This window comes from Pseudarthrobacter ribosi (assembly GCF_055412865.1).
The window spans coordinates 287,010-342,867 of record NZ_JBVAYZ010000001.1 but is presented as its reverse complement, the minus strand read 5'-3'; the positions used below and the strand labels follow the sequence as shown (position 1 = coordinate 342,867).

Below are 55,858 nucleotides of genomic sequence, written 5' to 3'. Positions count from 1 at the left end.
GGCAATGCTTCCAGCGGTCTAGTGAAGCCGGCCACCAACACAAGAACGCCTAGCTCCCATGGCTCCGGCAGCGCCGCGAGTACCCTCAGTGCAGTAACCGCACCGAGGGAATGTGCCACAACCACTGTATTCATATCGGGCACCCCAAGGGCCACACCGACAGCGCTCCCCCACGCTGCCGCGTCAGGAGCGTCCGGGGCGGGCAGAGGAACGACAGTGACGCCAATGCCTTTAGCTCGGAGTGTGCCTTCAAGCCAAGGAAACCAGTTTGCATCCGGCGCCGCTTCGTACCCGTGGACAATAATGACGCGCTGGACTTTGCTCATAGGCAATGAGCCTAAGGGGCCCCCGGCAGTCCGGGGGCAAATTAGGGCAGATGGAAACCCGGTCGAACCCGGCGAGTCCAGCCGCAGTTGACCCACCAGTCCGGACTCATGAGATAGCTGCCGTCATTGCCCAACGTTGTAGAGGCAAGGTGTTTGACCCGTCATGGGAGCAGGAATTCGCACCATAGCGGGTAGTGGTCCGAAATGCGCCAGAAGAGCTCGTTTCGGCTCAGGCCGCGGAAGACGTGCGGGATGAAGTCGAAGGAGCCGGCCCGCTGCCCGTGGGTCAGCCCCTGCAACAGTGAGGTGCCGCCGGACTTGGTGAACCGGGCGATCTGGTCGTACCCGACCCTGCGGCTAGGGAACACCACAACGCGACGGCCATAGCGCCGTTACCGGGCATAACGGCCGGGTTCAAAAACGGCACCGAAACGGTTAATAAGGCCGACAAATAGGCCCCGGATTTACTGGCGCGTGACCCGGATGCGGTGTTCGTTACGGTTCCGCCCCGAAGCGGCAACAGCCCTCGTTTTGAGGGCTTGGCTTCCTTAATCTTGAGCTATCCACCGCACCACCTCTCTGAATGGCACCCTAATGAAAAAACTCCTACTCTGGCTCACCGCGCTCCTCGCGGCCGTTGGGCTGGGCATCCTGGCGCCGGGGCCCGCGTCGGCAGCCACTTCGTATTGCGGTCTCGAATGGGGATCTCAGCATAAGGCCGCGCCCGAGATGAGCTCAGCATCCGTCACCAACGTGCGGACGGGGCAGCAGTACTGCTTCGACCGGATGGTGGTTGACCTCAATGGCCCCGTCAAGGGCTACACGGTCGGGTACGTCCCGGAGATCATCCAGGACGGCTCCGGCTTCACGATCCCGGTGTACGGCAAGGCACGCCTGCAGGTCACCGTGAATGCACCCTCCTATGACAGCGTTGGCAACGTCACCTACAACCCGGCCGCCAAGGCTGAGCTGTCCAACGTGGCCAGCTACCAGACCTTCCGGCAAGTGGTTTACGCCGGAAGCTTCGAGGGTTCCACCAGCATCGGCCTGGGCGTTCGCGCCCGACTGCCCTTCCGGGTCTTCACCCTCGAGGGGCCAGGATCCGGTTCCCGGCTGATAGTGGACGTTGCCCACTTCTGGTGACGGAATCCAGAAGGTGCCGCACGCCCCTGATCCGGCGTGCGGCACCATTTCTGTCCGGCCCGGCTGTCCAGGGGCTATTGACCACCACTCACCACGCAAAGTCGTTGCCTCCGCGGACTCTCCTGAGAACAGGCTCGCTGAAGCCGACCCTAACTAGGTGCAGGGGTGGGCCAGACTTGGTCAAAGGTGGAGCGAAAAACTCGATCATGACCAAGTCGATCGGTGGGTTGAGCTTGGTCTTATGAAGAGGTGACTGCCCTCCGACCAGTTCTCCAACGGGTATCGCTCCTCATACCACTGCGGGGACACGAAGCTCGGTGGGACGTTTGCTGGGATTATTGCTTCGCCGGGGATTTCATCGGCAGCCCAGGTGACCGTCGCTGAGGCGTAAAACCGATTCTCCTCCTGACTGGGGAAATCCGCATCGAAGATACTCACTGAGGAACCGTCTGGAAGATGTACGACAGGAGAACGAGCCCAAATTCTCAAGGGCCGAAGATCTTGAGCCGGGCCAGGGAATCTCGAGAATCGGGTTCTCTTCGTTCCACAGGTGCGCTGCTGTTTTCATAAGGCTGAACGCCTCCCGCCATGCCTGGTCCAGTTCTTGGAGGGCCAAAGCCGGGCGTCGCACGAGGAGGGAACACCCCTGCAGCCGCGTGGAGCGCCTGAACCTTCAGGCCACGGTTCTCGTGGCCTTGTCCCGTCGCTGAAGGTGGCCCTGGCCCGGGCCGTGGCGAGGATGCCACGAGCTGGTGCGTTGCCCGGGAGTCTGTCCTATGAGCCCAAATGGGACGGTTACCGCTGCGTCGCGATCCACGACGATCACGGGGTGACCCTGTGGTCCCGGCAGGGCAAGGAGCTCACCGGGTACTTCCCCGAGCTCACTGCATCCCTCGCATCAGAGCTCCCGCCCGGGTGCGTGGTCGACGGCGAAGCCGTGATCTGGGCCGGGGGCAGGCTGGATTTCTCCGGTTTGCAGCAACGCCTGGGCGCCGGCCCCAGGACCCTGCCCGGGCTGGTTCGGCAGACTCCGGCCAGTTACGTCGGCTTCGATGTTCTGGCCGTGGCCGGACATGATGCGAGGGCACTGCCCTTCAGTGAACGGCGGAGGCTCCTGGAAGAACTGGCCCGTGGGTGGGCGCCTCCGCTCTCCCTGTCCCCCGTCACCACGAATCCGGATGAGGCGGCCAGGTGGTTTGAAGACCTGCCCCACACCGGGATTGAGGGACTGGTCATCAAAGGCACGGACCAGCCCTACACCCCGGGTGCCCGTTCCTGGCTGAAACTCAAGCACCGCGAAACCGTGGAAATCATCTGCGGAGCAGTCATCGGGCCAATCACCGAACCCCGGGAGGTCGTGGCCGGGCTGGTCCTGGACGGGGAGCTGCGGATCGTCGGTAGATCCACACCGCTGAAGACGGAAGCTGCGCGGGAACTGGCGCGGTGGCTGCAACCTCCCCGCGGCGCCCATCCCTGGCCCGAGAGTGTGAAAGGCACCACCCTGGACCGGTTCAACCGCGACAAGGAACCCGTCGTGCTGACGTTGGTCGAACCTGTGGCGGTGGAAGTCTCCGCCGATACGGCCTGGTCCGGCAGGTCCTTCCGCCACCCGCTCCGCGTCCTCCGCGCCAGGCCGGAACTGTCCCCCGCGGACATCACCCTGCCCGACATGCTGCATCGACTTGGCCGGGCGCCGGCGAACACAGTAGAGCAGTGATCAGGGATCCGGCTCAATGAGTTCCGGGCCGTTGTTGCGCACGCTGTTGACCCGGTCGGTGACCACCCGGGGCGTAGGACCGGTTCAGGGATGGCATCGAGCATCTCCTGGACCTTCCCCTTGTCCGTCGTGTCCGGGTCCAGCCACTGGGTACATGCTCGGCGGAATGATGACCGGAGCCCTGTCATGGACATGGCCGAGAGAATCATGCGCCGTCGTGGTCAGAACGGTGCAGCTGAGCAGCCACCGGTTCGGGTCATCCTCGGGAAGGGACGGGTCCGGCCAGAACTCATACAGCCCGGCGAAGGCAAGGACATTCTCCTTTTCGGAGTAGAGGTAATTCGGGATCTTCTTCCCGTCCTCGGTCTTCTGCCACTCGTAATATCCCTCCGCCGGTACCGGCGCCCGGCGTTTGACGGCAGCCCTGCGGAACGAGGGCTTGTCCAGGATCGACTCGCTGCGGGCGTTGATCAGCTTCGAACCGATCTTGAGGTCCTTGGCCCAGGACGGAACCAGACCCTACCGGGCAATCAACAGCCGCCGGTCCACCGAGCCCTCGTCCAGGCGCTCCGCGATGATGGGCACGTCCTGGGTCGGAGCGACGTTCCAGCTTGGCGGGGGCGGGCTGCCCTGGACCTCCTGAGCCTCGAAATGGCTGAGAAGGTCCCCCGTGGCCTTGGACATCACGTATCTGCCGCACATGGATTCATTGTGCCCCACGTCGCATTCCCCGGAAGGCGAATCCGGGTGCGGGCAAGACACGCCGCACTGCGGTTGGACGATCCGCGGATCAGCTATTACAGTCTTGCGGTATCAACTGCAGGCAAACGGACACGACGTCCGGGAAAGGGAGCGCACATCACCGCCGACCAACACCACCAACCCACTACTTCATTCGCGAAAGCCCCTCTCCCGAGGGGCTTTCCTATGTGCCGGCAGGAGTGGCTCTGTGCGGACCCGGGCACCCACGCTCTGCGGCGGAGACCGTCAGGGGTCGGCGTCGCCTGACGCGCCTCGGCAGCCTACTAGGCTGAGGGAATGGACGAATTGCTCCCTGTACGGCCGTCGCCCGGAAGACTGTGGGCCGGTCGATACTGGCATTCGCGGCAGTTCAGGGGGCGGTTATTGCTGGGCTCGTCCTTTTGGACATGGCTAAAAAGCGACATCGGAGCAAGCGCAAGGGGTTCCCGCGCCCGGGCACTTTTGACAGCACCGTCTCCGGCTCGCAGGTCACGACCTACACCTATGGGGCCGATCTTTACCGTGACATGATCCGGGCGATCGGCGAAGCAAAAGACCGGATCTTTATTGAGACGTTCATCTGGAAGGATGACGACACCGGCCGGCAGTTCAAGAACGCACTCAATGAAGCGGCCGGCCGCGGGGTCGAGGTCTTTGTCATTTACGACGGGTTCGCCAACCTGGTCGTGCCACGCTCGTTTTTCCGGTTCCACCGGGACATCCACGTTTACCGCTTCCCGGTGGTCCGTCCCTCTTCAGGGTCCCCGGCCGAGATACCGCACACGACCCCGACCGTGTGGGAACCGAGGATCCGTGCCGTAAACAACATTCCGGCGAATCTTGTCTATCCGATCCGCGGGATATACCTGGACGCAATCAACCGTGCCAAGGACCACATTTTCGTCACCATGGCCTACTTCCTACCGGATCAGCAGATCCTCAGAGCGTTGCTCGCCGCCAGCAGGCGGGGTGTCGATGTTCGGCTGATCCTCCCCGAAGATTCAAACCACATCCTCTCGGACTGGCTCTCGCGCGGCTTCTACCGGTCCCTGCTCGAAGATGGCGTAACCATCCTGCTCTACCGCAACGCGATGATCCAGGCCAAGACAGCCACGATCGACGGCAGCTGGTCAACCGTGGGCAGCGCCAATATCGACAGGCTGAGTCTGACCGGCAACTACGAAATCAACCTCGAAATCCATGACGAGAATTTCGCCTCGGACATGCAGAAAATATTCCACGTGGACAGCGGGAACAGCCGGGTATTGACCCTGGAGGAATGGCAGGACCGGCACCCGCTCGCCCGGTTCAGCAAGCCGTCCCCGTCCCGCTCCGGCCGTTACTCTGAACCAAAGGCCTGACGTTATTGCTGGATGAGTGAAAGTATTTCGGCGGCCAACGGCCCCGCTGCACCGTGCTGGACGATGTGCGGTTTGCCAGGAACCTCGAGAAAGCGCGCGTTCGGCGCGACGGCGGTCAGCCTGAGGCACCAGGAGCGCGCGGCAACCGGATCACGTGAGCCCCGGACCACCAGTACGGGATGGACGACTTTAGCCAACCCTGCCTCCAAGTCGTACGACATCATCACCGGGAGTTCGGTCAAGTACCAGCGCAGACCACAGCGCACATAGTCCGTGAACACGATGGCATTGCCGGAAGGGCTTTCCCTCAACGAGTCAAGCCCCAGCGCGAGGGACTGCCGAAGGACACTCGGGCGCGCCGGATCCACCACCGGCCCGATCAGCACAACGTGCGACACAAGATCCGGGCGTTGGACGGCCAGTTCGGTGGCGAACTGGGCGCCCATCGAATGCCCGACGACGACAACGGGCCCGGTGCCCAGCGTTTCGAGCGTGCTGGCGATAACGGAGGCGTATTCCGCCACTGACATTTGCCGGTCCGGTTTGGCCGCTGCGCCGAATCCTGGCAGGTCGAAGGAGTGCGTGTCGCCGTGTCCGGCCAGCAAGGTCTGAAGCCGGCGGTAATAGCGGTGAGACATTCCGATGCCGTGCAGCAGCACGAAGACCGGGCCCGCCGATGAAATCCCTGTACCAGCCAAAGAATAGACATGCGAAGCAAACGGGCCGGTCAGGACAACCTTGGCCACCATCACCGGATGATCACCATTCCGGAGTCTTCCCTTCGCTCCCGGCTTTCCACCCTTAAACTCGACGTCGCGGCTTCTGCCATGCATTATTCCACCCTACGCCGATGGTCGAACCGCCTCAGTAGTCCGCTCAGCACCGTGGGCGCCAGATCGTCAGGTTCCATGATTCGGGGTGTGTCCGGCTGGCACACGTCCTACCCCAGTATGGGCAGGGCGGCCGGGGCGCATTCAACTTTGACCAGGGTGTTCGCGTCCACGGACTTCACTTCCCCGTCGATCTGGTAGGGCAGGGGCTTGAGTGTGGTGAATTCGTAGGTGCTCACGCTTGGCTGGTCGCCCAGTCCCTGCGTGGTGGCGCGCAGGGCCGTCAGCAGTACCCGCCACTTGGGCATATGCGGGAAAAGGACCACTTCGAATTTGCCGTCAGAAGGATGATTGTCCGCGTCGCTTAGGGTGGCGTACTTCGCCATCTCGGGGATGTTGGCGAGGACGAGGCTGTCGAACTTCCGGCGCTTTCCGTCGGTCTGGCGTATTTCGAACGGCCTGAACTTCGCGAAGGTCCGGATCACGGTGAACATTTCCTTGATGGCGCCCTTGCTGCCCTTTTCGATATCGATCGCCATCACCGGTGTCAGACCAAATCCGATGTAGGAGTGCGCGTATGTCGCCGGCGCGTCCGTGCCCTGGCCGGTCTGGATCCGCAGCAGGTCGATGTGCCGCACGTGGCCCTCGGCGATGGCTTCTTCCAGCGGCTTGGTGCCGGTGGTCCGCCGGTGGTCATTGGCGTTCCCGGCCGCCATGACGGCGCAGACCGCGTCCGGGTTGCCGCTTTCCTTCACACCGTTGACGACTTCGTTGTAGCCCCCGTCGCCGCTGACGGACACGACAAGGACGTCCCCGCCGCTGCCGGCGGCCTCGCGGGCCAACTCAACGGCGTGCCCGGCATGACTGGTCGGTTGCAGCTTCAGATCCGCCGTATAGGTAAGGAGCTCGGTCAGCCGGTCACGGAGCTTTTCGGCGAGCTTGGGGCGCATCCCCGGTGCTGTTGGGATTGAAGATAATGACGATTGATTCAAAGGTCCGTACAGAGTTCATGACGTGCTCCCGGGTTCATGACTGGCGGCTGCCTGAATGGTGCCCGGTTCGGGGGAACCCTCGGAGGAAATCCTAGCTGTTGCAGCCCGGTTGCCCGAATAGTTTGGCTGTTCTGCTGTTTCCGGCGTAAACGAGGCTGTCGGGGTCTCATCGACGCCGTCCAGCCCTCCATAGTGCTTGCGTCAGAGCAGGCTGGTTTGGCTGGTGAGGATGTAGTCAGCCGCGGCTGGCCCTGTCATGCGCAGGCCCGGGCGGATGACTCGTCTGGCGATCCTGCACCGGTCGGGGATTCCCCCCTCGCGCATGGCGGCCCAGAAGGCTGGTTGGGGTGCGGGGAGTTCCCGGCGGAGCAGGCACCAGCTGGTGTATACCCCGTACAATTCGTCGTCGGTCAGGCCATTGCCGAGTTCGGCAGGGGCGATGGAATCGGCAAGAAAGAGTGAATAGGGTGAAGCCGTCATGGTCGACCTTCCGGCCCGGGGCATGCCAGGGGAATAGGGGGATAACAGATCTCGACCTCCGCGGGGCCCAAGCGGGTGCGTCCCCTATCGGGTCCACCGAACGTTCGACGCGGCCGCCGCGGATGGTTGCGGGGACCTAAATGCAGCCGGTAGCGTGTCCGCTCCGGTGCCGGGCACACATTATTTGCTCACCCGGAATCTGGCTGGTCGCATCCTGGCGGCCGCGGGTTCACTGGCCGATAGTTGAGGGAGTCGACGGCGTCCAGTACTTCCAACGCGGTCATTTGGGCTGCGGTGGAGACGTCACTGATCGGTATGCCGTGCGTAACGGCCCACGCCACGGCGGTCTGCAACTCCGGAGCGACATGTTCATGTTCAAAATCCGAGGGTGTGTTTCTAGCTGCGGCCTCTTCTACCGCCCTGATAGCGTCGCTAGTGATCGCCATTAGCTTCCCTCCGCCATGGCGAGGGCTGGCGTCCTGGAGCGGCCCGCCGGTGCCATCGGTGATTTCCCCGTTCCGGGCAGCGCGGGGCCTATTTCCCCACGTAGGCCTGGTGAACGGAGAGACCCCCGGGACGTGGCAGGTCGCCGCTGGGGACGTACTGCGCGCAAGCTTGCGAGAACGCCCGGCCCTCGGACGTGCCAAGATGCGGCATTGCCGCACGGCACTGGTGTTTGGGTGCCTTCGATGTGAGTTCCTCCCTGGAAAACTGCGCCGAAACGAAGGGCGCTGCCAGGGTCCGGGGCAACAATCACAGCGTAGAGGAAGAGTTGCGGGTTGAAAAGGTCCCGACGACTCGCGTCCTGCCAGGAACAGTAGGACGACCATACTGACGCGACTTCGGTCGGGGATCTGTTCAGCGAACGCCCGGCTTAGGGGCTAAGCGGGTTCGCCGACCGGGCGATGCTGGGAAAGGATGACTACGGCGCCCCGTGAATCATTCATAGTTTGCAACGCCATCACCGCCGGATCTTGCCCCGGGCGTCACGGGCGAAACGGGGGGCGGACGAACCAGGTCACGGGTCGGCCGACGCCGGGCTACAGGGTGAGTGTACGGTTGACTATTTGTTGGGCCGTGTCATGCAGACTCTGGTTGTTCGCGCGGGCAAAGTCGCGTAGGCGTCGGAAGGCCTCTTCCATGTCCACTCCCGCTGTGTGGGCGATGACGCCCTTGGCTTGTTCGATGAGGACCCTGCTGTTCAAGGCGCGTTGTAATTGGTCGTTGACCAGGGCCGATTCCCGGGAGGTGCGTTCCTGCAGGATGCTGATCGTCGCGACGTCGGCCAGGGCCTGGCCGATGGCGGAGTCCTCCCGGGTTAGTGCGCCGGGGTTCTCGCCGAAGAGGCCCATGGCTCCAATGGTCTTGCCGTGAACGCGCATCGGGACGGCGTGGACTGAACGGAAGCCTTGGGAGAGCGCCGCCGTTTGGAATTCGGGCCATTTCCCGTGCAGGGAGCGGATGTCCTCCACGGCAACGGGCGTCCCGGTCTGGTAACACTCCACGCAGGGCCCGGCGCCGGCCCGGAGTTGGAGTATCTCAACGAGCTGGCTTCGTTCGCTGGTGGAGGCCAGGACCTGCAGTTCGCCGTGCGGGTCGGCAAGGAGCAGGCCGGCGGCAGCGGCATCCAGCAGATCGATGGATTCTTCAACGAGGGCATGGAGTAAATCCAGCACATCGTAGTCAGCAACCAGAGTGTCTGTGATCCTCACGAAGGCGGCGCTCACGCGCTCGGCGCGGCTTGTCGTCACCATATTCCCATTTTACTGCAGCCCGCCGTTGCCGCGTTGATCATTCCGAGAGGTAAAACTCAGGGTCCCCAGTAAAACCTCATCGGCCGCTTCACGCAAGGTCAGCGCATTGGCGAACGCATGTGCGCGCAGTAGCAACAGGGCATCCGCTGCACTGACCCCGGCCTGTGCCAGCACCATCCCTGTAGCTTGATGGATTTCCCGCCTCGACATCAGGGAAGGTTCCACAGCCGGGTCGGTGTCCGCGGAGTTCACCGAGAGAACCCTGCGAAGCAGCTGCCATGCAGTCTGACCGGCCAGCACAACTGCGGCTGCATGGTCGGTATGACTGAGGTTCCCCGGTTTCGTACGATGAAGTTCCACGACGCCCAGATCCAAGGCGCCGAGGGTCAGCGGGAATACAAATAACGCCGCAGCCTCCGTGTCCAGGATAGCTTTGCTAAAAACAGGCCAGGAATACGGATGGGTGTCGTTCACATCGGGGACCAGAACCGGCAGCCGCGTACGAAGGGCCTCCCACCGTGGTCCTTCCCCAAGATCGAACTGCAACTCATCGATGCGGGCGGCCAGCGGGTCGCTCGCGCACACCAGGGTTTCCGGTGCGGCCCCGCCAAATATCGAGATTGCAGCACCTGATATTCGCAGTTCCGCCAGGAACGGCTTGCACAAGTCAGCGCCGACCGGCGGGGTAGCCGGCAAAACTCCTGGATCAACCATGGGACATGCCTCGCGGGAATCGGACACGGGACTGGGCGGCGGGTGCAATATCCATGGCGAGCCTCAAATCCCCGAATTCTCCTGGTCCGGCAGCGTACGGTGTCTGCACGCCGGAAACTGCTTCTCACGGCTAAGAATAACGCCCGTCATGCCCGTTCGCAGGTCGGGCGAGCGGCACCGCACCCCGGACCGGCCCAAGCAAACACCTTGAGTGTAAGGCGTGACGCTGCCGGCTGAGGGGTCACGTTCTCATCGCAGTGCGGGCCGGTGCACAACGACCGGAGCGGCGGGGGCCTTGTCCGGCTGGCGTTGGGCATCTGCCTGGCTGCACGTTTCGATCAAGTGCTCCAGCAGTGCCCGCTCAGGGAACCCCGGATAGGCGGCCACCCATGTCATCAGTCGTTGCCTGTTTGCTGCGAAACGCGGATTGGGATCGTCGAGAATGGAATCGATCACTTCCCGGGCCTGCGCCGCGATGGAAGAACTACCCGAGGCAGGCGGCAACCTGTGCAAAAGGCTGACGCCCCCAGCCTCCCGTCGCAACGACATGTCCGGGGCGATATGCAGTACTACCGGATTGGTCGCACGTTTCAGGGGAATCGCGATTTCGGACCAGGGATCGGGGTTGCGGGAGAGAGAAATTCCAGACATTTGGATGCTCCAGGACGCTGAGTCAGTGGGCAGCCGGGGTCCGGGGCATTAAGCAAAGTCTATCCCCCGGAGCAGCCCTCTGGACAGCCTCACGGGAGTCATCGTGAGCGCTGGCACGGACTCTGGCTGGCCGAACAACTCCGACCGTTGCCGCGGCTTTGGACAGGGGATCGCTCTGCCGGAGCTGACCCAGCTAGCGCTCCAGCGTCCTTCTCCCAAGGCAGGGATATTCGGCTGGTGCGGTCAAACATCGAAGTGCGTGCGGACCTCCTGCGTGGTGATGTTCCTGAATTTCCGCTGCGACGTCGCGGAGCTTCTGGTTCCGGCTGTTGGAGACCCGGGTGAGGATACCGATGGCTTCTTCCTGGGTGCAGCGGTTCTGGGCCATCACCACGCCGCAGGCCAGGTCGATCGTGGTGCGGCGTTCCAAACGGTGAGCTGGTTCAGGTAGTGGAAGTGCCGCTTCTCGGCGGACCGCCATGAGTCCTTCTGGATGGTCTTTTCGTACCCTGCGCAGATCAGGGCGATGAGGGAGAACTCGGGCCGAGCGGTGGTCTTGGCGGTGTGGTCCCGCAACGGGTTCCAGCCCCACCGGTCGGTATCTTCCCCGGTCTTGGCCCCGATCATCTCGGTGGCGACCTGGCCGTCGTAGCCGCCGGCGGTTTCGGGGTCGTGGGTGATGGCGTGGACGGTGAAGTACTGCCAACCCTTCGGCGCGGTCTTGCGCGAGAGCAGGGTCTTCACAAACTCACGCCTGACCTTGGTTGCACTTTCCATCTCGCGGTTATTCGCTATCAGGGTCTTGCGCTCGGCTTTCTGTTCCTCGGTCATCGGGCCTTTCTGGGCCTGGGTGCCGCCGTCGTAGCGTTCGTACTTCGGGGTGAAGCCCAGGTCCTTCCAGCCGGTGATGACGGGGTTCGCGTTGTGCTGGCCCCGGTAGTCGGTGCTGATCAGGTAGGCGTTGGCGTCCTCGTCGGTGGCCGGTTCCCCGTCGGCCCGCTTCGCGGCCGAGACGTACAGGTTCTCTTCGTTGTCGTAGTGCCCGGCGTCCTCCGCGATGGTCTTGCCCTGGGCCTCGAGCTCGGCGATGAGTGCGGCCAGGGCGGCGGCGCGGTCGCGGCGGTCCCGGAGCATCTGCGCGACGTGCAGGAGCTGATCGGGTTCGTCCGCGATCACGGACTCCAATTCCTCGGTCGCGTCCTGGTCCCCTTCAAACTCGGCCAGGATGAGCGCTTCATCGATGGTGCATCCCTTGCCCAGGGCGGCGGCTCCGGCGCTCGAGGACTTGGCTTTCAGCGCCCCTTCCACGGTGGTCTTGGTGCGTCCGGTCTTCTTGGCGATCGCGGCGGCTGAGACGCCGATCAGGGACAGCTGGTGGTAGGCGTCGGCTTCATCCGCTTCGGTGAGTTCGGCGCGCTGGATGTTCTCCACGACCTGGGTCACGATGCGTTCGGCTTCCTCGGGGGACTCGATGATCAGCACCGGGATGCTGGTGCGCCCGGCTTCAACAGCCGCGCGGGTGCGGCGCTGTCCCATCAGGACGTGCACCACGCCGTCGTCCTTGCGGTGGGCGATGACGGGTTCCGTCACGCCGTGCACTTTGATGCTGGCAATGAAATCCGGGGTCAGGGCGGCGTCTTTGCGGACGTTGATGTCAACGGTCAGGGTGGCCGGGTCGAGCATTTCGAGGGTGGGTGTGGTGTTCATGGTGTTGCTCCTTTGCAGAGGATTTCGGTGGGTGGGGCGGCTTAGGTGACCGGCCAGCTTCCCCTCTCCCCCCGTTGTTTTTGGTTGCTGGCAAGCTCGCTTGCTCGGCGGCCGACGGAGCCCTGTCTACCCGCAGGGCAAGGGGCCGGAAATTCCCTCAAGGAAATCAGCGACGCAGGAGCGCCGAAGGGACATTTCCTGCGCCGCAGGCCCCGACGAAGGAGGGGCTAGCGGTCCAGAGTCGCTGTCGCGCCGTGGTGGGAGAAAGTATGCGGTTGCCTCGCCCCGGGCTCTGGCCGCGGATGAGGTTTCGGGCGGATCATGGAGGTGTCTGCCGCGGTGGACGCCGATCCGTCTGTGGTGCTGTGGTTGAGCCTGTGGGCTAGCGTGGCGCGGAGGGCTTCCACGGGAACCGTGGATTGTTGCCTTTGGAGCACGAGTGTTAGATTCCTCTGCTTTCCCTGTCCTCCCCTCGGCAAACGCCGACGTAACGAGGTCAAGGTGTCAGGAGGAACAGCCATGGATCGTGCACGAGCGGGCTGCCGGTTTAGATATTTCCAAACGCGACGCGAAGGTCTGTCTCCGGCTGCCCGGGCAGCGGACCGGAACCTACACCTCCACGGTCACAACGTGGGGCGCAACCACAGGCCAGATCCTTGCCCTGCGGGACTTCCTGGAACGCGAGCACGTCACCACGGTCGTCATGGAAGCCACGAGCGATTACTGGAAACCCTTCTTCTATCTCCTCGAAGAAACGCTGCCGGTGATGCTGGTCAACGCCAAGGCCGCAAGGAACATCCCGGGCCGCAAAACCGATGTCTCTGACGCGGCCTGGCTCGCTCAGCTGGGCGCGCACGGGCTGCTCCGGGCCTCGTTCGTCCCGCCCGAACCGATCCGTGAACTGCGGGACCTGACCAGGACCCGGGCAGTTGCTACCCGTGACCGGACCCGGGAGATCCAGTGCCTGGAGAAGTTCCTGGAAGGCTCCGGGATCAAGCTCTCCTCCGTGGTCTCGGACCTCATCGGTGTTTCGTCCCGGGCGATGCTCGAAGCCCTGGTCAACGGGGAACGCGACCCGGAGGTCCTCGCCGGCCTCGCCAAAGGCACCCTCCGCTCCAGAGTCCCCGAGCTCGTCGAGGCCCTCACCGGCCTCTTCAAGGAACACCACGCGTTCATGGCCCGGTTGCACCTGGACCAGATCGATACCCAGTCCCGCATCATCGACGCGCTCACCGGACGGATCGAGGAAGCGATGGAGCCCTTTCGTGCCGCCAGGGAATTCCTGGCCACCATCCCCGGAGTCTCACTCAAAGTCGCCGACGTGATCATCGCCGAAACCGGCGCGGACATGTCCCGCTTCGAAACACCCGGCCGGCTCGCTTCCTGGACCGGCGTCTGTCCCGGCGCCAACGAATCCGCCGGACGGATCAAGTCAGCCCACATCCTGCCCGGCAACAAATACCTCAAAGGCGCCCTGGGCATCGCGGCCCTGTCCGCTTCCCGGAGCAAAAACACCTACCTAGCCGCAAAATACTGGCGCGTCGCCGCCCGCCGCGGACCCATGAAAGCCACCGTGGCCATCGAACACTCCATCCTCACCGCCGTCTGGCACATGCTCGCCGACGGCGAATGCTACGCCGACCCCGGCGCCGACCACTTCACCCGCCTGGACCCGATCAAAGCCAAGAACAACGCCATCAAGAAACTCAAGAGCCTCGGATTCAACGTCACCATCACCGCCGCCAACGCAGCCTGACCGCCCATACTTTCGTATTAGACGGGGTGGAGCGGACGCCTAGAATCCGGAGGAATCTCAATGATGTTGTCAATGGGTGCTGTGTGCCGTGAGGATGTCCCGGCCAGTGGTGGCCGGGACACCTCAGGGGTCTTAGTGCGTCCAGCCGGGGTAGGGCTTCCGGTCCTCCTCGGTCAGGCCGGCGGCCGTGGCGGGGAGCTTATCCGGGCCGTCGGATTGGCCTGATGCCCAATGGAAGAAGACCTCGGCGGTGATTGCTTCGAAGCAGGCGTCCTGGGAGCGGAACCAGTGCGTTGCGGTGTCGCCTTCGACATAGGTTCCGTAGCCGAACAGTTCCCCGCTGTCGTCGCGGGTGCGGGCGACGGTGAAGATGATGTAGGGCCAGGATCCGGCGTCCCAGCCCTCGCTGCCCCAGTTGGGCAGCACGGACCAGGTGGTGCCTTCGAGGGTGTCCATCCAGTCGTATCCGTCCCCTGACCGGTCGTCGGCGGGAAGGACGGGGGCGGTGACCGGTTCGGCGGTGTCGGTCGTGACCGTGCGGGTCATGGTTTCTGTGCGCATGGGGTGATGCTCCGTTTCGCTCGGGCGGGGAGGGCGCCGGACGTCCCGACTATCCCTCTCCCCCACCATGTTTTTTGCCTGCTGGCGGAGCATCGCGTAGCTGTGCCCGACGGAGCCGGGGCAACCCGAAGGGCAAGCAGCGGATGGGTTGTGGGAGGAAACAAGCGCAGCGCCGACCAGAAGGCATCCGGTGCTCTGCCGTCCGCAGGACGGTTGAGCCGGTGGAGCGGGCACGTAGGATCCAACGGACAGCAGCAAAAAAGAAGGAAATGCTTGTGCTGCCCGAGCGCAGCGAGGCCCGATCTGGTGCTCGCTGGGCCGTGGCAAAGCAGTGCAATCCCTTATAGGTTCATCGTATGTAGCCGTCGCCGCCCGGCGTTTGGCCGTGGCACCAATGAGCGGCGCGGCACATCCTTCGCCGAACATCAGCTCGCTACGCCAAGTAGTTATCGACTGGAAGCAGCCGCCTCTAACCCGGACCTCGTCTTAGTTTCTATTGAATGCCTCAGACACTTGGGGCAAGCTTCAATTTAGAAAGAGAGCGGGATATCGGATGAAACCATGGATTGACCCGAGGGAACACCGCGCAAGGTGGTATTTTTCAGCCCTTTTAGTTACCGGTACAGGTGCTCTGATCGTGGTAATAATCCTGCTTCTGACGGGAGACCCTGCACCAGAAGAGGTTGGAATCCTGCTAGCAGCTGCCGCCATCCTCGTTATCAGTTTATTTTTCGGGGCAAGGACGCTCCGGCGGCTTCCCCGCGAATATCAACAACACGGGGAAGAAAAATAGAGCGAGGACCAATTCCGGACGCCCTCCCAGGGGGTCCATCCATTAGGACACTCCTTGGATCTGGCCACTGAACAATTGAACTCACGCCCGTCCTGCTCACTCGGCTTCCAAGAGGCGATTCTCGGCCCGGTCAGGGTTCCTTCACCGGCCGGATAGCCAAACCCTCGATGCCCGCAGTCCGCCGGACGTCAGGCGGCCCTAGTTGTTGTCGCTGCGGAGGCTGGATTGTAGGTAGTGCCGTCACGGAGCATGGCCCAGAGGACATTGAGCCGCCGTCGTGCAAGCGACAGCATTGCTTGGATGTGGGATTTCCCCTCCGCACGTTTGCGGTCGTAATAGCGGCGCGAGGAGGGACAGGACTTCAGGGCGGAGAGGCCGGAGAGGTAGAAGACCCGGAGGAGCCGTCGGTCATAGCGTCTGGGCCTGTGATGATTGCCGCTGATTCTCCCGGAGTCCCTGGGGGCCGGCGCCAGTCCGGCGACGCCTGCGAACCGGTCGGCGGACTGGAAGACGGTGAGGTCGCCGCCGGTGGCGCCAAGGAACTCGGCGGCAAGAACTGGGCCAAACCCTGGCATGCTCAACAGCACCTCTGTGTGCTGGTGTTCGGTTACTTTCTCGCTGATCAGCGCATCGAGTTTGGCGAGTTCCTCGTTCAGGGTCAGGATTTCCCGGGCGAGTGCGGCGACGATCCCCTCCCCGAGGTGCTGGGCGGGGACGGTGGTGTGCTGGGATTTCGCCGCCTCTACGGCAGCTGCGGCAACTGCTGCCGAGGAGCGGGCGCCGTGTTTCTTCAGCCAGGCGTGGATCCTGGCCTGGCCGGTGCGGCGGATCCCGTCCGGGGTGCGGTGTTTGGTCAGCAACAACAGTGCCGCTTTGGAGCGGCTGTAATCGAAGGCGCGCTCCAGGGCGGGGAAGTATTCGAGCAGTTGGGCCTGGAGGCGGTTGATTGCCCGGACCCGGTCCGCTGATTTGTCGGCCCGCCGGGCGGTGAGGATCCGCAAGCCCGTGCTGATCTCGTCCCCTGCCCGCAGCGGCTGCAGGTCGCGGCGCATCCGGGCCTGGTCGGCGATCACGGCGGCGTCTTTGGCGTCCGTTTTGCCTTCCCCGCGGTAGAGCTTGGAGGCGTGGTGCACGGTCCGGCCCGGGATGTAGAGGATGTTCTGGCCGTGGGCGACGAGGATGGCGATCAGCAGCGCCGGGCCGCCGTGGTTCAGGTCCGTTGCCCAGATGACTTCGTCCCCGTAGGCGAGGTTCAGGATGGTGGCGATGAGTTCGAGCAGGGCGGGTTCGTCGTTGGGGATCTTCTGCGAGAGCAGACGGTTTCCGTCGGCGTCGATAACGACGCAGTGATGATGGGCTTTGCCGGCATCGATACCGGCCCACAATTTCGCCAAAACAGCCTCCAGTCTGTTGATTGGGTGAACCCGGCAGATAACCGCGCCGTCGTGTGACTATGACAGGTTTGGATGGCCCCGGTAGGACGGTTATTTCTGGCCCCACTTCGTGACTCGCCGGGCAGCTTGTGACGGTTATATGTGGCCCCGCCTTCAACGTTGGATTCATCAGTGGATGGATGCGGCGGAAGGCTGGTCTGGATGGAGTCGAGAGTGGAGTTGTTCGCGCGGATCCGAAGGGATGCCCGGGTCGAGGGCCTCTCGGTCCGTGCGCTGGCGGCCCGACACAAGGTTCACCGAAGGACGGTGAGGGCTCTGGAATCAGCCTCCCCTCCGCCACGCAAGCCAAGAGAAGCGGTGGCCCGGCGGCTGGAGCCGTTCAAAGCAGCGATAGACGCGATGCTCATCGAGGACACGACGGCGCCCCGGAAACAGCGTCATACCGCCCGTAGGATCCTTGCCCGGCTGATCGAGGAGCACGGCGCTGAGGAGCTGTCATATTCGACCGTGCGTGACTACGTGCGGGTCCGCCGGGCCCGGATCGATGTGGAGGCCGGCCGCCGGGTGGAGGCATTCGTCCCGCAGGAACATGCGCCTGGCGCTGAGGCAGAAGTGGACTTCGGCGAAGTCTGGGTCGTGCTGAATGGTGTGAAAACGAAGTGCCACATGTTCATCTTCCGGCTCTCCAACTCGGGCAAGGCCATCCACCGGATCTATCCGACCCAGGCCCAGGAAGCGTTCCTCGAAGGCCACATCGAAGCCTTCCAGGTCCTGGGAGGCATCCCGACAAAGCACATCCGCTATGACAACCTCACGAGCGCGGTCACGGCAGTGGTTTTCGGGCAGGGCCGGAAGCGCCAGGAAAACGACAGGTGGGTGCTGTTTAGATCGCACTACGGCTACGACCCCTTCTACTGCCAGCCTGGCATTGGCGGGGCGCACGAAAAGGGCGGGGTCGAAGGGGAGGTCGGCTGGTTCCGGCGGAACCGGCTCTCGCCCATGCCCATTGCTGCGTCTCTGGATGAGCTCAACGACCGGATCCGGGACTGGGAAGCCCTGGACGATGCCCGGCGGATCAACGACAGGATCCGCACCATCGGCCAGGACTTCGCCCTCGAACAACCTTTTCTGGCGCCGCTGCCGGCAGAGGCCTTCGACCCGGGGCTGGTGCTGACGCCGCGGGTGGATCGGTCTTCGATGATCACGGTGCGGATGGTGAAGTATTCCGTCCCGGCCCGTTTCATCGGCAGGAAGGTCCGGGTCTCCTTGCGGGCCTCCGAGGTCGTGGTGTTCGACGGCCGTGCCGTGGTTGCCAGGCATCAGCGGATCGTTGCTAAACACGGGCAGTCGGTCCAGCTGGACCATTGCCTCGAGGTCCTCAAGACCAAGCCGGGTGCGCTGCCCGGTTCCACCGCGCTGGCCAGGGCGCGGGAGTCCGGCGCGTTCACCAGCGCGCATGAGGCGTTCTGGGCTGCTTCCCGGCGGGTCAACGGCGACGCCGACGGCACCTGCGAACTCATCGACGTCCTGCTGCTCCACCGCTCCATGGACGCATCCGATGTCACTGCAGGCATCGTCTCGGCCCTGGGAGTGCTGTCAGTGCCGACGTCGTCGCGGTCGAAGCCCGCAGACACGCCTCATCCATCCCCTCGGGTGGGGCCGGGCCGGACCGTCATCCCGGTGCTCGAGAAGACGTGAAAGTGCAACACGTTGTCAGTCTTACCCAGCGCCGGCTCATGGATCCGGCAGCGGTCATTGCGGGACTCCCACCGGACACCAGGCCCCTGCCATCTGTCAGCGCTTACGACGAGTTGCTGGTCAAACGCACGCAACCCGCACAAGCACCCGCGTCGAAGGAGAACATCTCATGAGTCCTGCAGCACCTTCTACGACCATCACTCCGACCCTGCGACGACGGCGCGGCCTGACCGAACAAGCCGCCGTCGCGGCCGTGGACCAGGCCTGCCGCCGGCTCCGTCTGCCCACGATTCGGGCCGTGCTCGATGAGGCCCTGACCGTTGCGGGGAAGGAACAACTCTCCTATCAGGGCTTCCTGGCCGAATTGCTGCTGGCCGAATGCGATGACCGGGACCGGCGTTCCTCGATCCGCCGCGTGAAAGCCGCGAACTTTCCCCGGGACAAGTGGCTCGGGGATTTCGATTTCGACGCGAACCCAAACATCAATGCCGCCACCATCCACACCCTGGCCGCCGGTGACTGGATCCGCAAAGGATCGCCCCTCTGTCTCATCGGCGACTCCGGGACAGGGAAATCCCACCTGCTCATCGGCCTCGGCACGGCCGCGGCGGAGAAGGGCTACCGGGTGAAATACACCCTGGCCACCCGGCTCGTGAACGAACTCGTCGAAGCCGCCGATGAGAAAGTCCTCGCCAAGACGATCGCCCGCTACGGCCGCGTGGACCTGCTCTGCATCGATGAACTTGGCTATATGGAACTGGACCGCCGCGGCGCCGAGCTCCTCTTCCAGGTCCTCACCGAGAGGGAGGAGAAGAACTCCATCGCCATCGCCTCCAATGAATCGTTCTCGGGCTGGACGAAGACCTTCACCGATCCCAGGTTGTGCGCCGCAATCGTGGACCGGCTCACCTTCAACGGCAGCATCATCGAAACCGGCACCGACTCCTACCGCCTCGCCCACGGCCTCACCCGGGCAACCCCCGGACAGTCGCAGTCGTGATCAGACTTGGCGCGGTTGGCCGGCCGACGCCTCCGCTGCGCCCGGCAATCACAGATGTTCCTTGAATCTCTCCCAAGCCGACTGACGAGTGATGCCCAGAGCCGCCCCTATTTGGGCCCAGGCGATTTTTCGTTCGCGGGCGACACGAACCCAGACGCGAAGCTGCTCTTCGACCTTGAGGCTTACCCGGGAAATCTCGGGCAGGTGCTGCAGGATTTCCGCGTCTGACATGTGGTCCCAGATGGGCCCCATCGACTTGGGCAGCCCCTCGGTGCTGCTGTCGTGCAGGATCTTCGCTGCCGCCGCCACACACATTTCGCATATGGTGACTCCCGGCCCGGCTATGAGGCGCCGGCCGGAAGGCGGCGTCAACCCGCAAAAGGCACAGAAGTCGGGTGGGCAGTCATTAGACATCGATAAGGTCTCCAGACAGACGAGTTGCTGCCACGATTGTCAGGAAGCACCTGACTATAGTCAGGTATGACCTTACGAATCGTGGCTTTCATCAAGAATACGGGCAACCGTAGATGCGTTGGGGAAGAGCATCGCCAGCCGGCCAGATTCGTTATGCCTGCGGCTTTCCGAAAGTTATTCACGGCCAGCATTGGGGACGGAATCGGCGACGATGTGCTGCGCTCGATGTTGCCGGTTATCGCCGTTGCCGTTCTCGGGGCGGGGGCGTTCCAGACCAGTGTTCTGAACGCGCTGGGCATGGCGGCATTCTTGCTGCTCGGAGTGCCCGCCGGCGTTCTAGTGGACCGGTGGTCGAAGAAATCCACGTTGGTTCTGGCCAACGTTATCCGTGCCGCCGCAGTTGCATCGGTACCGACCGCGTATCTCCTTGGAACGCTCAGCATCTGGCACCTCTTTATAGTCGCTGCCGTCGTCAGCGTAGCTGACGTCGTTTTCACGACAGCACAGTCCGCCATGATGCCAACGCTGCTGAAAGGCAGCGAGCTGGGTGACGGCTACGCAAAAGTGCAGTCCGTACAGAGCGGCCTCGCCATAGCCACGCCAGGAGTCGTGGGCCTGATTATCAAAGTAGTGTCCGCTCCTGCCATGCTTTTCATTGCCGGCGCAGCCTACTTGTTCTCAGCAGTCATGACCGGCAGACTCCCACAAGATCGGCCCTCCCGAGCAGAAACCCCGGACAAGTTCTGGTCCGAAGCACGAGACGGCCTTGGCTACACATTGAGCCATCCTTTGATTCGCTCCCTGATGGTCTCCGTTGCGCTGGTCAATGCCGCAAGCATGTTCGGAGCCGCTGCCAAAGTCATTTTCGCCCTCCAAATCCTGAACATTCCCATGGATCAATTCGTAATCCTGGGCGCACTGTCAGCAGTCGGGGGTCTGGCCGCTTCCATGACAGCTACCCGCATCACACGACGTCTCGGCGTCGGCAGAACCAAGATCACCGCGAGCCTGGCAAGCGCCGTATTCGTCATCCTGCTCCCGGTGGCGCCTTTCCTGGGGCTGGCTCCGGTCGTGTGGATTGGCATCTCGGGATTTGGCTGGTCCTTCTTCGTCATTCTGTCCGGTCTGGCGGGGGCCGGCATCATTCCCCGGCTCGTTCCACACCACCTGATGGGACGAGTCATGTCCACCTACCGGCTCTTCACCCTAGGGGTCATGCCTGTGGCCAGTATCGGCGGCGGAGTCCTGGCACTGGCAACCGGCGTTATTCCCGTGCTCTGGGGATGGGCCCTCGTTGCCGCCGCATCTGCCATCCCCATCCTTGTCTCACCGATTCGGTCCTGGACGGAATTTCCCGAGGCACTCGACGTCCACTCACAAGACAACCCGGAATCGGTGGTGCCCGTCCCGGCACCGTAGCCCCAGCTGTAGTGACAGATAGGCGCTCACGGTCACTATGACTCGGTGTCGACGCTCACCAGCATCGCCGGGTGGGGCCAGTTTCAGCTGTCCTTCAGGGGCCAGAAATACTCGACACAACCAGTCGTGTCCTTATCCGGCGATCATGTCGCGTCTCTCAATCAGCGGTCGGGTCATCGCGGGGTGGCGGGCGGCCAATCCTACGAAGCCGTCACGACGCGAGTCGTCCGGACCACAGCAACAAAGCCATACCTGCCTCCCCCGGGTAGCCACGACCCTACAACGGCCACGGAACCACCCGTCAACACCATAAGGACAGCAGCAAAAAACAGAAAAACGCTTCTACAGCCCGAGCGCAGTGAGGTCCGAGCACTTAACCTGAGGCGCTGACGGGCAGGGCGGGAAGCGAAGCCCCCGCGTCACCTTCATGCCGGGCCACTCGATGGGCGTGGTGTGTCAAATACCACCCCCTACCGGTCAATTCACCGGACGGGTCTCACGGGACGCTGATGGACCCCAGCTCGCAATGATGCGGTTCAGCGGCGTGTTCGACCGGTAGAGGACCGGCTTACGGGCAGCATCGGCAAGCTTGGGAATGCGATGCTCAGTGATCTCGAACGGTCCCGGAGCGGTAGAAGTTCTTTCCCATCAAACGTTCCGACCGCTCAGTTCGCCTGGTCTGTGGAAGACGGTCGAGGACCTCGACCTCGGGCCCTCGGATGGTCCAATGGCACAACACGTAGCGCTTCCACTTCTAAATCGGCGATTCCCGTCCTCCGAGTTCAAATAGGCTGTTCTATGCTGGGCCAAGCCGACCGCAATCAGCTGGTGGTAATTAAACAGCGCGAGTCTCCCTCAGACCGGAGCGCTTGAGTGAGACGAAGGCTTGGATTTGATCATCTTCGATACGAATGCCGTGAATCTTCTGCTGCCCAGCGGCCCCCGGGCCGACATCATCCGGAAGCTGCAGGAGTCCGGGCACCATAGGATTGCCGTGCCGTGGATGGTCTTGGAGGAGATGGCTGCGCATCAAGCGGCGTTCTACCCCGACAGGTATAAGTCAGCAGTAACCGTCCTGCAGAAGCTACGTGAACTGCTTCCGTGGGTGCTGGAGAGTTCCCTGGAACCACTTGATTTGGAACGCCTCCTGAACCACTGGCGAGATGCTTACCGCGAGATCTTCGAAGTGATCGACATGAGTGGTGACATCGCACGTAGGGCCTTGGCTCGCGAAGCAATGTCGCTTCCGCCTGCGAAGCGTAACAAGGACCATTCTGAGGGTGCACGGGATGTGGCCATCTGGTTCTCCATCCTGGAATTTATCAAGGAAAACCCCGAAGAGCACGTCTTCTTCGTAACAAGCAATACCAAGGACTTCGGCGATGGGACCGCCTATCCCTATCCGATGGATGAGGACGTCCGCGGTCTTGAGGGCAGGCTCACGCTTCTTGCGGATTTCGACCAAGTGGTCTCCGGGTTCACCAAGGAAGTCTCTGGTAAGGAGGCGGAAACTGCTGCAGGAGACCTACTCCGCTCATTTCCGATACAGTCTCGGCTGGCTCAGACAGCTGTCGAGATTCTCACCTCGCCGACGGGTTTCGTAGGCATGGGTGCCACTGACGGCGTGGTGCAGTGGCGTTCATGGATGACCCCGCCCGAAGCAGAACTCCTTAGCGTCACGGACGTCGTCGGCCATGAGATCGAGGGGGACATCTGGTATACGGCCAAGGCGCGGTGGCTGCTGTACGGGGTTGTGACCGACGGCAACGACACACAGAGCATCGCTTGTGTATGGGAGGTGAAAGTCCTCTTCTCGGCAAGCAAAGAGGACCAAACGCCAACTCTCCTCACGCCTGGAGAACCCTCGCTGCCCGACATGACTGACGAGCGGTGCGCGGAGGCTCTAAAGCGACTCAAAGGAAAGTCGGCCGACGTGGCTCGGCGAAGCGTCGCCAATTTGTCTGCGCAGTCTTCTGCGGCTGGAAGTTACCTGGCTCAGCAGATGGCCGCCGCCATGCCCAAACTCGACGTCGCAGGGCTCTTGCCCGGCGCGAACCTGGCCCAGCAGATGGCCGCCGCTATGCCCAAGTACGACATTGCAGGCCTCATGGGCACCGCTAACCTGGCTCAGCAGATGGCCGCCGCCATGCCCAAGCTCGACGTCGCAGGGCTCTTGCCCAGCGCGAACCTGGCTCAGCAGATGGCCGCCGCTATGCCCAAGTACGACATTGCAGGCCTCATGGGCACCGCCAACCTGGCTCAGCAGATGGCCGCCGCCATGCCCAAGTACGACATTGCAGGCCTCATGGGCACCGCCAACCTGGCTCAGCAGATGGCCGCCGCCATGCCCAAGTACGACGTCAGTGGGTTGCCGTACTTGGCGAGAGCAGCCGAGCCGTCCTCGGACGATGAGAGGGAGTCGAACGGAGACGAAGAGACCGAAGAACACTAAGAAGATTCGCCGCAGCCATCGAGTCGAACGCCGATGCGCAAGGCACGGCACCCGGGACGAATGAAGCCTAGGAGGCATGCAGATTCTCACGGCCGGCGCCCTGGTCTCGCTGAAGTCTTGGCGAAAGCAAATGCCCGGTGAAGGATCCTCGAACGGACCGGCCTACGGACGAGGTTCCTAGAGTTTCTGCCAAACTGGCCGCATGACCACGATCTTCACGCATAAGCCGACAATCGAGGGCCAACGCGTCAAACTGCGACCGATTCAGGCTCAGGACGCACCTACAGTGCATCGGATGCTCCAGGACGCAGAAGCTGCAATTCTGACCGGAACAGCGCACTCCAGCAGCCAGACAACGCTGCCGTGGACTGTTGATGACCTCCGCGAGACGTACGAACGCTGGAGCTCCGCCGATGACCGTCTCGTCCTCGCCGTGATCGAACAGGCGACGAACGCGATGGTTGGAGAAGTCGTGCTCAACGACTGGAACGAGTTGAATCGCTCATGCGGCTTCCGCGCTTTCCTTGCCGCCGAAGGCCGCGGCCGGGGGCTTGGCAGTGAGGCGACCGAGCTGATTGTCAGGCACGGCATACACGAGCTTGGTCTTCACCGAATAGCTCTTGAGGTTTACGCCTTCAACCCGCGCGCCCGGCACGTCTACGAGAAAGTAGGGTTCCGCTACGAAGGAACGGGCCGGGACGCGCTGTGGTTCGACGAGCAATGGATTGACGTCCACTACATGTCGATCCTTGAAGCCGACGTACCACTGAGTCAGTAGAGGATCCTTTAGCGGGCGGATGCCTCCAGCGAGAGTTGCTGCGCGATGTCGCGTGCGCATTTTTCCGTTGAACTATGCGTGGTGTCGACCTCGGCGTCGTAAACAACTCCGTCGTGCACGCTGTGGGCTTGCTGTCGCGCCATCCCTTCCACGCGGTCGAGGGGTCGTGCCTCTCGGGATACGGCGACGTCCGGGTCGCAGCGCACGCCCACCCAAATCAGCTCCACATCGCTGAAGGCTGACCGCAGACGTTCCTGACCCGCTCTCCCTGACAGGAGGACCTCATCGAGGATCAGGTGGGCCCCAGCGCGGGCCATACCGCTGAGTCCGGTGTACCAACTGCGTTCCAAGGCCCGATGCTCAGCACTGAAAGTGATGGTGCCGTCCTGCTCGAAGGTGATTCCCGCGCGCGGGCTGCCACCCCCAGCAGGAAGTGCGTCGACGAAAGTGTCGACGCCGAAAGTCAACCAAATGCCCGGGAGGATTTCCTGAAGCGCCCGAGCAATTGAAGACTTACCGGAGCTGGAGCCGCCGTTCAGTACTATCACTTGGGGATTCTGGGGGGTAGACACCCCGCGAGCCTAGTACGGAATTGAGGACTGAGGCCCGCTTGGAAGCCGCGATCCCAGAGTCTCCCCAATTGAGGAACTCTCACCGGACAGTTGAAACCATGTCGGGACGGATGACTTTCGGTTTGGTGAAATCCGAGTTATCCACGACGAACGTGGCACGTTCCCAGGGTCGTGCAGCGTCGAAGTAGAGGCGCTGTCCGCCGACGTACCGGCGCATCGTTGGGTGCTCCGGGTTGGGGCTGCTCCCGTTTCGAAGTGCCATTCGTGCCGCGGTTTCGGTGAACGGAACGTCCAGGAATACCGAAGCATCCCAGTAGGGGGCGAGTTCATCGCGGTGCAGGAACATGCCTTCGACGACGACCAGTGCATCTGATGGGGCGTGAACGACCTCCACTTGTGCCATTCGGTCGGTCCCTGAGTCATAGGAAGCCGGCGAGTACCAGCCGTCCCCCTTTGGGCCGAGTGGCGCGAGCAGCTGCTCCTGCAGGGCCGCGTAGTTGTAGGTATCCTCCCAGAAGCCTTCGGGTGAAGCACGCCCCTTGGCATGCCTGACAGCCGAGGGGTTCAGAAAGTCGTCGGCGTGGATGACGATCACGGGTCGATTCTGGATCTCGGATGCCAGCTTTGCGGCGAAGGATGTCTTGCCACTGCCATCCACGCCGTCGATTGCCACGAACCGGCGCCCGGAACCGATGGCGCTGAGAATTTCGGTTGCCAGTGATCGCATGAACTTCTTCATATCGCCATATTCCCAGAAGCGGTCCCTAACCAGCGTCCCTTTCGGGATCCTTTACCGTGCATTCATTAGGCCGGACTTTTGCTGGGAGATTAGTCCTGCACGGGGACACAGAAGCGCACTAAAACAACTTCCGTCGAGTCCGAGACCGTAAAGGTGGGATCACGCATGGCGGCACGAAAGGCGGGGCTATGCCAGAACTCCTCGTGGCCAGCACGCCAGCCGGACACTGCCTGGTAACCCTCGCCTTCGTCGACCGCGTGAGCTGCATCAACGGCGCCAAGGGGCACTACGCGAACGTCGGTAACTTCCGTGATGCAGACGGGCCGCCCAGACGAATCAACGACCACACCGCGTTCACCGACTACGGGCAACGGCTCGTCGTCTAGTTCGTATTGGACGACCAAAGAGGTCGTGCTCGTCTTCCGTCCGTCAAGGATCGCGCCCACGAGTGCATCTCGCAGAGGGCCCGGAAATCCATACTCTTCGACCGGCAGACCAGCAATTTCGTCTGGAGATAGCATGCTGAGAATCCTAAGCTGTCCCACTTGAAGTGGTTACCTCTCAGCGTCCTACGGAGGTGGCGGCTCCGGCATGGTCACGGCTTGTTGCCCAACGCGAAGGTTGGCGCGGTCATCCAGGGCGAGTCGTAGGGGTACGTTCTAGTGCCCGGTAAAGGATCCTTTGCTGAGACTGCCAGCGATGAAAGTCTTGACTCACGCTAACGCCGATGCTGAGGACAGGACTCCTGCCCGAACGCAGGTTCGCAGCGACGGACCGGAACTCATCCTGCCCGGCGAAGAAGCAGCCCGCCGCTTCGCCATGTAGCGGCTAGCGAGTGTCATAGGCACGTTTAGCATGCTCCAAGTGGTCCGACATCCGGCGCACCGCATCGAGAGGATTGACGACCGGGCTTGGTTCCGCGGTCAAGTCCTCATCATCCCAAGTATGGCGGTCCAGCCAGCGTCGTTCGATCCCCATGTCGGGAGGCATCGCGTCGTAGTACATGATCGACTGGGAGGCTGTGGAGTCTCGGCGTTTCACCGTGTCCTGGATGATGGACTCGTGCATCTTCACCCGTGGATCATGTTCCGGGTGGAAGAAGATGTGGCGATGGGCGGTCTCAATGATGAGATCATTCAGCGCCATCGCCAGCCCGCCAGGGAGATTGATCCTGTGGTCTCGCCTCAGCCGAGGCTTGTCATCGTGCAAAGCGCCGGGCAGGTATAGGAACCGGTGCGGGTCGAGGGGGACATAGACGTCCCAGTAACTTGCAGCGCGCAGTTGGTCCTCATCGTCCTGCCCATTGATGATTTGAACGGGAACGTCGGAAGTGAACAGGCACAGGTTCGTAAACCCAATGCCCCACGGTCGTCGCGCCAGAAGAAAGGCGAGCGGCGCGATCTCCCGCACAATGTACTCGAGGTGGGGGTTGTTGCGAGCGAGCCGGGAGGGAAACGGCAGCGACTCGCCGTCCAGTTTCCTTAGTCGTTCTCGTTGACGGGCCGTTCTGAGGATCTGTGCGGCGATCCACCATGCAATGGCATACCGAGTTTCGTCCCTTGTCGGCCATTTTCCAGGCAGGGCACTATCAGCCGGTAAGCGCCCTTTGTCGAGCACGAAGCGGAAAGCGGTGGCCGCTTCACCCTCTATAACCCCCAAGAATTGCTCCATATGGTGATGGGGTACCCCTTCAGGATCGGTCCCCCAGTAGAAGCCCTTCGCGGAACCCACATTGTGGATGCCTTGCGTGAAGTCGGTTTGGGGCCTATCCGCAAGGGCCGCTTGGATAACCTGGGTGGTTGCCGCCTGCTTGGCAAAGCGTTTGAGGTACATCACCGGCACGATGTGGTCGTTCGTGCTGCCTGGCTTCATCTGTCTTGCCCCTCTTTGACTTTCTCGCCGGTGTCCGGCACATAGAGCAAACTATCGAATACATACTCCCCTTCGCTCTAGGCGCCTCTTCCCGCTGTATCCGGCGCACTGACGCTGGACGGCCAGGCAGACCTGATCCAAAATTTTGGGTGGCACTGGCTCCGGTGAAGGATCCCTCTCCGGTCACGATTTTGCGGGCATACCCGTTGTCATGGCCCACAACCCCGCCAGGATGAACCCCACAACCACCAGTACTATGATCCAGCCGAAGGTCCGCCAAAAGTTGTTGCCGCTGCCGTCTGTCACGTTGCCCCAATTCAAATACTTCTCTGACGCTGCTTGGTGCCCAAGCGTAGAGCGTCCTGGCGAGTCTCGAAGATTGTGCAGCCACCACGCGTCCCGTTAGAGGGGGCAGCCAGGAAACGGCATTTACTGCCGGCCCGGTGGGGATCCCCAAACGAAACGGAGTCTACGGCGTCGGACGCTGGAACCCTACTGCCGCTCTTTGGCCTCCATACCCTGCAGGAGACCGTCTAGTTAGCCCCTGCGTAGGCGAATGACCCGGACGCTGTGAAAAATGATCAACCCCACTCCAACGCTGACGAATACCGCCCGGCGTCCTGCGCCTCCACGTCGGGGTGGCGGCAGTTCGAAATGACTATCACCCTCGCTCAGCTTGTCGCCCTGCCCATCCTGGTCTTCAAAGGGATCAGATCGGCTTTGGGGGGCTGGTTCGACCGCGGCTGGATGCTTTGGCTCTCCGCGGTCCTGCTGATCTGTATCGCAGTGGCACCCCTGAACAACTCACAGCTCAGCTACTTCCCGTAGCCTCTGCCAAAAATCGGTCGCTTTTGACTGACTCGTATAGGCCACCTTCACCGGTGCAGGTGGCGCTACGTCTCCTACGCCTTCCGCTAGGGTGTCGAATATGGGGCCGACAGCCGTGCGAAATGTAAAGACAGTAGCGTTGCCTCTCCTGGTCCGGGCTGTTTTCACCGGTGCCCTGCTGGGTGCGTGTATCAGCGGGGGCATCTCAGCGTTTTCGACCGTTCAGGCAGTCCTGTATCCGGAGCAGTTTGGGCTCTGGGGCATGAATGGCGGCCAGATATTCTTCATGGCCATGCTTGGGCTCGTTGTCGGAGCCGCTGCCGGGCTGGCTACGGGTGCCGGTTCGGTAGCGGCGCTTTGGATTGACGCCAGTACGTCCTTATCAGTTGTACTGCCACGCGCGCTCACCGCTGGATTGGGAGCAGCCGCGGTGACGGCCGTTTACACCGTCGTCGCCTTCCATGCACTGGGAGCAACTGGGTTGGCGCTGGCAGGATTCGGAGTCGGCTTCGCCACAGTCTCCGGGCTGCTGGCAGCATTTCATACTCGACGGCTTATCCGCCGATACCATTCCACCGGCCAAAAGCAGGCCCACTGAACGTTCGGCAAACGAAACTACGGGAACTTCCGGGTCAGCGTATGCTCTGGTCAGGTTGGAAATTCTGGGGAAGGGGCCTCAAGTGAAGCGCCGGACGCGCCTTTGGCTGGGTTTGTGCCTCTTGCCCCTTGCTTTGGGAAGCTGCGGAACGGCGCCAGGCAAAACAGAAATCACCACCGGCTCGTCGGACCGTTGGAATGTCTCGGTGCTCGGCCCGAGGAGCGGAGCCTCTATAGACCCCTGCCTCGAAGACCCGCTCATCGAGGAGTCTGTTCAAACGGCAAATCTTCCTTCCACGCACCTTGGTATCAAGCTGATCGAAACAGCGACACAAGAAGACGCTGAGCGGATCGCTGACTGCCTTCGCGAAAGCCTCGGCAGCGGCGAAGTATCCATCACAAGACCAAAAGGGTGATGCATGACTAGGGCCCAAAACACTTCGTCCCGCGCAGCACCCGGGGAGGCGCCGCAGCGTATTAGGCAACTATTTCTCCTGACGCCTCATCAAAAGCTCGAGGTTGTCCCGTAAAGGGATCCTTGAACGGTCAGGCTCTCAATTTTTCTTGGGCGTAGGTGGTGACGCGCAACACAAAGCCCTAGCACCAGTAGCGTATGGATCATGAGTGACCTTCTGACCAAATACGCCCTTGAGCGACTCGACGCTGCCCTGCAAGTTGGTCGAGTTCCAACTGCTTGGGGACTCCTGAACCCTGGCATACCCACAGGCCAAGTACGGGAGGCCGTGGCTGCACAGGCGCTCCCGTATCAATCGGCGACCAGGCCTGAATTCAGGAGCTCATCCCGCCGTCCCAAGAGTCTGTGTTCTCCTACATCCTCATCGGCTTGACAAAGATCTACACCATGGCTCTTCGTTTCCACACCCTTGTTGACATATTTGTCAATTTGATGGAGAGTCAATCCACCACGACGGATCGTCGAGTTTGCGCTGGGGCAAGCTCCCGCGTGGAAGCTTTGGGGGATAAATAAATATGTCGCTTCGTTTAAAACGCCATCGGCTGGCCGTGATTTCGGCCGCAACCGCGTTGGGCATCACCCTACTGTTCGCTCCGGCGGCTGAGGCGTCCTATAACTACCGCTATTTTGGCGGCTTTAGCTTCCAGAATCAGCATTGGAGCAGCGCCGCCGGAACAGGCTCTGGCGGACAGGTATATACAGGAATAAGTCCTGGTGGCTACGGTCAAAACAACTACCAATACTCGGCCATGTTTGATGCCGGCACGGGCTATTGGATATCAAGCGGCTACGGCAGCACGAACGGATGGTCTGGCCACTGGGACACTCGCCGCTCCAACGTCTTCGAGCAGTGCTGGTGGACCTCCAACTACTACAACCCGTCAGCCCAACCTCAGATGTTCTGTGATCAGTACCGGGGTTGATCACGATGGAAATGTCTAAGACTCAGCTTGGAGACAAAACATGAAACGGCTTTCGACAGCAATAATCCTGGCCGGCCTCCCATTGGCTGCCATCGCCATCGGCGCCTCACCTTCCATGGCGGAAACGATTACGACACTGGACACGGCGACACTAGTCCCTGCCCTGTCCCAACCGCAGTCCTCCGCCGACGCGGCTGTCGCGCACACACTCCCGGAGCAAGCTGCTGCAGATCAGTCCACCGTTCGAGTCCTGGCTCAGAACAAAACAGGCAAATACGCTGTGGCACTCGACAAAACCGGTCAACAGATCTGCGTGATCATACAGCTCACGAACGAACCAGGCGTCGGCGGATCATCGTGCGCGACCAAACAGCAATTTGCTCAAAGTGGGGTTTCGGTCGGCGTCCAGGTGAACGGCGGGACGGATTCAATGGCAACCCTTCTCCCGGGAGATGTTGACACGGCCGCCCTCAAAGCGCTGACCGCGCCTGACGGCCTGACCGGTAGGGATGCATCGCACGTCGTCGCCCATTCCGGGTCCGCCCGTGTCTCGCAACAGGTGGAACTCAATCGGAAGAACAGCAACTCCAAGTTCATCTTCAACGAGCCCCTCCCCCCGGTCTTTAGGTAGGCGGTGATGGCAATGAAGAAGATGAAGATCGTTTGGGGCACAGTTCTTGCCCTGGCAGCGGTATTGATCATCGGCTACATCACGGTCCAGACGCAGGGCATGGTCCAGGGGTACCTCGTCGATGTATCCGGCCTGCCCAGCATTGTGATCGCAAAGCGCTTTCCGTGGGAGCTGCAGATTGCCGGCGTCCTGTTAGGGCTCGCAGGGATCGCGATTTACCGGAAAGCCATTGATACTCGGGCGGCACGGATTGCAGTGCTGGCGGTCTTTGTGCTGGCGGCGGTGATCGCTGCGGCCTTCTTTGTGCCGGTTCAAAGCACGCGGACCAACCTGTTTGTCATCGCCTTCGTCGGAGGCGGAGCGTCGTCCTTCAACCTGGCATTTATCGCGGCAGTATTGGCTGACCTTATTTTTACTGAGGGGAACACAAGCGGCACGACGAACGGGCGCCCCGGGCATGACCGAGAGGACAAACCCGTCGGTTGACACATCCCTAGCAAGCTCATCGCGCCGGGGTCAGATCAGGGATGACGACGTCACCGCGGAAGACTAAAAGGAACGCAGATACGACGAAGACCGGCACCTCGAAAGGTTCCGGTCTTCGTCGTATCTGCCCATCGGAGCCGCTCGTGGTCTATAGCTGAAAGAGCCGACTGGAGTCGGGAGCAACGTGTCTTGGACCATCCTCAAGCGGGCATTGCTGGGCGAGCCATATCTACTACGTCCCACTGTTCTTCATCAACGGTGGTCTGGAAAACGACCCCGGTCCTAGTGAATCCGAGACTTTCGTACAGGTTGAGGGCTGGGGTGTTATGGGCGTAGACCCCCAGCTTCATGACGGGGAAGGTTGATGCTTGAAAACCCTGGCGAACAACCGCTTCGACGAACTTTCGGCCTACTCCACGTCCTCGGTGTTCCGGATTCACGATGATGAACCCAATGCGCATCAGGTCTGCGTCTTTGTCTATCAGGAGGGATGCATGCCCCATCAGTTCCTGGGCTTCGACGTCGATGGCGGACCAGTAGGTCCTGTTTGTGTTGCCGAAGTATCTTGCGAGTTGGTTGTACCCTAGCGGCCACGTGAAAGTGGGGCCTGACCACATGACCATCTCTTGGTTGTTTGTTACCCAAGCGAGAATGGTCTGCAGGTCCTCTGTTGTCGTCGGGCGTAGCTCCATCAGGCCACTCTACGGAAAGTTCTACATCGGAAACGTCCCTTCTGAGAACCTCACGATAGAACGACCGCCGCCCGCATGCGGATTCTCTCGCGGTCGCTGATCAGGGGCCGCTTCCTTATGTTGCTACCAGTGGAGATCCTGCTCCCCAAGGGAACAGAAGCGCGGCGACGCCCGATCCCCTGAGTCAACGAGCTCGCGCATCTGGCGAGCGGCCGATCGCGGATCCTTGGACGCGTCAGCTTGACCCATGGCTGTTGCCAGTTTGCCGGGGTGAACTGCCCAGCAGCGGATACGGCCATGAAGGTCCTGGGCTAGGGAGACGGTCAGCATGTTCTGAGCGGCTTTCGAAATTTTGTATGCGTAACTCGTCGAGAGACCGGAGAAATCACGGTTTGCCTGGGCAGCCAGAGACCCTAGTCGCGACGACACGTTGATGATGATCGGATCAGGTGCCTCAAGCAGATTCGGCAACAGGAACTGCACCAGGCGCAGCGGACCAGCGACGTTCACATCGACGGCGTTGAGGACCCCTTCAGCCCGGATAGTTCCCAGCTCCGCATGAGGCGCTCCCTGCACGGCATTGTTTATGAGCAAGTCTACTGGGCGGCCGTTCAGAGCTTCAGCCAACTCAGGGCCGGGTTCAAACCGCACGTCCTGCTGGACCGTTACGACGTCCGTAGACCCGGCCCGGGCTTTCAGGACCTCGGGTGAACGCGTGATGGCGACGACGTTCCAACCCGACGCCGAGAACTCTTCCACCAGGGAACGCCCCAGTCCTCGATTGGCACCCGTGATGACAGCCAGCTTCTTCATCACTTCAGGCTAGTCGTCGCACGAGTACCGACGTTGCGCTTGAGAGTGTCCCGTAGAGGGTTCCATGAGCGGACGGTGCGCGTGCAACGGTTGTGCGGGGATCGTGGCCTAATTTCGACGCGAGCGATTTTCTATCATTTCTTGTCGCAGCCTACTTTGGACTCGCTGGCGTACCTCTGTGGGGGCCTGGTCCAACACATCATTGGCATCGTCGCCGATGAGCCAAATAAGTCCCCGATGTCCCTGCTCATTCGATGAAACTAGTGCAATCGAATACATGCGGTCACCAGCCTCATCTTCCGCCCAGGTTTTGGCTTCCGACAAAGTCGCATCCGTTAGATCGTAGGTGCTGACCGAGTAGCCGGGCCCAGGCTCCTCAAAAAAGTACACGCGGAAAGTGCTCTGGTGTTGCTCCCAACGGCTGTCTCGTTCGTAGGACGTTTCGACGTGCATGCAGGTGATCTTACGCTTCGAAGCATAGGCCGGGCCCTGGGCGATTCTGTTGCCGGGTGTGGATTTGATCGCTTCGCGGCGGTGTTCTGTGTGATCGCTTGGTGTCGCACCTGCGGCCCGTAAGCGATCCCTCACCGGACGGATAGTCGACCCTCGATGCCTGCAGTCCGCCGAACGTCAGGCGGCCATAGTTGGTGTGGCCGCGGAGGGTGGGTTGTAGGTGGTGCCGTCGCGGAGCATGGCCCAGAGGACATTGAGCCGCCGTCGTGCAAGCGACAGCATTGCCTGGATGTGGGATTTCCCCTCCGCACGTTTTCGGTCGTAATAGCCGCGCGAGGAGGGACAGGACTTCAGGGCTGAGAGCCCGGAGAGGTAGAAGACCCGGAGGAGCCGTCGGTCATAGCGTCTGGGCCTGTGGTGATTGCCGCTGATTCTCCCCGAGTCCCTGGGGGCCGGCGCCAGTCCGACGACGCCCGCGAACCGGTCGGCGGACTGGAAGACGGTGAGGTCACCGCCGGTGGCGCCAAGGAACTCGGCCGCCAGAACTGGACCGAACCCTGGCATGCTCAACAGCACCTCGGTGTGCTGGTGTTCGGCTACATTCTCGCTGATCAGCGCATCGAGTTTGGCGAGTTCCTCGTTCAGGGTCAGGATTTCCCGGGCGAGTGCGGCGACGATCCCCTCCCCCAGGTGCTGGGCGGGAACGATGGTGTGCTGGGATTTCGCAGCCTCTACGGCTGCTGCGGCCACTGCTGCGGAGGAGCGGGCGCCGTGCTTCTTCAGCCAGGCGTGGATCCTGGCTTCGCCGGCGCGGCGGATCCCGTCCGGAGTCCGGTGTTTGGTCAGCAACAACAGTGCGGCCTTGGAATGGCTGTAGTCAAAGGCCCGTTCCAGCGCAGGGAAGTACTCCAGCAGCTGGGCCTGAAGACGGTTGATCGCCCTGACCCTGTCCGCGGACTTATCGGCCCGCCGGGCGGTCAGGAGCCGCAACCCTGTGCTGATCTCATCCCCGGCCCGTAACGGTTGCAGGTCAGTTCGCATCCGGGCCTGATCGGCGATAACGGCAGCGTCTTTGGCATCTGTCTTGCCTTCGCCCCGGTAAATCTTGGAGGCGTGGTGCACCGTCCGGCCGGGGATGTAGAGGATGTCCTGGCCGTGGCCGACGAGCAGGGCGATCAGCAGCGCCGGTCCGCCATGGTTCAGATCGGTCGCCCACACCACCTCGTCACCGTCCGCGAGCTCGAGCACGCCGGCGAGGAGTTGGAGCAGGGCTGGTTCGTCGTTAGGGACTCGTTGGGAGAGCAGCCGGTTTCCGTCGGCGTCGATCACAACGCAGTGATGATGGGCTTTGCCGGCGTCAATACCGGCCCATAGGTGCACCAAGAACAGCCTCCAGTCTGTCGGTTTGGGTGGAGCCCAGCAGATAACCGCGCCGTCGTGTCCTTATCCGGCGATCATGTCGCGTCTCTCAATCAGCGGTCGGGTCATCGCGGGGTGGCGGGCGGCCAATCCTTCGAAGCCGTCACACAAAATGTCCGGCACAGCAACCAAAGCCATACCCTCCTCCCCTGGGTAGCCACGACCCTACAACGGCCGAGGAACTGATCCCGGTAACAACATAAGGACAGCAACCAGAAGACGTCGAAGACGTAAGTCAGGGCCAGGGCGGGCCGGAGCTCTGCGACGGACAGAACTGGACCCAACAGCCGGCCGCGCCGGCGGACGCCCTCCAAATCAGTGACCGCAAGTCATCTCCTCCCCGAACCGGACGGGAACGCCAGCCCTACGAACGGAACACAGGGGGCTTGAAATGCTTACCCTAAGCATGCTTACTATGGAGTCGTGGCCGGATTGATCGGCTGCCAACCAGATGGAGGAAACACCATGGGACTAGGCGACAAGATTCAGAACGCTGCCGAGAAGGCTGGCGGTAAGGGTAAGGAAGCTGCCGGAAACGCCACAGGCGATGAAAGCCTGAAGGCTGAAGGCCAGGCTGACCAGGCCAAAGGTGACTTGAAGCAGGCCGGCGAGAAGGTCAAGGACGCCTTCAAAAAGGACTGACCCGGCCACAGGCCGAGGGCGCATCTCTGACCCAGAGGTGCGCCCTTCGTTATGCCCGGTTGCATGGCCCTGCTGCCAGGGGTGGTGGCAGGTGCCGTGGCAGGATGGGGTCCATTATGGACAAGCGGTTGCGGCGCGCTCCTGACGCGGAATGGGTGCTGATGTACCGGCTCGGACTGAGCCGGCAACGCATCGCTGCCCTCGTCCGCGTTCCGCCCGCCGCCGTCGGGTACCACCTGGTCATCGCCCGCCGCCAGGACCTAGGACTCGAGGCCGAACACCACGCCGCCGCAGGTGCCAAACCCGGCCCCTCCCCCACGGAGCTTGCCCGTATGGAAGAGGTCCTCGCCTGGGTCTCTGCCGAGGGCCGTCTCCCTGGAGGCCGTTCCGGCGACCGGGACGAAAGGTCGATGGCGCGCTGGCTGTCCGGGCGCCGGCGCGAAGCAGCCGAGGGGTAGCCCATGGGCGTCCATTCTGGCCGGGGATAACCCGAATTGACCCCAAATGTGGACAGCTAAGGATCGCGGCAGTCCGTGAGCAGGCTGCACTAGCCAGAGACATGGCCAACGGCACTCGAAGTGTCAATGGCTAGGCGTCGACCGGTCGGATCTGCATCATCAGCCCGAAAAGGTCCGGGAGACCGTGCTCTTCACTGATTTGACCGTTTGTGAATCGATAGATGTTCATTGCCTGCACTTGGATTGGTTTGCCGGTTGCAGATACGCCGAGGAAGTCCCCTTGGTGTGTGCCACGAAGGATGAATCGTGCGGCAACCGTGTTTCCTTGAATAATGGTTTCCTCCAGTGACCACTGGACGTCGGGAAACGCTTGTGGCATTATCCCGATGATTTTGAGGTAACCGCTTGGACCCTGCACCGGCTCTGGCAGGAAAGGCACATGGAACGTGGCCGACGGTCAGATGATCTCATCACCAATCTTTCGTCGGCTGAATTGATGAATTCAACGAAACGGTCCATGCGTCCACGGAGTTCTTCATTCATTTGCTTGCTTCCTTCACGTCTTAGTGGGTTATGGCATACACCGCTGGCTAGCGGCTATGAGGCGATGACCTCGCTCTAACTGCATGCACGAGGCGCCCCGCGAAGTAGACGACGGCGACCACGCTCACCGTCGCCAAAATCCACGTGCCATCCATGCTCAGCGCGGGGCCGCTAGTACACATGCTCGTAGCGCCAGACTCGATTGTGTAGCCAACGCACTCGCCCCGTTTATATCCCAGAAGCGTTATGTTCACGGTGATCAAGAGGAGGATCGCGACGGCCCAAGGCCACCATCGCGGTGAACGGAATCGCGGCGTTTCATCCATGCAGTCACCCTACTGATCGGGCCATCAAATTTCTGCCCCCTTCAACGTTCTGTTTAGTACCTGCAAATCCTCCGGCCGAATCGCTCAAACCGCGCTTTCGTAGACGTTTCCGGTACGCTGACGGCGGCCGCCGAGGCATCAGAAGTGACGAATTTCCATGCCTGCGGCCGCAACGGCCGGCCCTGGACTGATGACGCCGCAGCAGTCCGGGCCGCGGCGGCGACGCTGCGGGAGTCCCCCACAGCAGACGCCTAGCTGCCCCCGGCTGGCCCACGCGCGGCAGACCGGATCTGTACGCCTAGGACCGGTTTCTGCGTGGAGCCGAGCGGAACTTAGGGCCTGGGGCCGGGTTGTGCCCGTTGGGGGCAGGTGGAGCCCTCCGCACAGCTCAGGCGGTCCCCACTGGCGTTCAAGCCGTCCGCCGAAGACCGGTCCGGAACCTTAATAGTTTCTTTGTCGGGGGCACGATGTAGAGTTAGTGAATCGAACATATATTCGAATAAAGGTGTGTTGTGGGCGTTGTTCTGGGTCCCCGTGTGATAGATGCGGGCGCATCGTTGTTGTCGGTGCTGACCTCTCCGGTCCCCGTCGCGGCCGGGTATCCCTCGCCCGCGCAGGACTACTTTGATGGCCGGATCGACCTGAACGAACACCTGATCAAAGACATCACCAGCACCTACGTCGTGCGGGTGTCTGGGGAATCGATGGAAGGCGCCGGCATCAGCGACGGTGACGAGTTGATCGTTAACCGCGCTCTGGAACCGGTGGACGGGTCCGTGGTCGTCGCGGTCCTGTATGGGGAGCTGACCATCAAACGGCTGCGGATCACGGGTGCCGGGGTGGTGTTGCAGGCGGAGAACCCGGTCTACCCGGATATCCGTGTGCCCTCGTTGTCGGACCTGGTCATCTGGGGCGTCGCCACCCGGCGCCTGCACCATGTGTAGAGCGCGCTATTGCGTTAAACGGGAGCTTTGTCGGCACGGGCACGCCATGTCTAAGCCGGCTGTGATGCGGCGTATGCCGCAGATCGCGCATGTGGATGTGAACTGCTTTTATGCCTCGGCCGAGCGGGCCTTCGATCCGTCCCTGGAGGGCCGGCCCGTTATCGTGCTCTCGAACAACGACGGCTGCGCCGTCACCCGGTCCCCGGAAGCTAAAGCCCTCGGCATCGTCATGGGTGAGCCGTGGTTCAAACTCGCCCCGCGGGCCAAGGAATGGGGACTCGTTGCGCTGTCGAGCAATTACGAGCTCTACGGCGACATCAGCGCCCGGGTCATGGAACTCCTGGGCCGGTACTCGGCCTGGCTGGAGGTCTACAGCATCGACGAGGCGTTCCTCGGCGTCAAAGGCGCCCCGGACGAGCTCCTGGCCCTGGGCCGGACGATGAAAGCCACTGTGAGGCGGAACGTCGGCGTGCCGGTCTGTGTCGGGATCGCGTCCACGAAGACCCTGGAAGCTGGCCAACAAATGGGCCAAGAACAACCCGGGCTTCGACGGGGTCTGCCACTGGGACTCCGTGCCCGCCGCGAACAGGGAGACTTAGATGCGCCGCCTGTCGGTGATCGAGATCTGGGGTGTGGCCACTCGGCTGACCAAACGGCTCAACGTCCTGGGGATTCATTCCATCTTTGACCTGTCCCGGGCGGATCCGGTGATGATCCGGGACCGCTTCTCCGTGGTCATGATGCGCACCGTCCTGGAACTGCAGGGCACCCCCTGCATCCCGATGGAGGAAGAACGGATCGGCCGGGACCAGCTCATCTTCTCCCGTTCCTTCGCCACCCCGATCACCACCGCCGCCGGGATCCGGCAGGTCATGAGCGTCTACGGCCAGCAGGCCTCGGCGCGGCTGGCCAAACACGGGCTCCAGGCCAAAGTCCTCACCGCGTTCGCCGGCACCTCACGCTTCAAGCCGAAAGACACCTCCTACCCCTCGGTGTGCGTTCCGTTGCCGATGCCGACCGCGGACCCGGTGATCCTGACCAAGGCCGCCCATGCCCTACTGCCCCGCATCTGCGAGGGCATCCGGTACGCCAGGGCCGGCATCATGGTCACCGACCTGCGGCCCTCCGGCAACCAGGCGCCCCTGGCCCTGTTCGAGAACCCGCACGAGGAACGCCACGTCGGAACCCTTCTGGAAGACATCACCCGCCGGTACGGCCGCGGTTCCATCGGCCTGGGCCACGCCGGAATCCGGGGCGGACCGGACTGGACCATGAAACGGGACATGCTCTCTCCCCGATACACCACCCACTGGGACGAACTCCCCCTCGTCAAAGCCGCCTGACCAAAAACTCTCCCGCACGACCGCACCACGAAAGAACGCACCCCATGACCAGCACCATCGAAGCCCCGGCCCAGACCAACGATCTTCAGGTCCGGAATGACCCGCGGGCATGCCCCTCGCCATCCGCCACGGCGGACGGATCTGGCTGGTCGATCCCGACACGGACTCCCAGCACTGGTTCGGACGCGACGCCTGGTGGGACACCCGGCGCACAGGAGCTGTTGGCAGCGGCGACCTGGTCAGCATCGAATACTGGCAAGTTCAGGTCCGCTCCAACACCCAGTCCACCCTCCGGACCGTCACGCTGCGCCGGAACCCGCTCTCCACCCGGTGGCTTCTGGACAGCATCAGCGACGCCGACGAAACAACGGAAGAAGAGTGAACGGCCAGCGCATCATCGATCAGACCTGGGCAGCGATCCGGACGGAATTCACGCTGCCGACCCTTCAGCAGGTGCGGCGCCGGCTCTCGGAGCTCATGGAAGACCCGGAACCGGTGATGCGGCAGCTCGTCCGCGTCTTCATCGACGACGGCACCTATTGCCCGGGTTTCCAGTTCCTCCCCGGCGGGCAGCTCCGCCCCACCGTCGTCGGGCTCTTTCAACGTGCGATGGAGCTGGACATCCCGCACAACTACTTCACGCTCTGGATGGTCACCCCAGCCCGGGACCTTGCCGGAGCCCGCCCCGTGGACCGGCTGAAAGGCCGGGCCCGCTCCCCTGCTGCGCGCGCTGGAATCCTACCGCTGGCGCTAAAACTGGCTCTTGACCGCGCCGGTGAGGTGGGTAGCGTTGGCCCATGGGACTCATTTACGACAGCCCGGACCTCGCGGCCCTGACGCTGACGCGGCTCGCCGCGGAAGAATCCGAAGGACCCGGCGCCCTGGAAGGGCGCATGCTCGACTAACTGGATGACCTCGAGCAGCGCAACGGCACCGCCTTCCTGGAGCTGGTGGCCATCACCCTCGCCCGGGTCCACTTCAAATCCCTGGACGACCTGGCCCGGGCCACCCGAACGGCCTCAACCACGCTGATGGACGCCGCAGAGGTGGAGGCGCTGGAGGCCTGGTAGGTTCCGAATGGCCCTACTAGCGGTCCTGCCAGCCTATGTGCGGAGGGAAGAGAGCATTTCGATGACGGACGCCCGAGAACAAAGATGACGCCAGCAGCGCGTGAATGGTCTGCTGCCATCAAGGTCGTTTTTCGGCGAGGTGGGCTCAGCCCTCGGCCTCGGCCTCTGCTTCAAGCTCTGCCTCGGCAACTGCGATGGCGAAACCTAGTGCGCTGGCGAGGTTGCCGGCTGCCGCCACGATCCGGGGAGTCCCGACGACCGGAGCAACGGCGATGAGGATGCCCTGGACGTCCTCCAGGGTGATGCCGACGTCCATTGCCGTACCGGCGTTGAGCAGGTAGGAGCCGGCCGGGGCATCGACGGCGGCGAGGGCCGCGATCCGGGCCAGCATCAATTCGCGGGGCGCGAGAGTGGAACGTTCGAGCGACACGGCGGTGATGTCGACGAGAGCGTCGAGGACGGGAGTTTCTTGTTCGGCCATGGTTATGTCTCCATCTGGTTGCGGGGGTTGTGTGCCGAGCGGAGCGGCGCGAGCGGGGAACCCCACCCGTCTGCAAGGTAACCCGATACACCCCAGGAAGACCTCACCCGAACGGGATGAACCGATGGCCTGCCACCACTCATGGAGTTGTTACTGCCGTAAATTTCATAGACAGCCGCATTCCAAGCCGGAGGGCCATCTCGATTTCGAGCTGGCCCTCCGGCTTCAGATGGCGGCCGCTGGATTTCCGGGCGGCAAGTGTCTCAACGCGGTTTCCTTGTCGACGGGATTTGAGCCGCGGCGGTCCCGCCTGAGCGGCTCCACAGCTGCCCGATCACGGTGAGGTGGATGACGCGGCCAATGGTCACTGCGACGAGGAACACTGACATCAGCACGAACAGCCACCCGATGTAGGAGAAGGCGAGCCCGAGGACGCCGAATTGATCGGCGGAGGAGGCGAACGCCCGCGGGAGATACACGCGCCCCACCACCGCGGCGACGGCGAATCCGAGTCCGGCGAGCACTGATCCCGGGAGGAGTGCCCGCAGGCTGACGCTCCGGTTGATCACCATCCAGGACGCGAACCACCACAGCGCGGACCAGACCGCCGCCTCGATGATGAATTCGAGCACCGACAAGGCACCGGTGCCGCGCACGACGTAGCGGGTCATGACCACGAGGACGAACCCGATGAGGATCGCAACAATCGTGACGACCCAGCGCCACGCGAAGCGGATGGGGGCCTTCGGTGTCTTCCAGATCCTGCGGAAGCACCGCTCGAGCGCGCGGGCGAAGGCGGTCGCGGCGAGGATGAGTAATAGCGCGCCGATGACTTGTGTGAACGTCACCCGTTCGATTGCTTGGGGAATCGACTGCTTCACAAGTTCAGCGGTGTCATCATCGAGGCTGAGGTTCTCAGCGAACAGCGCGTACGCCTCGGGGTTCAGGCTCCCCCGCAACGAACTGGCGACGATGAGGATCGGCAGGATCGAGGTGAACGCCTGCGCGGCGAGCGTCATCGCCCGATCGAACAGCTCAAGGTCACGAATGTCACGGAGAGCACGCAGCACAAAACGTCCGGCCGCGGAGCGCACGGTGGCCCGCACGAATCGGTTCACCGGCGGCTGAACCACCGGAGTCACACATGCCTGGCTTCGGCCGGCCGGAATGGTCCAGACACCCGACGACCGTGGCCTCGCGTCCACTTCGGCCGGAACCCGTCGACCGCGCCGTTAGTGACGCGAATAGGACCGTGAAACACGCCCGGCTGGCGGGTGGCCCACCGATTCCGCGCCAACACGAATGCGAGGGAAACCACGAGGACGATGAGGGCGACGCCGAGGATGACCACCAGCGCAATGACCATCAAGCACCTCCGAATTCCGGTTGATACACATCACTCGCACCGTTCGCAGCGGGCAACGCCGGCCCAGTCCCGGGAATTCTCCTAGACACTCAAGACGATTCCTTTCGAAGTGGAATCGAACCGAACAACCATCCGCTGCGCTCCGGGCAACGCCTGCCCATCGATGGCCTCGTGGGTGAGGTCGCCCTCCGCCCACAGGAACGCCAGCGAGCTGTTCGGGGGCACAAGCCCCTGTAGCTTTTTCAGCTGGCGTGCGGACAGGACGTTTCCCACGAACCATCCGTAGAGCGCCCCCGCGAGTATGCCGAAGGCGCCCCAGACGATGCCGGTGATCAGGCCGCCCCCGAGGAAGCCCAGGATCCCGCCGCCGCCGGTGAGGCCGCCGATCGCTCCAAAGATCAGCCCCAACATGCCCCAGCTCACCAGGGAGCTCCTGGCGGTAAAGCCCACCCCGAAGTTCGGGCTGTGCACGTGCAGTCGGCCACGTGCGTCGGACTCGAGCACCACCTCGACCTGCGGGAGGCCCGGATCGGGAGTCTTGCCCGTGGCGGCGAGCTTGGGGAGCGCTTCCCGGACGGTGTGCTGCCCGGGCAGACGCACCAGCAGCATGTTCAACAGCGTGTCCTCGTCGGCGCTCTTCCCGGCTGCCGGCGGCTGCCCGGCCGGCCCGGCGGCTAGCACGGCGGGGCCAGCAGGGGCGGCCAGCACCCGGGCCGACAGCTCCCCCGAGACCGCCACCAGACTTGCTGTCGTCGCCTCGTACGCCGCCGTGGTCGACAGGAGCGCCTCGTCAGCGGATTTCATGAACATTACGATCGCTGACGAGCCGGCCGCATGCCCTCCCCGATACCGCTCAGCTGTGTCCCGCTCAGGGGCTGCTCGCGGTAGTAGGCAAAGAGCCCTCCGCAGACGGCGCCGATCACCGCCCACCCGATCGGGCCGATTAGCCCGCTGCTGAGCGCGCCAAACACGCCCCACGTCAGTGCCGCGGTCAGGGCGCCCGCCATTGTGCGCTGCGGGTCATAGACCCTGGCCTTCCCTTGCCCGTCGACCCGGATGATGGCCGTATCGAGGACGGCGCTGCCTTGCTGTTCGAGTTGCTTGCTTAGTGGGCGCCGTATCTGGGCGGCGCGTTTGGGCCCGTCGAAGCACAGGAGCAGAACCCCGAGCGCCGACGCCGACCCGTCCCGATCCTGCACGATGTATCTCCCTCTGCTGTCACGTCATTCCCGCACCGCGCGCTAATACTGCGAGAGCCCGAGGTCCCGGCGCGCTCGGTCAATTCTCGAGCGATGTCACACCGGCAAACCCCGCCCGCCGAAGGCCCGGGGGCTCAGCCCAGGAGGCTGCCCTCGCCGGTGCCGGCCGGCTTGGGGTCGGGGATCCGCATCATGCGGAAGGAGGTGCCGAGTCCGGCGAGGCCGGCGAGGATCGGGACGAACAGGGCGATCTGGAGGGCCAGGGGCCGTGCCTCGGTGTTGATGCGGATGATTTCGTTCTGGATGTCCTCCGGCTGGCCGGCGAGTTGTTGCTGGAGTTGTGCGTCGCTCATCAATTGGGCGTCCTCTTCCAGGACGGTTGCGACCTGCTGCTTATCGTCAGGGGGGAGGACGGTGCTGGCATTGGACAGGCCGATGAAGATGGTCGAGAGCGATGCGAGCATGATGCCGCCGGCGAACGCGAGCCCGAACGATAGACCGAATGATCCTGCGGCCGAGTTCACGCTGGCGGCCTCGCTGACCCGCTCGTCCGAGATCGGGGACAGGGTGTAGTTGTTCAGCTGGGATACCAGCAGCCCCAGGCCAAATCCTGAAATGATCAGCGGGATCAGGAGCCACCAGCCGGAGTCCGCGCGCGGCACGATCGGGACCAGCACCACCAAACCCACGACCAGGAACAGGAACCCCCACCGGATGAGGCTGGCCGGGCGCCGCTTCCCGGATCTCTTCCCGGCGATCATGGCGACCAGGAACATGGTCAGTGAGAGCGGGGCGATCGACAGCCCTGACTGCATCGCGTTGTAGCCGAGGACCATCTGAAGGTAGAGGGGCAGCACGATCATCGTCCCGCCCAGGGCGATCTGCTGGAGCATCTGGCCGGTGGCGCCGAAGCGGAAGGTTTTGGCCTGGAACAGGTCCGGGTCCAGCAGTGTCGGCTTGTGGCGGCGTTTGCGCTGAACGAGCCAGTAGACCAGGCCGCCGAGTCCGACCGCACCGACGGCCAGGAGTGCGCCGACCGCCTCGCCGCCTTCCTGCCAGACCAGGATGCCGAGCACGACCCCGCCCATGCCGACGATGGACAGGACCGATCCGAAGATATCGAGCTCCCGGGGCCCAGTGTACGGGACGTCCTTGACGAGTTTGATTCCGGACAGGACGATCGCGATGATGAGCGCCTCGAGCCCGAAGGCGACGCGCCAGGACAGGTAGGTGGTGAGGAAGCCGCCCAGCAGAGGCCCGACCGCGGCGGCGATCGCTGCCGAGGCTCCGACCAGGGCGTAGACCCGGTGCTGGGCATCTCCCTCGAAGTTGCCGTGGATGAGGGACTGCATGGCGGGAAGCAGGAGCGAGGCGCCCAGGCCTCCGATCAGGGCCCAGCAAATGATGATCGGGACCAGACTCTGGGCCAGGGTCATCGCCACGGCACCGACCGCGTAGCAGCAAAGCCCGATGACGTAGGCGCGTTTGCGCCCGATCAGGTCCCCGATCTTGCCACCGATCAGGATAAAGGCCGCGGAGACCAGCGCCTCAAGGGCGATGGTCGACTGGAGTCCGCTGACGGTCGCACCGATGTCGTCCACCACGGCGGAGATCGAGACGTTCATGATCGACGTATCGACGACGAGGACGAACATCGCCATCGCCAGCAGCAGCGCGAGTCTTTGGTTGAACGGTGCCGGTTTGTTCCCGGCGTCGTTGGGCGGGTTCATCAGAGGCCTGCTCGGCTCGGGGGGTTTGGATTCGTGTTCGGCGGACATGTCGCCTCCTCAGGCGGTCGCACGGGCAGGTTCACCGGTGAGCGTGCCTGCACGAGCAAATACAACCAACACCTTTCCTGACTGCGACAGGCGTGAACAGAGGCCAAGGTCCCGCCCAAGAATGCAACGCGGCGCGATGGGACCGCCCGGTCTTTCCTGGGGAAGGCGCTTCGGGCCGGCGGAGGACAGAGGTGGGGCCCGCGATCAGGGCATCAATTTCGTGAGGACACCCGGGAAACAAAGTCCTACGATTCAGCCATGACGCAAGAGACGTGGCAAAAGTATTCCGAGTGGCCCCTCCTCGGTGCGGCTTTCCTCTTCCTGGCCGCCTACTCCATCCTGGTCATTGCCGAACCGCCGGACCCCTACGCCACCGCCCTGATATTCATCTTGGGGGCAACGTGGCTGACTTTCGCCGTCGACTACATCGCGAAGTTGTTCCTGGCTCCGCGGCCGGGCCGGTGGTTCGTCCGTCATCCCCTGGAATTGCTGATGGTGCTGGTCCCGGTGGTGCGGCCATTGCGCCTCCTGGGTCCGTTCTCCTTGCATAAAGTGATGGACCGGGCCCCGGGCACTGCCATCAGAACCCGCGTCATGGCCTACGTCGTTGCCTCCGCTGTCCTTCTGATCTACACCGTGGCCCTGAGCGTTCTCAGTTTCGAAAGGGGCGCCCCGAACGCGAACATCACGACCATGGGGGACTCATTGTGGTGGGCGGCAGTCACCATCGCCACCGTCGGCTACGGCGACTTTTACCCCGTAACCGTTCCGGGCCGGTGGGCCGCGGCCACGCTGATGGTCGGCGGGATTGCCGCCCTGGGCATGGTCACCGCCACCCTCTCTTCCTGGCTCGTGGAAAGCGTGAGCGCCGCAACGGAACTACGAACGAAAGCGGCCGAAACCGCCAAGGACGAGGAACTTGCCCGCCTCACAGCCCGGATCGAGATACTCCAGAACCAGTTGGCCCGCGATCCGGGGGAAACCGACTCCAGCCACGCCAAAGACAACCCACATAAGGAACCAGGCTAGGGGAAACAACCCTGCCGATGGCAAAGACGAATTGCCAGGCCAAGGGCCACCCCAGACCCACAGAACCCATCCGAGGCCCTACGGGCCAACGCGGTCACGCATTCCGGGCCCGGTTCACTGCCCGCGATATCACCCCTTCCGGGTGGTGACGCTGAATAGCCCGGAGGCGTGTGATGGGCATACACGCCGGAACTCAATAGGGAATTCCCTGTGTCCGCCATCGCCGCCCCAGGCACAAGCCGCCGAACCCGCACGTCCGGGTCCTCGCCTGCCGAGGCACTGGCACAAAGAGCCGTCGTAGTAAACAGATGGGCCGCGTAACCGCCGGCCCCACCTTTTGGAGGAAACATGGCAAACACCACTGAATACCTCAGCTCCTCCGTGACCGCCGAGTCATGGGAACCGCTCATCGAGGAAGGCCGGGAGACCGGTCAGGTCCACTGGCTTCGCGGGGAGGCGGAAGGACTCCCGCTGGCGGGACTTTGGAAGATTAGCCCCGAGGAGGGCGACTTCCCTTACAAGGCCATGTTCGGCTTAGACACCTTCCACGTCATCCAGGGTGAAGCAGAACTGGAAACCTCCTCCGGGGAGAAAATCCAGCTCGTCCCCGGCGGCATCTACTCCTTCCCCGAGGGTTTCACCGCCACCTGGCGGACCCGGTCACCGTTCATGAAGTTCTTCGTGGTGGCCAGATAACAACCGGAGACCGGAGCGCGATCCCTGCCGTCTGCCCCGGCAACGCATACAGGACTCTGTCGATTCCATGCGGGGGCGAGCAAATCCATCCCTATGGCCCCCACGGCGTGTTCCGGGAAAGCCTGCGGCAGGCGCCTCCGATGCCTGGGCCGACTGGCCCTATTTAGACAGACAGGTTGACACTCACGACCAAGCCCTTGCCACAAATCGAGCAATTCAGTCGCAAAAGGAGAATCAGCATGCACAACCAGTCCTCTCATGTCGATGTTGTCGTCGTCGGGGCAGGCTTCGCCGGCCTGACCGCGGCCCGGAACCTCAGCAAGGCCGGCGTGTCGGTGGTCGTGCTGGAGGCCGACGACCGCGTCGGCGGCCGATCCATGCCTGGAACTCTTGCAGGGTATGTCGTGGACCTTGGCGGGCAGTGGGCCGGCAGTAACCAGACCCACCTGCTGAACCTGGCCAAGGAGTTCGGGGTCCAGACCTATCCGCAGTACGTCGAGGGCGAGCACATCCTGGACGTCACGGGGCGCGAGGCCCGCTACAAGGAAGGCGAAGACCTTCCCCTTGAACCCGCGGATGTCGCAGAGTTCAACAGGCTGATGGGCGACCTGGACTCCCTGATCGGCAAGGTCGACGTCACCGCACCCGGGTCCGTGGAGGGCGCGGACGGCCTTGACTCCCAGACGTTCGAGAGCTGGCTGCAGACTGCCACCACCTCGGAGCCGGCGCGGGCCGTCTTCCGGGTGATCGCGCAGACCGTGTATTGCGTCCAGCCCGGCCAGATGTCACCGTTTGCCGTGATGTTCTACAACGCCGCGGACGAGGGGATGGGACACATGATCGGAACCGTTGGCGGCGCCCAGGAGACCCTCTTTGTGGGCGGGGCCTGGCAGATGGCCGCGAAGATGGCCGAGGGACTCGGCGACGCGGTCATCGTGAACGCGCCGGTACGGTCGATCGAACAGACCGACGACGGGGTGACGGTCACCTCCGACGCCGGTGTCTGGACGGCTGCGTTTGTCGTGGTGGCCGCCCCTCCGCCGATGGCCGGCCGGATCTCCTACACTCCCCCGATGCCCCCGCGCCGGGACGCCTTGACCCAGCGGATGCCGATGGGCAGCATCATCAAAATCCACGTCGCCTACCAGACACCGTTCTGGCGCGCCAACGGTCTGACCGGATCAATCCTCTCCGACCGCACGATCACGGGCTTTTGGATGGACCATACGGTCCCAGGCGTCGAAACCGGCGGCATGGTCGGCTTCTTCGGCGGCGGCTACGCCCAGACCTGGGCCGAGCGTTCCCCCGAAGAGCGGCGCGCCCAGGTCCTTGAAGATCTCGCCACCTACCTGGGACCCGAGGCGAAGAACCCGATCGAGTATCTGGAACGGTCCTGGCCGGCCGCCCCCTGGCAGCGGGGAGCGTACTGGGCCATGCCCAGCCCGGGCGCCCTGACCGCCTTCGGGGAAGCCCTGCGGGCGCCGGTCGGCCGGATCCATTGGGCCGGCACCGAAACGGCCGACGAAAACATCGGCTATTACGACGGCGCAATCCAGTCCGGTGAACGGGTCGCCGGCGAGATCGTCAAGCAGCTTAAGTCCTAGCCAATCGTCGTCGGGAGTGACCTTCTAAGGGTGGATCCACGGTCAAAAGGACACTCCCGCACGGACTCTTGACGGCACCGGCGGGGTGGGTACTGCGCCCGGCGCGCATCGCCGCCTCACCCCGGGCGGGTGATGCGCGAGGCGCTGCACTGGCGGATGGTGGTCAGGTGTGGCCGTGCCGGATTTGGCATGGACCCGGGGGGAGGGACCTTTGGCGAGCAAGTCTGCCGCAAATAAAGGAGATTCAGCATGAATAACCAGTCCTCTCATGTCGATGTTGTCGTGGTAGGGGCCGGTTTCGCGGGCCTGACCGCGGCCCGAGACCTCAGGAAGGCCGGTGTTTCGGTCGTCGTGCTGGAGGCCGACGATCGCGTCGGCGGCCGATCCATGCCGGGCAGTATCGCTGGGTATGTCGTGGACCTTGGTGGGCAGTGGGTGGCCAGTTCTCAGGCTCACCTGCTGGCACTGGCCGAGGAGTTCGGGGTCAAGATGTACCCGCAGTACGTCGGGGGCGAGCACATCCTGGACGTCACGGGGCGCGAGGCCCGCTACAAGGAAGGCGAAGACCTTCCCCTGGAGCCCGCAGATCTGGCGGAGTTCAACAGGCTGGTGGGCGAGATAGAGGCCGTGGCCGGCAAGGTCGACGTCGCCGCACCATGGACTGTGGAGGGCGCGGACGGCTTTGACGCCCAGACGTTCGAGAACTGGCTGCAGAATTCCACCACCTCGGAACCGGCGCGGGCCGTGCACCGGCTGATCGCGCAGACAATATTTTGCAGCCAGCCCGGCCAGCTCTCACCGCTGACGGCCATCTTCTATGCCGCTGCGAACGAGGGGATGGAGCACATGATCGGCACGGTCGGCGGCGCCCAGGAGACGCTCTTCGTGGGCGGCGCGTGGCAGATGGCCTCGAAGATGGCCGAGGAGCTCGGCGACGCGGTCATGGTGAACGCCCCGGTGCGGTCGATCGCGCAGACCGATGGCGAGGTGACAGTCACCTCCGACGCCGGCGTCTGGACCGCAGAGTTGGCCGTGGTGGCTACTGCCCCGCCGATGGCCGGCCGGATCTCCTACACTCCCCCGATGCCCCCGCGACGGGACGCACTCACCCAGCGGATGCCGATGGGCAGCGTCATCAAGCTGCATGTCGCATACCAGACGCCGTTCTGGCGCGACAAGGGTCTCAGCGGAGCAATCCTCTCCGACCGTACGGTCACGGGCATGTGGATGGACCATACGGTCCCGGGCGTCGAAACCGGCGGCATGGTGGGCTTCTTCGCCGGCGGCCACGCCCAGACCTGGGCCGAGCGTTCCCCCGAAGAACGGCGCGCCCGCGCCATTGAAGATCTCGTCACCTATCTGGGACCCGAGGCGAACAACCCGATCGAGTACCAAGAACAGTCCTGGCCGGCCGCCCCCTGGCAGCGCGGAGCATACATGGCCATCCCCAGCCCGGGCGCCCTGACCTCCTTCGGGGAAGCCCTGCGGGAGCCGGTCGGCCGGATCCACTGGGCCGGCACCGAAACGGCCGACGTCAACGTCGGCTATATCGACGGCGCCATCCAGTCCGGTGAGCGGGTCGCCGGGGAAGTCGTCAAGCAGCTCAGGCACTAGCCAATCGTCGTCGTGCCTTAGCCGCAGATACCGGGTGGTCACCCCCGTCCAAAGACCTGGACAGGGTGAGCACCCGTTGACCTCCTGAAACTCCTGGTGGATCGCCCGTTCCCCGCGTGCACCGGCAGCGCACCTGGGGCGCGCCCCTGACGCACTCGACGTCCTGCCCGGTTATTCCCCAGTACTCCATTGGGCACCGGTCTCGGCCATGTAGGCCGCCACGGCTGCGTCGATCGTGCGGTAGAAGTGGCGCGGATCGATGGTGCGGGTCAGTTCGTAGCGTTCGATCTTCTCCCGGACTCCGTGCTTGAGCTCCGCGAACACCAGCGAGGTGCCCTGCGCATTCAGCTCCACGTCCAGCTCAAGCAGTACATCCGCCGCGGTTGTGTCGACGTCGGTAATGGGTTCGGCCGCGATGATGATCCACCGCGGTTTGGGTTCGGTGCGGGCCAGCCGCCGGATGTTTTCCCGGAACGGCCGGACGTTGGCGAAGAACAACGGCGCGTCGAAGCGGTAGATGACCAGCCCGGGCAGGTGCTGCGCGTCGGGATGGAAATGCACATCGTGGAATCCCTCGATTCCCGGCACGCGTCCGATCACCGTCTCGTAGGGCCACCAGGCCCGGCGGAAGATGTGGAGGATGGACAGGCCCACGGCGATGCCGATGCCGGGCAGGACACCCAGGAACGCCACCCCCAGGAAGGCTGCGAGCGAGAGATTGAATTCGGTTTTGCGCTGGTGCCAGAGCCGCACGGTGCCCGGAATATCTGCCAGCGAAAGGGATGCGGTAATCACAATGGCTGCCAATGCCGGCTGCGGCAGGTTCCGGAACAGCCCCGGCAGCAGCACCAGCATGAGGAGGATCAGCACGGCACCGGTCAGGCCGGTGAGCTGGGTCTTCGAGCCGGAGCGTTCCGCGACCGCGGTCCGGGAGCCACTGGTGCTCACCGGGAAACCCTGGAACAGGCCGGCAGCGAGGTTCGCCGCACCGATGCCGATCATTTCCTGGTTGCCACGGACCTCCTCACCGGAGCGCGCGGCGAATGCCGACGCCGTCGAGATCGTGTCAGTCAACGACACCAGCGCAATCCCCAGGGCGCCGGCGAACATCAGGGCGATGTCCGAAAACTCCAGGAAGGGGATGGTGAACGGCGGGAAGCCCTGCGGGAGTTCCCCGACGAGCGAGACGCCGCGGTCCGCGAGGCCAAAGAGCGTCGTCGCACCGATCGCGAGCACCACCATGACGAGCACCGACGGGACCTTGGGCAGCCAGCGTTGCAGAGCCAGGATCAGCACAATTCCGGCGATACCGACGGCGGCAGCTGCCACCACCGTCTGGCCGGTGGCGACGCCTGAGGTCTCCGATGAAGCCCTCGCTGTCCACCTTGAATCCGAAGAGCTTCGGGAGCTGGCCCACCAAGATGGTGATGGCGAGACCGTTCATGTACCCGATCATCGTGGGTTTGGAGATCAGGTCCGCGATGAAGCCGAGCTTGGCGACCGACGCCAGGACCATGATGACACCGACCATCAGCGCCAGCATCGACGCGAGGACCACCGCCTCCTGCGGGTCCCCGTCGGATGCCACCAGCGGCAGGACCGTGGCCGCGATCATCGGGCCGAGCGAGGAGTCCGGCCCCAGCACCAGAATGCGGGACGGGCCGAAGACCGCATAGGCGACCAGACAGAGGATCGTAGTGTACAGCCCGGTGATCGGGGGCAGCCCGGCCAGCTCCGCGTAGGCCATGCCCTGCGGAACGAGCAATGTCGCCAGGACAATTCCGGCGACGATGTCCTTGCCGAACCAGCTCTTCTGGTACGTCGCGGCGACGTCGAGGCCGGGCATCACCTGGCGCAGCCGGCCCTTCCTCTGCTGCGGAGTCTCCGTCATGACTGCACTCTTCCGGGCGACACCGCCCCGCTGCATCCTCCGCCGGGGGTGACCCGGGTCAGCCGACGCGTGGGTCCTAGTACCCCGACGCACGGACAACGACAGAGGGGTGTCCCATTTCCTTGGAACCGGGACACCCTCGGTGGGACGGTCCCCGCTGACCGCGAACCGCAGCCCGCCGCGTAACCTGGCTGTCCCGTATGTTGTCTCAAAATGCCCGCCACGATTACCCGTCACAGGTGCAACTTTCGGCACGGTGCACGGATTGTGACTGAACCCGGGATAGCGAATAAATCGCAGCTTGAAATGGCGGTTCTGGTGTTCCGTTTACGGATCCTCCACCGAGCCACCTCCGTTTGTCATCTGCCTCAGGTAGAGGCTCCCTTTTGCGAACATATCGCTACCAATCCTTTCGGAGTGTCTCGTCCGGAACGACATAGGAGCTGGAGTAGTGAATCCAATCGTTCCTGCGTCCCTCCCTGAAAAGGCGGTCTGCAACCATCTGGCACTCCTGCCAATCCTTCCGGGAGTCCTGCGGCCCATAGCCGACAGCTTCACCGAGCTGATCCAACGTCACCAGCCGCGTGACTCCCGGCGCAGTCGCTACTTCGTAAGAGAAGGTTCCTTTGCGGGAAAACCATCCCTTGCGGACGGGAGCTTCGATCAGACGGAAGTAAGTGCTTCCATTGGCGAACATGGCAGCAGCCGCGCTCTCTTTCGATTCCGGCTCAGCATTGACGAAATCCGTGAACTTCTGGAGAAGCTCTTCGTACTCGGCGTTGAGGACTTCATCAACCGCTCCGTCCTTCTGCACGTACCGGTCACTGAGGCTTCCGCTGCCGCCCTTCATTGACGAGCGGAGCCACAGTCGAACCTCCTCCACAGACTCTTCCGATGGTTCGTTCTGAAGCGCTCTGGCAAGGGATTCGTATTTGAGCGCCAAGACAGAGAGATTCATGTGTTTTAGCAAGGACGCAAAACGCACCATGTCGGCTGCCAGTACTTGAGTGTCCGTTTTCATCAGGCTTCTTTCGTGTGTAGGGCTAAAGCTAACCACGGGGGGGCGGTCACATTCATCGGTATTCCGGGTCTGAGGAGCTGGAACGGTGAATCAGTGCTCGGCACCCGGTCTGCCGCAACCGCTGGCTCCTCCGATAGCTTCGATGCGCACTACCAAATTGAAGTATCCACCTACGGTCAGGATCGATTCCCCCATAATCCACGGGGCCCAGACGCATCCCACGATGAGCGCCAGCGCGAGGATGTAATAGGCAATGCGCCCTTTGCCCATCCCCGACCGGGCGTCCCCTAAAGGTGTCGCAGGTATCTTTCAGGTGAGTCCAGGAATGATCGCCAGTTGGAAACCAAATCGAGGTCGGACCATTTTTGCTGCCGAAGTCCCCACGGGCCGACTTCTAGAATCTTCGCGCCGGGAAGTGCTGCAAGAACCGGGGAGTGTGTGGACATGATGACTTGCGAGGAGCCTTCGGCGAGGAGATCTTTCAAGACCGCGAGGAGGCTGAGGCATCCCGCGAAGGACAGCGCCGATTCCGGCTCATCGAGGACCCATAATCCGCGTCCTCGGAAGCGATCCACCGCCAGTTCCAAGAACGATTCGCCGTGTGACATGTCGTGGAACGAGATGTCCGGACCAGAGGTGCTCGGGTTCTTCTCGAGGTAGGTGAAGAAGCCGTGCATGGTTTCCGCGCGCAGAAAGTAGCCGCGTCTTGTGGCGCCGGCGTTCCGGACAAGCTGCAGGTGATCGGCAAGTATGGACTCCGTGGATCTGGTGCTGTGGCGGGCTCCTGTAGATCCGCCTTCAGGAGACAGGCCATAGGCCAGCGCGATGGCTTCCACGAGAGTGGATTTTCCCGACCCATTTTCGCCGACGAAGATAGTCGCCGGGGTCAGATCGAGCCCGTGATCCAGAATCTGGGCGACAGGGGCCAAGACACCCGGCCACCGACCGCGGTCGAGGAGGTGGGCCGGGTCTTCGCCCACCCGTCTGATCGGAAAGTTATGCGGAAGCATGCCCCATTCTTGCAGGCAACTCTCGCTGTCTTCCTCCAACGCAGAGGGGCCTAACGGGGACCAAGAATTGGCCCGAACCATCCAAGGTACCTTTCCGGGCACCCACCAACACTCGAAACACAGCGAATCATGTCTCACATCCCCGCCCGTTCAAACCTTCCCGTAAGCCGGTGGGCCGTCGAACACCAAGCGCCAGAGGTGACTGCCCCAACTAGGAAACTAAGACGACCGCACCTGACTCGCCATAGGTCTGCCGATCTACGACGCCATCGTGGGGGTCCCATGAAGCCGACTTGAATCCCTCAATCCTCAATGCCGGATATTTCTCGAACTCCGTCTTGACGATGGTCACGTTGCCTTCACATATCAGTTCCCTTCCACCTTCAATCTCGATTTTGAGCCCATCCGGAAGATCCACGGCGGAGGTGAGAGCGAAGAGGGAATCGAAAGGCCTCCCGTACCAACCGTCAGGTAGCACCAGGCCAGCCCGTCCGTGCTTTGCGAAGAAACGCTCAACTATATGGGCAGGCGGACCAAGAGTCATCCAGGGCTTACGGGTCATAGGTCGATCCTACCGACGGGCTTCTTTCACCGGACCCGCCCTCCGTCCGCCCGGCGATGCTCGTCGCAACGCCACTGTGCGGCTGCCTCAGTCCGCCCTCACTGATGCCCATAAGCCGATCCCTGATCGTGCATGTCTAGGTAGCTGCTGGATCGTGAAGTGATCCTGCCTCAAGCCGACGCGCGAGGTTCGACAGTGCGTGGCTTTGGAGCTTGCGGTCTGCCCCAAGCGCTGCGGCCGCCGCTACCTGCAGGGGTAGAGATGCGCGGTACACCTTCGCTCGCGCCAGCACGTCTGCGTCCACGATTTCCCCTACTTTGGCCGCGCCGTAAAACCCGATGAGGGGAGCAACATCGATAGCAGGGTCTGCCGCACACGCGTTGTCGAAGTCGATAAGGCCTGGTGCGCCTGACTCATCCCACAGAATGTTGTACGGACCGAAGTCACCATGGACGAGGGAAGGGGTCACATCTTCTTCGAGACTGAGAACCTCCCGCACCACAATTTGAGCAGCTTCCCGCACAGGAGAGCCGAAATCTGCCGTGATGCGCTCAACGACGTCAGGCCAAGAGTTTCCGCCGCACCACGAGCGTGCAGCAGGCAACCCAGCCGGTAGCTGCGCACATTGAAGGTCATCGAGGATATCGGCGAAGTAGTGCCGGACCTCATGCCACGGCCGATCCGCCATATGGGCTCCCCCGATGACTGTGGACGCCATCGCTGACCAGGTGTCACCTGTCAGTGTTCGAAGGAGCTTCGGGACGCGGGTCTTGAGCCCGACATTGCTGACGGCGAGGAGCACAGCGCTCTCGCGGGCGATCTGCGCCTCATGGTTAGCAGCAAAGGACACACGCACGGCGCCGGTTGACCCCAGCACCGCGACATGATGAAAAGCTCCATGGCTGTAGACGGGGCTTGTCCACGCCAAATCTGACCAAACACTCCGAAGAGCCGACCAAGCCGCGGAGGCGTCACGCTCACGAGTGCTCATAGCCAGCAGTCTGCCATTACACCGAACGTCCCGCTGAGGGATCCCTCACCGGACCGCTCGTCGGCGGTACCGTTGGACCATGTCGCTGCTCGTCCGCCCTTCGGTTGCA

55 protein-coding genes and 4 pseudogenes (2 of these 59 only partly in view) are annotated in these 55,858 nt (G+C 62.8%); 26 read left to right on the top strand and 33 right to left on the bottom strand.

Annotation, left to right across the window (positions count from 1 at the left end):
- A protein-coding gene (locus tag ACZYZ5_RS01500; RefSeq protein ID WP_463898673.1) for an RBBP9/YdeN family alpha/beta hydrolase crosses the window boundary here: on the bottom strand, positions 1-326 show its 5' portion. Its footprint begins 235 nt before the window's first position; the window shows 326 of its 561 coding nt (coding positions 1-326); it begins with the start codon at positions 324-326; its stop codon lies off the left edge, out of view.
- Positions 327-487: 161 nt separating this feature from the next.
- A complete protein-coding gene (locus ACZYZ5_RS01495; protein ID WP_463898671.1) occupies positions 488-697 on the bottom strand; it encodes a hypothetical protein in 210 nt (69 codons plus the stop codon).
- Between the two features lie 223 nt (positions 698-920).
- On the opposite strand from ACZYZ5_RS01495, the gene ACZYZ5_RS01490 reads away from it, so the two are divergent.
- Entirely contained in the window at positions 921-1,469 is a 549-nt protein-coding gene (locus ACZYZ5_RS01490) for an AMIN-like domain-containing (lipo)protein (protein WP_463898669.1), read from the top strand.
- Positions 1,470-2,208: 739 nt separating this feature from the next.
- On the top strand, positions 2,209-3,186 hold the full coding sequence (locus tag ACZYZ5_RS01485; RefSeq protein WP_463898667.1) for an ATP-dependent DNA ligase: 978 nt from the start codon (positions 2,209-2,211) through the stop codon (positions 3,184-3,186).
- Here ACZYZ5_RS01485 and ACZYZ5_RS01480 read toward each other — a convergent pair.
- Positions 3,187-3,888: pseudogene (locus tag ACZYZ5_RS01480) on the bottom strand (SOS response-associated peptidase).
- 446 nt (positions 3,889-4,334) lie between these two features.
- On the opposite strand from ACZYZ5_RS01480, the gene ACZYZ5_RS01475 reads away from it, so the two are divergent.
- Entirely contained in the window at positions 4,335-5,288 is a 954-nt protein-coding gene (locus tag ACZYZ5_RS01475; protein ID WP_463898665.1) for a phospholipase D-like domain-containing protein, read from the top strand.
- A 2-nt stretch (positions 5,289-5,290) separates the two neighbouring features.
- Here ACZYZ5_RS01475 and ACZYZ5_RS01470 read toward each other — a convergent pair whose 3' ends face one another.
- From ACZYZ5_RS01470 to ACZYZ5_RS01435, 8 genes are all read right to left on the bottom strand, one after another.
- Positions 5,291-6,037 carry an alpha/beta fold hydrolase gene (locus tag ACZYZ5_RS01470; RefSeq protein ID WP_463898663.1) on the bottom strand — a complete coding sequence of 249 codons (747 nt, stop codon included), beginning with the start codon at positions 6,035-6,037 and terminating at the stop codon, positions 5,291-5,293.
- Between the two features lie 191 nt (positions 6,038-6,228).
- Positions 6,229-7,068, bottom strand: a complete 840-nt coding sequence (locus ACZYZ5_RS01465) for a diacylglycerol/lipid kinase family protein (protein WP_463898662.1) — start codon at positions 7,066-7,068, stop codon at positions 6,229-6,231.
- A gap of 243 nt (positions 7,069-7,311) precedes the next feature.
- The gene (locus tag ACZYZ5_RS01460; protein ID WP_463898660.1) at positions 7,312-7,590 is read right to left on the bottom strand and encodes a hypothetical protein; all 279 of its coding nucleotides are present in this window, start codon (positions 7,588-7,590) and stop codon (positions 7,312-7,314) included.
- 1,040 nt (positions 7,591-8,630) lie between these two features.
- A complete protein-coding gene (locus ACZYZ5_RS01455; protein WP_463898659.1) occupies positions 8,631-9,344 on the bottom strand; it encodes a GAF and ANTAR domain-containing protein in 714 nt (237 codons plus the stop codon).
- Positions 9,345-9,353: 9 nt separating this feature from the next.
- Positions 9,354-10,058: a GAF domain-containing protein gene (locus ACZYZ5_RS01450; protein WP_463898658.1), complete on the bottom strand. Its 705-nt coding sequence runs from the start codon at positions 10,056-10,058 to the stop codon at positions 9,354-9,356.
- Positions 10,059-10,307: 249 nt separating this feature from the next.
- Complete coding sequence (locus ACZYZ5_RS01445) at positions 10,308-10,709, bottom strand: hypothetical protein (RefSeq protein ID WP_463898657.1); 402 nt, start codon at positions 10,707-10,709, stop codon at positions 10,308-10,310.
- A gap of 193 nt (positions 10,710-10,902) precedes the next feature.
- Positions 10,903-11,097 (bottom strand): ANTAR domain-containing protein, encoded by a 195-nt coding sequence (locus ACZYZ5_RS01440; protein WP_463898766.1) that lies wholly within the window; start codon positions 11,095-11,097, stop codon positions 10,903-10,905.
- On the bottom strand, positions 11,097-12,416 hold the full coding sequence (locus tag ACZYZ5_RS01435; RefSeq protein ID WP_463898656.1) for a ParB/RepB/Spo0J family partition protein: 1,320 nt from the start codon (positions 12,414-12,416) through the stop codon (positions 11,097-11,099). The genes ACZYZ5_RS01440 and ACZYZ5_RS01435 overlap by 1 nt, the downstream gene beginning before the upstream one ends.
- Before the next feature lie 523 nt (positions 12,417-12,939).
- Here ACZYZ5_RS01435 and ACZYZ5_RS01430 point away from each other — a divergent pair.
- Complete coding sequence (locus tag ACZYZ5_RS01430; RefSeq protein ID WP_463898765.1) at positions 12,940-14,172, top strand: IS110 family RNA-guided transposase; 1,233 nt, start codon at positions 12,940-12,942, stop codon at positions 14,170-14,172.
- Between the two features lie 132 nt (positions 14,173-14,304).
- Here ACZYZ5_RS01430 and ACZYZ5_RS01425 read toward each other — a convergent pair whose 3' ends face one another.
- The gene (locus tag ACZYZ5_RS01425; RefSeq protein WP_463898654.1) at positions 14,305-14,733 is read right to left on the bottom strand and encodes a hypothetical protein; all 429 of its coding nucleotides are present in this window, start codon (positions 14,731-14,733) and stop codon (positions 14,305-14,307) included.
- A gap of 981 nt (positions 14,734-15,714) precedes the next feature.
- Entirely contained in the window at positions 15,715-16,920 is a 1,206-nt protein-coding gene (locus ACZYZ5_RS01420) for an IS110 family RNA-guided transposase (RefSeq protein WP_463898653.1), read from the bottom strand.
- A 201-nt stretch (positions 16,921-17,121) separates the two neighbouring features.
- Between ACZYZ5_RS01420 and istA the strand changes: the two are divergent.
- Both istA and istB read left to right on the top strand, forming a co-directional pair.
- A pseudogene (istA, locus tag ACZYZ5_RS01415) lies at positions 17,122-18,791 on the top strand (IS21 family transposase).
- Entirely contained in the window at positions 18,788-19,618 is an 831-nt protein-coding gene (gene istB, locus ACZYZ5_RS01410) for an IS21-like element helper ATPase IstB (RefSeq protein WP_463898651.1), read from the top strand. Before istA ends, istB begins: the two are co-directional and overlap by 4 nt.
- Before the next feature lie 48 nt (positions 19,619-19,666).
- Here the strand turns inward: istB and ACZYZ5_RS01405 are convergent, their stop codons facing one another.
- Positions 19,667-20,032: a ClpX C4-type zinc finger protein gene (locus ACZYZ5_RS01405; protein WP_463898650.1), complete on the bottom strand. Its 366-nt coding sequence runs from the start codon at positions 20,030-20,032 to the stop codon at positions 19,667-19,669.
- Between the two features lie 66 nt (positions 20,033-20,098).
- Here ACZYZ5_RS01405 and ACZYZ5_RS01400 point away from each other — a divergent pair, with 66 nt between their 5' ends.
- The 3 genes from ACZYZ5_RS01400 to ACZYZ5_RS01390 all read left to right on the top strand — a co-directional run bounded on the left by ACZYZ5_RS01400 (position 20,099) and on the right by ACZYZ5_RS01390 (position 24,681).
- Positions 20,099-21,451: an MFS transporter gene (locus ACZYZ5_RS01400; protein WP_463898648.1), complete on the top strand. Its 1,353-nt coding sequence runs from the start codon at positions 20,099-20,101 to the stop codon at positions 21,449-21,451.
- 892 nt (positions 21,452-22,343) lie between these two features.
- Entirely contained in the window at positions 22,344-23,903 is a 1,560-nt protein-coding gene (locus tag ACZYZ5_RS01395; protein ID WP_463898647.1) for a PIN domain-containing protein, read from the top strand.
- Between the two features lie 202 nt (positions 23,904-24,105).
- Complete coding sequence (locus tag ACZYZ5_RS01390) at positions 24,106-24,681, top strand: GNAT family N-acetyltransferase (protein ID WP_463898646.1); 576 nt, start codon at positions 24,106-24,108, stop codon at positions 24,679-24,681.
- Positions 24,682-24,689: 8 nt separating this feature from the next.
- Here ACZYZ5_RS01390 and ACZYZ5_RS01385 read toward each other — a convergent pair whose 3' ends face one another.
- The 3 genes from ACZYZ5_RS01385 to ACZYZ5_RS01375 form a co-directional block, all read right to left on the bottom strand.
- On the bottom strand, positions 24,690-25,229 hold the full coding sequence (locus ACZYZ5_RS01385; protein WP_463898645.1) for a chloramphenicol phosphotransferase CPT family protein: 540 nt from the start codon (positions 25,227-25,229) through the stop codon (positions 24,690-24,692).
- A gap of 103 nt (positions 25,230-25,332) precedes the next feature.
- Entirely contained in the window at positions 25,333-25,992 is a 660-nt protein-coding gene (locus ACZYZ5_RS01380; protein WP_463898643.1) for a nucleoside/nucleotide kinase family protein, read from the bottom strand.
- 89 nt (positions 25,993-26,081) lie between these two features.
- Positions 26,082-26,513 (bottom strand): ASCH domain-containing protein, encoded by a 432-nt coding sequence (locus ACZYZ5_RS01375; protein WP_463898642.1) that lies wholly within the window; start codon positions 26,511-26,513, stop codon positions 26,082-26,084.
- A 178-nt stretch (positions 26,514-26,691) separates the two neighbouring features.
- Here ACZYZ5_RS01375 and ACZYZ5_RS01370 point away from each other — a divergent pair, with 178 nt between their 5' ends.
- Entirely contained in the window at positions 26,692-26,817 is a 126-nt protein-coding gene (locus ACZYZ5_RS01370; protein WP_463898641.1) for a hypothetical protein, read from the top strand.
- A 3-nt stretch (positions 26,818-26,820) separates the two neighbouring features.
- Here ACZYZ5_RS01370 and ACZYZ5_RS01365 read toward each other — a convergent pair whose 3' ends face one another.
- Entirely contained in the window at positions 26,821-27,864 is a 1,044-nt protein-coding gene (locus ACZYZ5_RS01365; RefSeq protein ID WP_463898640.1) for a DUF4238 domain-containing protein, read from the bottom strand.
- Between the two features lie 570 nt (positions 27,865-28,434).
- Between ACZYZ5_RS01365 and ACZYZ5_RS01360 the strand changes: the two genes are divergently transcribed.
- The 4 genes from ACZYZ5_RS01360 to ACZYZ5_RS01345 all read left to right on the top strand — a co-directional run bounded on the left by ACZYZ5_RS01360 (position 28,435) and on the right by ACZYZ5_RS01345 (position 31,804).
- The gene (locus ACZYZ5_RS01360) at positions 28,435-28,692 is read left to right on the top strand and encodes a hypothetical protein (RefSeq protein WP_463898639.1); all 258 of its coding nucleotides are present in this window, start codon (positions 28,435-28,437) and stop codon (positions 28,690-28,692) included.
- A 1,587-nt stretch (positions 28,693-30,279) separates the two neighbouring features.
- Complete coding sequence (locus ACZYZ5_RS01355; RefSeq protein ID WP_463898638.1) at positions 30,280-30,687, top strand: hypothetical protein; 408 nt, start codon at positions 30,280-30,282, stop codon at positions 30,685-30,687.
- A gap of 40 nt (positions 30,688-30,727) precedes the next feature.
- Positions 30,728-31,318, top strand: a complete 591-nt coding sequence (locus tag ACZYZ5_RS01350; protein WP_463898637.1) for a hypothetical protein — start codon at positions 30,728-30,730, stop codon at positions 31,316-31,318.
- 6 nt (positions 31,319-31,324) lie between these two features.
- Complete coding sequence (locus ACZYZ5_RS01345) at positions 31,325-31,804, top strand: hypothetical protein (protein ID WP_463898636.1); 480 nt, start codon at positions 31,325-31,327, stop codon at positions 31,802-31,804.
- Between the two features lie 200 nt (positions 31,805-32,004).
- Here the strand turns inward: ACZYZ5_RS01345 and ACZYZ5_RS01340 are convergent, their stop codons facing one another.
- The 3 genes from ACZYZ5_RS01340 to ACZYZ5_RS01330 form a co-directional block, all read right to left on the bottom strand.
- Positions 32,005-32,496 (bottom strand): GNAT family N-acetyltransferase, encoded by a 492-nt coding sequence (locus tag ACZYZ5_RS01340; RefSeq protein ID WP_463898634.1) that lies wholly within the window; start codon positions 32,494-32,496, stop codon positions 32,005-32,007.
- Positions 32,497-32,619: 123 nt separating this feature from the next.
- The gene (locus ACZYZ5_RS01335; RefSeq protein WP_463898633.1) at positions 32,620-33,309 is read right to left on the bottom strand and encodes an SDR family NAD(P)-dependent oxidoreductase; all 690 of its coding nucleotides are present in this window, start codon (positions 33,307-33,309) and stop codon (positions 32,620-32,622) included.
- A 630-nt stretch (positions 33,310-33,939) separates the two neighbouring features.
- Positions 33,940-35,145 (bottom strand): IS110 family RNA-guided transposase, encoded by a 1,206-nt coding sequence (locus ACZYZ5_RS01330; protein ID WP_463898632.1) that lies wholly within the window; start codon positions 35,143-35,145, stop codon positions 33,940-33,942.
- A 501-nt stretch (positions 35,146-35,646) separates the two neighbouring features.
- Between ACZYZ5_RS01330 and ACZYZ5_RS01325 the strand changes: the two genes are divergently transcribed.
- On the top strand, positions 35,647-35,823 hold the full coding sequence (locus ACZYZ5_RS01325) for a CsbD family protein (RefSeq protein ID WP_463898764.1): 177 nt from the start codon (positions 35,647-35,649) through the stop codon (positions 35,821-35,823).
- A gap of 116 nt (positions 35,824-35,939) precedes the next feature.
- Complete coding sequence (locus ACZYZ5_RS01320; protein WP_463898630.1) at positions 35,940-36,281, top strand: hypothetical protein; 342 nt, start codon at positions 35,940-35,942, stop codon at positions 36,279-36,281.
- A 130-nt stretch (positions 36,282-36,411) separates the two neighbouring features.
- Here ACZYZ5_RS01320 and ACZYZ5_RS01315 read toward each other — a convergent pair whose 3' ends face one another.
- Positions 36,412-36,699, bottom strand: coding sequence for an ester cyclase (locus ACZYZ5_RS01315; RefSeq protein WP_463898762.1), 288 nt, complete (start codon positions 36,697-36,699; stop codon positions 36,412-36,414).
- Positions 36,700-37,662: 963 nt separating this feature from the next.
- On the opposite strand from ACZYZ5_RS01315, the gene ACZYZ5_RS01310 reads away from it, so the two are divergent.
- From ACZYZ5_RS01310 to ACZYZ5_RS01295, 4 genes and pseudogenes are all read left to right on the top strand, one after another.
- Positions 37,663-38,094 (top strand): LexA family protein, encoded by a 432-nt coding sequence (locus ACZYZ5_RS01310; protein WP_463898629.1) that lies wholly within the window; start codon positions 37,663-37,665, stop codon positions 38,092-38,094.
- A gap of 46 nt (positions 38,095-38,140) precedes the next feature.
- Positions 38,141-39,437 (top strand): annotated as a pseudogene (locus tag ACZYZ5_RS01305) (Y-family DNA polymerase).
- A 109-nt stretch (positions 39,438-39,546) separates the two neighbouring features.
- Complete coding sequence (locus ACZYZ5_RS01300; protein ID WP_463898627.1) at positions 39,547-39,819, top strand: hypothetical protein; 273 nt, start codon at positions 39,547-39,549, stop codon at positions 39,817-39,819.
- Positions 39,816-40,274 carry a hypothetical protein gene (locus tag ACZYZ5_RS01295; protein WP_463898625.1) on the top strand — a complete coding sequence of 153 codons (459 nt, stop codon included), beginning with the start codon at positions 39,816-39,818 and terminating at the stop codon, positions 40,272-40,274. Before ACZYZ5_RS01300 ends, ACZYZ5_RS01295 begins: the two co-directional genes overlap by 4 nt.
- Positions 40,275-40,652: 378 nt before the next feature.
- Here ACZYZ5_RS01295 and ACZYZ5_RS01290 read toward each other — a convergent pair whose 3' ends face one another.
- From ACZYZ5_RS01290 to ACZYZ5_RS01270, 5 genes are all read right to left on the bottom strand, one after another.
- Positions 40,653-40,988, bottom strand: coding sequence for a carboxymuconolactone decarboxylase (locus ACZYZ5_RS01290; protein WP_463898624.1), 336 nt, complete (start codon positions 40,986-40,988; stop codon positions 40,653-40,655).
- Between the two features lie 263 nt (positions 40,989-41,251).
- A complete protein-coding gene (locus ACZYZ5_RS01285) occupies positions 41,252-42,106 on the bottom strand; it encodes a YhjD/YihY/BrkB family envelope integrity protein (RefSeq protein WP_463898623.1) in 855 nt (284 codons plus the stop codon).
- Between the two features lie 329 nt (positions 42,107-42,435).
- Complete coding sequence (locus ACZYZ5_RS01280) at positions 42,436-43,158, bottom strand: hypothetical protein (RefSeq protein ID WP_463898622.1); 723 nt, start codon at positions 43,156-43,158, stop codon at positions 42,436-42,438.
- Between the two features lie 5 nt (positions 43,159-43,163).
- Complete coding sequence (locus ACZYZ5_RS01275) at positions 43,164-43,553, bottom strand: hypothetical protein (protein ID WP_463898620.1); 390 nt, start codon at positions 43,551-43,553, stop codon at positions 43,164-43,166.
- A gap of 134 nt (positions 43,554-43,687) precedes the next feature.
- Positions 43,688-45,283 (bottom strand): MFS transporter, encoded by a 1,596-nt coding sequence (locus ACZYZ5_RS01270; RefSeq protein ID WP_463898760.1) that lies wholly within the window; start codon positions 45,281-45,283, stop codon positions 43,688-43,690.
- A 306-nt stretch (positions 45,284-45,589) separates the two neighbouring features.
- On the opposite strand from ACZYZ5_RS01270, the gene ACZYZ5_RS01265 reads away from it, so the two are divergent.
- The 4 genes from ACZYZ5_RS01265 to ACZYZ5_RS01250 all read left to right on the top strand — a co-directional run bounded on the left by ACZYZ5_RS01265 (position 45,590) and on the right by ACZYZ5_RS01250 (position 50,274).
- Entirely contained in the window at positions 45,590-46,360 is a 771-nt protein-coding gene (locus ACZYZ5_RS01265; protein ID WP_463898619.1) for a potassium channel family protein, read from the top strand.
- A 348-nt stretch (positions 46,361-46,708) separates the two neighbouring features.
- A complete protein-coding gene (locus ACZYZ5_RS01260) occupies positions 46,709-47,056 on the top strand; it encodes a cupin domain-containing protein (RefSeq protein WP_463898618.1) in 348 nt (115 codons plus the stop codon).
- A gap of 239 nt (positions 47,057-47,295) precedes the next feature.
- On the top strand, positions 47,296-48,660 hold the full coding sequence (locus ACZYZ5_RS01255) for a flavin monoamine oxidase family protein (protein ID WP_463898617.1): 1,365 nt from the start codon (positions 47,296-47,298) through the stop codon (positions 48,658-48,660).
- Positions 48,661-48,909: 249 nt separating this feature from the next.
- On the top strand, positions 48,910-50,274 hold the full coding sequence (locus tag ACZYZ5_RS01250) for a flavin monoamine oxidase family protein (protein ID WP_463898615.1): 1,365 nt from the start codon (positions 48,910-48,912) through the stop codon (positions 50,272-50,274).
- Between the two features lie 171 nt (positions 50,275-50,445).
- Here the strand turns inward: ACZYZ5_RS01250 and ACZYZ5_RS01245 are convergent, their stop codons facing one another.
- On the bottom strand, positions 50,446-51,603 hold the full coding sequence (locus ACZYZ5_RS01245; RefSeq protein WP_463898614.1) for a SulP family inorganic anion transporter: 1,158 nt from the start codon (positions 51,601-51,603) through the stop codon (positions 50,446-50,448).
- Between the two features lie 103 nt (positions 51,604-51,706).
- Positions 51,707-52,021 (bottom strand): annotated as a pseudogene (locus tag ACZYZ5_RS01240) (SulP family inorganic anion transporter); the annotation flags it as partial.
- A gap of 43 nt (positions 52,022-52,064) precedes the next feature.
- Here ACZYZ5_RS01240 and ACZYZ5_RS01235 point away from each other — a divergent pair.
- Positions 52,065-52,217 (top strand): hypothetical protein, encoded by a 153-nt coding sequence (locus tag ACZYZ5_RS01235; RefSeq protein ID WP_463898769.1) that lies wholly within the window; start codon positions 52,065-52,067, stop codon positions 52,215-52,217.
- A gap of 348 nt (positions 52,218-52,565) precedes the next feature.
- On the opposite strand, the gene ACZYZ5_RS01230 is transcribed toward ACZYZ5_RS01235, so the two are convergent.
- From ACZYZ5_RS01230 to ACZYZ5_RS01215, 4 genes are all read right to left on the bottom strand, one after another.
- Positions 52,566-53,186: a hypothetical protein gene (locus ACZYZ5_RS01230; protein ID WP_463898612.1), complete on the bottom strand. Its 621-nt coding sequence runs from the start codon at positions 53,184-53,186 to the stop codon at positions 52,566-52,568.
- Positions 53,187-53,473: 287 nt separating this feature from the next.
- Positions 53,474-54,196: an AAA family ATPase gene (locus tag ACZYZ5_RS01225; RefSeq protein ID WP_463898611.1), complete on the bottom strand. Its 723-nt coding sequence runs from the start codon at positions 54,194-54,196 to the stop codon at positions 53,474-53,476.
- A gap of 211 nt (positions 54,197-54,407) precedes the next feature.
- The gene (locus tag ACZYZ5_RS01220) at positions 54,408-54,758 is read right to left on the bottom strand and encodes a hypothetical protein (RefSeq protein ID WP_463898610.1); all 351 of its coding nucleotides are present in this window, start codon (positions 54,756-54,758) and stop codon (positions 54,408-54,410) included.
- A gap of 136 nt (positions 54,759-54,894) precedes the next feature.
- Complete coding sequence (locus ACZYZ5_RS01215) at positions 54,895-55,749, bottom strand: aminoglycoside phosphotransferase family protein (protein WP_463898609.1); 855 nt, start codon at positions 55,747-55,749, stop codon at positions 54,895-54,897.
- A 79-nt stretch (positions 55,750-55,828) separates the two neighbouring features.
- On the opposite strand from ACZYZ5_RS01215, the gene ACZYZ5_RS01210 reads away from it, so the two are divergent.
- Positions 55,829-55,858, top strand: partial view of a GNAT family N-acetyltransferase gene (locus ACZYZ5_RS01210; protein WP_463898607.1) — the 5' end (the start) only. 477 nt of this gene lie beyond the right edge of the window; 30 of the gene's 507 nt are visible here — the first part of the coding sequence; it begins with the start codon at positions 55,829-55,831; its stop codon lies off the right edge, out of view.

Bases quoted from the DNA above. Each gene is read 5' to 3' on its own strand.
- ACZYZ5_RS01465 (WP_463898662.1), bottom strand. From the start codon at position 7,068: ATGCGCCCCAAGCTCGCCGAAAAGCTCCGTGACCGGCTGACCGAGCTC.
- ACZYZ5_RS01405 (WP_463898650.1), bottom strand. From the start codon at position 20,032: ATGTCTAATGACTGCCCACCCGACTTCTGTGCCTTTTGCGGGTTGACG.
- ACZYZ5_RS01235 (WP_463898769.1), top strand. From the start codon at position 52,065: ATGTCCTTGCCGAACCAGCTCTTCTGGTACGTCGCGGCGACGTCGAGG.
- ACZYZ5_RS01265 (WP_463898619.1), top strand. From the start codon at position 45,590: ATGACGCAAGAGACGTGGCAAAAGTATTCCGAGTGGCCCCTCCTCGGT.
- ACZYZ5_RS01325 (WP_463898764.1), top strand. From the start codon at position 35,647: ATGGGACTAGGCGACAAGATTCAGAACGCTGCCGAGAAGGCTGGCGGT.
- ACZYZ5_RS01230 (WP_463898612.1), bottom strand. From the start codon at position 53,186: ATGAAAACGGACACTCAAGTACTGGCAGCCGACATGGTGCGTTTTGCG.
- ACZYZ5_RS01485 (WP_463898667.1), top strand. From the start codon at position 2,209: ATGCCACGAGCTGGTGCGTTGCCCGGGAGTCTGTCCTATGAGCCCAAA.
- ACZYZ5_RS01225 (WP_463898611.1), bottom strand. From the start codon at position 54,196: ATGCTTCCGCATAACTTTCCGATCAGACGGGTGGGCGAAGACCCGGCC.
- ACZYZ5_RS01475 (WP_463898665.1), top strand. From the start codon at position 4,335: ATGGCTAAAAAGCGACATCGGAGCAAGCGCAAGGGGTTCCCGCGCCCG.
- ACZYZ5_RS01445 (WP_463898657.1), bottom strand. From the start codon at position 10,709: ATGTCTGGAATTTCTCTCTCCCGCAACCCCGATCCCTGGTCCGAAATC.
- ACZYZ5_RS01270 (WP_463898760.1), bottom strand. From the start codon at position 45,283: ATGAACCCGCCCAACGACGCCGGGAACAAACCGGCACCGTTCAACCAA.
- ACZYZ5_RS01345 (WP_463898636.1), top strand. From the start codon at position 31,325: ATGGCAATGAAGAAGATGAAGATCGTTTGGGGCACAGTTCTTGCCCTG.
- ACZYZ5_RS01390 (WP_463898646.1), top strand. From the start codon at position 24,106: ATGACCACGATCTTCACGCATAAGCCGACAATCGAGGGCCAACGCGTC.
- ACZYZ5_RS01370 (WP_463898641.1), top strand. From the start codon at position 26,692: ATGAAAGTCTTGACTCACGCTAACGCCGATGCTGAGGACAGGACTCCT.
- istB (WP_463898651.1), top strand. From the start codon at position 18,788: ATGAGTCCTGCAGCACCTTCTACGACCATCACTCCGACCCTGCGACGA.
- ACZYZ5_RS01335 (WP_463898633.1), bottom strand. From the start codon at position 33,309: ATGAAGAAGCTGGCTGTCATCACGGGTGCCAATCGAGGACTGGGGCGT.
- ACZYZ5_RS01470 (WP_463898663.1), bottom strand. From the start codon at position 6,037: ATGGTGGCCAAGGTTGTCCTGACCGGCCCGTTTGCTTCGCATGTCTAT.
- ACZYZ5_RS01255 (WP_463898617.1), top strand. From the start codon at position 47,296: ATGCACAACCAGTCCTCTCATGTCGATGTTGTCGTCGTCGGGGCAGGC.
- ACZYZ5_RS01425 (WP_463898654.1), bottom strand. From the start codon at position 14,733: ATGCGCACAGAAACCATGACCCGCACGGTCACGACCGACACCGCCGAA.
- ACZYZ5_RS01350 (WP_463898637.1), top strand. From the start codon at position 30,728: ATGAAACGGCTTTCGACAGCAATAATCCTGGCCGGCCTCCCATTGGCT.
- ACZYZ5_RS01340 (WP_463898634.1), bottom strand. From the start codon at position 32,496: ATGGAGCTACGCCCGACGACAACAGAGGACCTGCAGACCATTCTCGCT.
- ACZYZ5_RS01490 (WP_463898669.1), top strand. From the start codon at position 921: ATGAAAAAACTCCTACTCTGGCTCACCGCGCTCCTCGCGGCCGTTGGG.
- ACZYZ5_RS01220 (WP_463898610.1), bottom strand. From the start codon at position 54,758: ATGACCCGTAAGCCCTGGATGACTCTTGGTCCGCCTGCCCATATAGTT.
- ACZYZ5_RS01435 (WP_463898656.1), bottom strand. From the start codon at position 12,416: ATGAACACCACACCCACCCTCGAAATGCTCGACCCGGCCACCCTGACC.
- ACZYZ5_RS01450 (WP_463898658.1), bottom strand. From the start codon at position 10,058: ATGGTTGATCCAGGAGTTTTGCCGGCTACCCCGCCGGTCGGCGCTGAC.
- ACZYZ5_RS01300 (WP_463898627.1), top strand. From the start codon at position 39,547: ATGCCCCTCGCCATCCGCCACGGCGGACGGATCTGGCTGGTCGATCCC.
- ACZYZ5_RS01460 (WP_463898660.1), bottom strand. From the start codon at position 7,590: ATGACGGCTTCACCCTATTCACTCTTTCTTGCCGATTCCATCGCCCCT.
- ACZYZ5_RS01375 (WP_463898642.1), bottom strand. From the start codon at position 26,513: ATGCTATCTCCAGACGAAATTGCTGGTCTGCCGGTCGAAGAGTATGGA.
- ACZYZ5_RS01440 (WP_463898766.1), bottom strand. From the start codon at position 11,097: ATGGCCCAGAACCGCTGCACCCAGGAAGAAGCCATCGGTATCCTCACC.
- ACZYZ5_RS01400 (WP_463898648.1), top strand. From the start codon at position 20,099: ATGACCTTACGAATCGTGGCTTTCATCAAGAATACGGGCAACCGTAGA.
- ACZYZ5_RS01320 (WP_463898630.1), top strand. From the start codon at position 35,940: ATGGACAAGCGGTTGCGGCGCGCTCCTGACGCGGAATGGGTGCTGATG.
- ACZYZ5_RS01455 (WP_463898659.1), bottom strand. From the start codon at position 9,344: ATGGTGACGACAAGCCGCGCCGAGCGCGTGAGCGCCGCCTTCGTGAGG.
- ACZYZ5_RS01380 (WP_463898643.1), bottom strand. From the start codon at position 25,992: ATGAAGAAGTTCATGCGATCACTGGCAACCGAAATTCTCAGCGCCATC.
- ACZYZ5_RS01280 (WP_463898622.1), bottom strand. From the start codon at position 43,158: ATGAAATCCGCTGACGAGGCGCTCCTGTCGACCACGGCGGCGTACGAG.
- ACZYZ5_RS01215 (WP_463898609.1), bottom strand. From the start codon at position 55,749: ATGAGCACTCGTGAGCGTGACGCCTCCGCGGCTTGGTCGGCTCTTCGG.
- ACZYZ5_RS01250 (WP_463898615.1), top strand. From the start codon at position 48,910: ATGAATAACCAGTCCTCTCATGTCGATGTTGTCGTGGTAGGGGCCGGT.
- ACZYZ5_RS01355 (WP_463898638.1), top strand. From the start codon at position 30,280: ATGTCGCTTCGTTTAAAACGCCATCGGCTGGCCGTGATTTCGGCCGCA.
- ACZYZ5_RS01260 (WP_463898618.1), top strand. From the start codon at position 46,709: ATGGCAAACACCACTGAATACCTCAGCTCCTCCGTGACCGCCGAGTCA.
- ACZYZ5_RS01290 (WP_463898624.1), bottom strand. From the start codon at position 40,988: ATGGCCGAACAAGAAACTCCCGTCCTCGACGCTCTCGTCGACATCACC.
- ACZYZ5_RS01365 (WP_463898640.1), bottom strand. From the start codon at position 27,864: ATGAAGCCAGGCAGCACGAACGACCACATCGTGCCGGTGATGTACCTC.